We start from the raw sequence: 52,938 nt of genomic DNA on the forward strand, positions 1-52,938 counted from the left end.
CGGTAGTTCAGTTGGTTAGAATGCCTGCCTGTCACGCAGGAGGTCGCGGGTTCGAGTCCCGTCCGGACCGCCATTTTGTTATAAGCTTTTACAACTAAGCGAAACTTTGTTTCGTTTCTTTTTTTATACAGCGATTTAAGATATACTATACTCAGCAAACTACCTTAGGATTAATGTTTCCTAAGGTTTTTTTACGACTACATATTATATGCGACAAGGGAGACTTTTTATGGACAGACTGAGACTTTCCACACAAAGTGCTGAACAAACCCAGTCTTTTGCAGAGAAGCTGGCTCATTTATTGGAACCGGGTTCTGTACTTTTGTTAGAAGGCGATTTAGGGGCTGGGAAAACAACTTTTACACAAGGCTTGGCAAAGGGATTAGGCATTAAGCGTAATGTAAATAGCCCAACCTTCACTATTATAAAAGAATATAAAGGCCGTCTGCCTCTTTACCATATGGATGTGTACCGGTTAACTGATGAGGAGGAAGATTTGGGGTTCGATGAGTACTTCTACGGAGATGGCGTGTGTGTAGTTGAGTGGGCTCATTTAATTGAACAGCAGCTTCCTGAACAATATTTAAAGGTTGTTATTTCTCATAAAGGGAACAATGAACGTGAAATCTCTCTGGAACCAAAAGGTGACAAGTATGTTAGGGTGAGTGAGGAGTTAGTGAAATGAAAGTGCTGGCAATTGATACATCTACTTATACACTGGGCGTGTCTCTTTCAGAGAATGAGCAGGTCATCGGTGAATACATGACAAATTTAAATAAGAATCATTCATTACGGGTCATGCCGGCCATTGAAGCTTTAATGAAGGAATGCGAAGTAAAACCGGCAGATCTAGATAAAATCATTGTGGCCAAGGGGCCAGGCTCCTACACAGGCGTACGCATTGGAGTAACCATCGCAAAAACTCTGGCTTGGTCGTTAAATATTCCTCTTGCAGGAGTATCCAGTCTAGCGGCTCTAGCAGCTTCTGCCTATTTTTATCCTTCTTATATTTCACCTGTTTTTGATGCGAGACGGGGCAGAGTGTACACCGGATTATACCGTTTTGAAAATGGAAAGCTAGCCGTTGTCGAGGAAGATCAGAATCTCGCCCTCAAAGATTGGTGTAACCAACTGAAGGAACTAAATGAGGAAGTCCTCTTTATCGGTCAGGATGTTCGTCTGCACGAAGAGGCCATACGGGAAGTATTAGCAGACCAAGCGTTGCTGAAAGGAGAGTATGCTTCTTCACCGCGGCCATCTGATCTTGCCCGCCTCGGCTTGCATGAACCTGCAGCTGATCTGCATTCTTTTGTTCCCAACTACATTCGTTTGGCAGAGGCGGAAACGAAGTGGCTGGAACAGCAAAGGGCGGAGAAATGAAATGAGTGAAATTGATATTCGGCTGATGACTGTGGACGATGTGGATAGGGTATATGAAGTTGAAAAAGTTAGTTTTACAGCACCTTGGACGAAAGAATCTTTTTTCAATGAGCTAACGAATAATTATTTTGCTGTGTATCACGTGGTTGAATATGAAGGCCAAATCATAGGTTACTGTGGAATGTGGCTCGTACTGGATGAATCGCAAGTTACCAATATCGCTATCCTCCCGGAGTTTCGTGGCAGAGGGTGGGGGGAGAAGCTACTCGTCGCTGTAATGAACACTGCCAGAAAGAGGGGAGCGTCTATCATGTCTTTAGAAGTACGTGTAAGCAACGAATCTGCTCAAAATTTATACAAAAAGCTGGGCTTCCAGCCAGGTGGGATTAGAAAAAATTATTATTCTGACAATCAGGAAGACGCATTAGTAATGTGGGTGAATTTATAATGAAAAAAGATATTTATATATTAGGATTAGAAACAAGCTGTGACGAAACGGCAGCAGCCATCATAAAGAATGGCCGGGAAATCGTATCTAATGTTGTTTCTTCGCAAATTGAAAGTCACAAACGCTTTGGCGGAGTTGTTCCTGAAATTGCGTCCCGGCATCATGTAGAGCAAATTACATTGGTCCTCGAGGAAACATTGCGTCAAGCCGATATGGCTTTTCAAGACCTCGATGCCATTGCCGTTACTAAAGGACCGGGTCTTGTGGGGGCTCTTTTGGTGGGAGTCAACGCGGCTAAAGCGTTAGCCTTTGCCCATCAGCTGCCACTTATAGGTGTTCATCACATAGCTGGCCATATTTACGCCAATCGTCTGATAAAAGAATTTGCTTTTCCGCTGCTGTCTCTCGTTGTGTCGGGTGGGCATACTGAGTTGGTACTTATGGAAGAGCACGGCAGTTTTCAAGTAATCGGTGAAACGCGTGATGATGCGGCAGGAGAAGCATATGATAAAGTAGCTCGAACATTGAACTTGCCTTATCCAGGCGGTCCTCACATTGATCGTCTTGCTGCTGAAGGAGAGCCAGTTATTGATTTTCCTAGAGCCTGGCTCGAAGAAGGGTCATATGATTTTAGTTTCAGCGGTCTAAAATCAGCAGTTATCAACACTCTCCACAATGCAGAACAACGAAGACAAGAATTGAGACCGGAAGATGTAGCTGCTAGCTTTCAGCAAAGCGTGATCGAAGTTTTAACAGCGAAAACCATAAGAGCAGCAAAGGAATATAAAGTGAAGCAAGTACTGCTAGCCGGCGGGGTTGCTGCGAATAGAGGGTTGAGAAAGGCCTTGGAAGAACAGTTTGCCGAACTCGAGGATATCGAACTGATTATTCCGCCGTTAAGTCTTTGTACCGATAATGCAGCTATGATTGCCGCTGCGGGAACCATTCTATATGAGCAGGGAAAATTTGAAGATTTGGCGATGAATGGCTATCCAGGACTGGATATCGAACAATAATAAAATAAAAAGAAAGGACTGTTTTTCCACTAGTAACGCCCTAATGGAAAAACAGTCCTTTTTACTTGTTCACAAGCTGTGAATAACATGTGTATAAAAAGGTTATTCTGTGGAAAAGTCCTTTTTAAACTGCTGGAAAGCTTGTGTGTTTTGTGGATAAAATCGATTATTTTTGTGGATAATGTGTAAAAGTAATTAGGAATCAAGAAAACCGGCATGTTAGTTTGTGGGTAAGTCTGTGTATAAACGTCACAGCAGCCAATGGATTAGAGCCTACTCATGAAGAGTTTCCCACTCTTGCATAAGCTGCTCAATTTCTGTTTGACAAGCTTCGGTTTTTTTCTGAAGTTCCAATGACTTTTCATGATCCTGAAAGATTTCTGGCTGGCAAAGCAAGTCTTCGGCTTCTTCGAGCTCTGCTTCTAGGCTTTCAATTCTTTCTTCTATTTCTTCAATACGTCGGCGTTTCTGACGCTCTTTTTTCTTTTGCTCTTTATCTATATGGTAGTTGGATGAATCAGACGGTACGACTTCTTCAACGATTGGCAAAGAGGATTTTTCCAATTCAGCCAGCTCTTTTTGCTCTTGTTTTTTCGCGACATAATAATCATAATCCCCAAGATACTCAGTCATGCCATTATCGGACATTTCAATGACTTTTGAGGCAATACGATTGATGAAATATCGGTCATGGGAAACGAATAAAAGCGTCCCAGGATAATCAATCAACGCATTTTCTAACACTTCTTTGCTATCTAGATCAAGGTGGTTGGTTGGCTCGTCCAAAATAAGAAAATTAGCTTTTTGCATCATGAGCTTGGCAAGAGCCAGCCGTGCTTTTTCGCCACCGCTTAATGCATGAACCGGCTTTAGAACGTCATCTCCTGAAAAGAGGAAGTTGCCGAGCACTGTACGTATTTCTTTCTCATCACTGGAAGGGTAGTCATCCCATAATTCGTTTAATACGGTTTTATTAGAAGTTAAGTTGGCCTGTTCCTGATCATAATAGCCAATGAATACGTTAGCACCGAGAGAAAATTCTCCAGCTAATGGCCGCAGTTTATCCACAATTGTTTTGAGAAAAGTAGATTTACCAGCACCGTTTGGTCCGACGAGTGCCGTGCTCTCTTCACGTTGTATATACAGATTGAGATTTTGGGCAACTCTTTCTTCATCATAACCAATAGCAAGATTGTTTACTTTTAACACTTCATTGCCGCTCTGTTTTTCAATTTGAAACATAATATTGGCCGATTTTTCATCGCCATCCGGACGTTCCATCCGTTCCATCCGTTCAAGCTGCTTGCGGCGGCTTTGGGCTCTTTTTGTTGTCGAAGCCCGGGCAATATTGCGCTGGATGAAGTCTTCCAGCTTCGCTACCTGCTCCTGTTGCTTTTCAAACAGCTTCATATCTTTTTCGTATTGTTCGGCCTTCTGTTCTAAATAGTTACTGTAATTCCCATGAAATTTTTTAATGTGCTGCCGAGAGATTTCGTATACTTGGTTTACAACTTTATCAAGGAAGTAACGGTCATGGGACACGATCAAAATAGCGCCGTTGTAGCCCTGCAAATATTGTTCCAGCCAGGAAAGTGTATCAATGTCTAAATGGTTCGTCGGCTCGTCCAAAATAAGAATGTCGGGTTTTGTCAATAATAGCTTTCCCAGTGCGAGCCTCGTTTTTTGGCCGCCACTTAAAGTAGAGATTTTCGTTTCATAGTCAAAATCATGAAAGTTCAAGCCATGCAAAACCGAACGGATATCTGCTTCGAACTGATAGCCGCCGGACTCTTTAAATTCATTTTGCAGCAAATCATATTCCTTGGTGACTCTTTCATATTGGCTGGCATCTCCGTAAACAGCGGGATCCGCCATTCGCTCTTCCAGATGCCGCAGCTGCTTTTCCATGCTGCGCAAATGCGAGAAGACGGAAAGCATTTCATCCATGATTGATAAATCAGATTCCAGCCCGGTGTTTTGAGCAAGATAGCCGATTGTCGCATCTTTCGGCTTTAAGATATTTCCGGAATCATAAGAGAGGATACCGGCGATTATTTTTAAAAGAGTGGATTTTCCTGCTCCGTTTCTACCAACTAGAGCGATCCGGTCTCTTGTTTGTACTTCAAGTTTAATATTCGACAAAATGAGCTCTGCGCCGAAGTATTTTGTAAGCTGTTGTACTTGCAGTAAAATCATTCTTCTCACCTCAGTTTTCTACTTATTAGTGTAGCTGATTCTATAGGCCTGGGCAATTCTCTTTCACCCTTTCTGGGCGATAGAAAGGAAATAAAGTTGAAAGACAAGCCGTGCAAAATATTGTATGATGGAAGGAGTGATTGAATCGAAAGGTTATCAGTTTGGAAACAGCAAGCGCTGGGGGTATAAATATGAACCATGATCCATTAAGGATTCCGCAGGCGACGGCCAAGCGTCTGCCATTGTATTACAGATTTATCCAAAACCTGCATTCTTCTGGCAAGCAGCGGGTCTCATCGGCAGAATTAAGCGAAGCAGTAAAAGTAGATTCGGCGACGATTCGCCGCGATTTTTCTTATTTTGGAGCACTTGGTAAGAAGGGATACGGCTATAATGTCAGCTATTTATTGTCGTTCTTTCGCAAAACACTTGATCAAGATGAAATAACAAATGTAGCTCTTATTGGGGTAGGAAATTTAGGAACCGCTTTTTTGAATTATAACTTTATGAAGAATAACAATACGAAAATACAAATAGCCTTCGATGTAGATGAGGGAAAAGTAGGCAAGACGATTGGGGATGTTCCAATTTATCATCTGGATAATCTGGAAGAGAAACTACAATCAAAGGAGGTACCAGTAGCTATTTTGACGGTTCCTTCTACTGTGGCCCAAGGCATTACAGACCGTCTTGTGGAATGCAATATTAAAGGCATCTTGAATTTCACACCTGCGAGACTGAACGTTCCTCCAATGATTCGAGTGCATCACATTGATCTGGCTGTTGAACTGCAATCGTTAGTTTATTTTTTAAAGAATTATCCGGATGTCTCGGAAGAAAAGTCGGAATAGAATTATGCCGAAAAATCGGTTATGATGGAGGAAAGGAGGTGCTGCATAAATGGGATTAAGTGTAGGCAGTATTATATTGATTGCTGGAGCAGCAATATTAATCTTCGGACCGAAAAAACTCCCTGAGCTTGGACGCGCGGCAGGCGACACGTTGAAAGAATTTAAGAATGCCACGAAAGGGCTGGCGGACGACGATAAACCAGAGGATAAGAAGGATCCTCAGTAAGGTTAGGATGAATGACAATGAGTCGACAAGACATGACAATATATGAACACATTGGCGAGTTGCGGAAACGGCTCATTATAGTAATCGCTTTCTTATTCCTCACTATGATTGCCGGTTTGTTTCTGGCTGAGCCGATTATCCGCTATTTGCAGCATGCGGACGAAGCGCAGGAATTAACAATGAACGCTTTCCGTGTGACAGATCCTATAAAGATTTATTTTCAAATGGCTTTTGTCATCGCTTTTGTATTGACTAGCCCTATGATTCTTTATCAGTTGTGGGCATTCGTAAGCCCAGGACTGCTTGAGAAAGAGAGAAAGGTAACGCTTAGCTACATCCCGTTATCCTTGCTGCTATTTCTCGCCGGAATTGCTTTTTCTTATTTTATTTTATTTCCGTATATCATTCATTTCATGATGAAGTTATCCGGAAACTTGCAAATTGAGCAGGTTATTGGCATTAACGAGTATTTTCAATTCTTATTTCAAATTACACTTCCATTCGGCATCTTGTTTCAGCTGCCGGTTGTTACAATGTTTTTGACAAGGCTGGGGATTATTACACCTATGTTTCTTGCGCAAATTCGCCGCTATGCTTACTTTGTTCTGCTAGTGGTAGCAGGGCTTATTACGCCGCCGGATGTGATATCACAGATTATCGTGATGATTCCATTAGTTATTCTTTATGAGATCAGCATTTGGATCTCAAAGATTAGCTATAAAAAAACATTGCAGGCCGAACTGGAAGCGGAAAATGCAGAATAAAATAAGGCTGTCCAAAAAAAGAGCCGAACTTCCGCAAGAGCGAAAGTCAGCCTTTTAGAGAACAGCCTTATTTTTTTTCGTTGCTTTTCAAGCGCCAATACATAAAGAGCAGGCGAATGCCGGAACCAATATCCATCGTTGCCAGCAAGATGAGCAAGTAAGTGAAAAAGCCAAAGCCCCCCGTGTTGACATCTTGAATGGCTAAATAAGTAAAGAACGCGCCGAGAATAAGATAAAAAATCCCGGTCGTTAACGGTGATTGTTTCATTAAATTCCTCCAAATTTTAAAGCTATAAGCCTAAAAAAGCCAAGTAATAAAGCTTTGTATTTTTTCCGTTTCTTTCATCATCCGCTCTAATTCATCCGCATAAAAATATTGCACGACAATGACCAAGGAATTCATAGCCACATGGGCGAATATAGGAACAAGCAGTCTTTTTGTTTTTACATATAGAAAAGCAAACGTGAATCCCATCGATGAGTACAGAATGACATGTTCAGGTTCAGCATGAGCAAGGGCAAAAATAACGGAGCTGATCAAAGCGGATAGCCAGAAAGGAAACTTCTCATACAAGCTTCCAAAAATAATCTTTCTAAAAACGATTTCCTCTAAAATCGGACCGAAAATGGCAGTGGCAACCATCATCAATGGGACAAGCTCAATAATATGAATAATCGTTTCTGTGTTTTCGGACCCCATGTTAATTCCTAAAGCCGTTTCGATAGCGACGGCAATTCGCTGGCCAAACAAGGCGAGAAAGATGCCCGCCACTGCCCAAAAGATGGAAGGTCCCACCGGCAGTGGAGTCATCCGTTCAAGACGGCTGTTTCTGGTATCTTTCCGAAGGAGAAGCAATACAATAATCAGGGTGACCATGAAGCTGAACACCAGCCAATAGCCGGGAATAAGATTTTTCAGCGTTTGCGGATCACCTCCAAGGGCAAGCCCTGCTTTAAATAAAAGCAGAGGAGCAACCAGCCCCAACAGCTGCATTAAAATATAAGCGATTAAAATATAACCATATGTCTTCTTCAAATGAAAAGAGCTCCTTTATTTTAAGAGTGGAAGCGCCTGTTCAGCCGCACAGCTGGAACTTTGAGCGACTGGGCGCTGGAATAGATAATCATACAAGCATAGGGAAAGCCTGAGAAGCTGAAATCTAATAGTACTTAAAGAGTATTTTACTAATAAACAGACGATCATTCAAACGGAAGGGATTGTCACTATTTTCTCCCATTTAAAAAATGATTTGTAAAAAAAATTACTTCTCCCTTGCAAAAAAAAATCATTTTATTTATTATATTAATTGGGTTAGCACTCTTCATATGAGAGTGCTAATAAATAAAAACATTACATATATTCCAAGGAGGTTGTTTCACTTGTTAAAACCACTAGGTGATCGCGTAGTAATTGAGCTGGTTGAATCAGAGGAAAAAACAGCCAGTGGCATTGTATTGCCAGATTCAGCGAAAGAAAAACCACAAGAAGGGAAAATTGTGGCAGTCGGCAACGGACGTGTACTTGAAAGCGGAGAAAGAGTAGCGCTTGAAGTAGCTGTTGGCGACCGTATCATCTTCTCTAAATATGCTGGTACAGAGGTGAAATACGAAGGCAAAGAATTATTAATCCTTCGTGAAAGCGACATCCTTGCTGTAACAGGTGAATAATTAACAAATACTTATCTATTTTAAATAACTTAAATAATCAGGGAGGTTTTTCATATGGCTAAAGAGATTAAATTTAGCGAAGAAGCACGCCGCGCAATGCTTCGCGGGGTAGATCAGCTGGCGGATGCCGTAAAAGTAACTCTTGGACCTAAAGGACGCAACGTGGTTCTTGAGAAAAAATTTGGTTCACCGCTTATCACAAATGATGGTGTGACAATCGCGAAAGAAATCGAACTGGAAGATGCATTCGAAAACATGGGTGCGAAGCTTGTTGCTGAAGTAGCAAGCAAAACAAACGACGTAGCTGGTGACGGTACAACTACGGCGACAGTTCTTGCGCAAGCAATGATCAGCGAAGGCTTGAAAAACGTAACAGCAGGCGCAAACCCTGTTGGCGTGCGTAAAGGAATGGACCTTGCTGTTCAAACAGCTGTGGAAGCATTAAAAGAAATCTCTAAGCCAATCGAGGGCAAAGAGTCTATCGCACAAGTTGCAGCGATTTCATCTGCTGATGAAGAAGTTGGCCAATTGATTGCCGAAGCGATGGAGCGCGTTGGCAACGACGGCGTTATCACAATCGAAGAATCAAAAGGATTCACTACAGAGCTTGACGTAGTAGAAGGTATGCAATTCGACCGCGGCTACGCTTCTCCATATATGGTAACAGATTCTGATAAAATGGAAGCTGTTCTTGAAAATCCATATATCTTAATCACAGATAAGAAGATTGCAAGCATTCAAGAAGTACTTCCTGTACTTGAGCAAGTAGTTCAACAAAGCAGACCGCTTTTAATCATCGCTGAAGACGTAGAAGGCGAAGCTTTGGCTACACTCGTAGTGAACAAACTTCGTGGTACATTCAACGCTGTAGCGGTAAAAGCACCTGGATTCGGCGATCGCCGTAAAGCAATGCTTGAAGATATCGCTGTATTAACTGGCGGTGAAGTGATCACTGAAGATTTAGGTCTAGATCTTAAATCTGCAAATATCACTCAACTTGGACGCGCAGCAAAAGTAGTTGTTTCTAAAGAAAACACAACGATCGTTGAAGGAGCAGGAGACTCTGCCCAAATCGAAGCCCGCGTCAACCAAATCCGCGTTCAATTAGACGAAACAACGTCTGAATTCGACCGCGAAAAATTACAAGAGCGCTTAGCAAAATTAGCTGGCGGCGTAGCTGTGATCAAAGTGGGAGCAGCGACAGAAACAGAACTAAAAGAACGCAAACTTCGCATTGAAGACGCATTGAACGCTACTCGTGCAGCTGTTGAAGAAGGAATCGTTTCTGGTGGTGGTACAGCACTTGTAAACGTATATAACAAAGTAGCTGCATTGGAAACAGAAGGCGATGTAGCAACTGGTGTGAAAATCGTTCTTCGTGCGCTTGAAGAGCCAATCCGCCAAATTGCCTTCAACGCAGGCCTTGAAGGATCTGTCGTTGTCGATCGCTTAAAACGCGAAGAAGTAGGCATCGGCTTCAACGCAGCAACTGGCGAGTGGGTAAACATGATCGACACTGGTATTGTTGACCCTACGAAAGTAACTCGCTATGCGCTTCAAAACGCAGCATCTGTTGCTTCTATGTTCTTAACAACTGAAGCAGTCGTTGCTGACAAGCCAGAAGAAAACGCTGGTGGCGGCATGGGTATGCCGGACATGGGCGGCATGGGCGGCATGATGTAATTCAGCCCTAAAAACCTTATAATATAGGCTTTTAACAAAACGGCACCTCATTTTTGGTGCCGTTTTGGTGCCTTAATAGATTTTTTTATCCTTTTTCGAGGCTTCTCATGAGTTCGCCGAACCTTTGGGAAGCTTCTTTTTTTCGATCTTTCGTGATGTGCAAATAAACCTGTGTAGTGGTTTCATCCTCTGTGTGTCCCAGTCGGTCCATAATTTGAAGCAATTCCACACCAGCTTCTGCTAGAAGAGAAGTATGGGTATGACGCAAGGAATGAGGTGTAAGACGCTTCCGGATAGAAGGTGTTTTCTTCAGGAGACTTTCCATACGGTTTTGAATGGTCTTAATAAAGTGTGGATAGCCAAAATAAGGAGCATTTAGTCTACCAAACACAAAATCCTGATCATAGTAATCCTTACCTACCTGCAGCTTAATTTCTTTTTGTTTAAGCATATGTTTTCTTAAAGTACTGATTACTTCTTCTTCCACGTCAATCTTTCGTATAGATCCCTCCGTTTTCGGTGGAAGTAATTTATATGCTTTGGTATTGTTTGAGGGGTTATAATATGTTTTCGTTATATTGATTGTCTGTTCGTCAAAGTCTATATCCTTCCATTTGAGAGCTACTAATTCCCCAGCTCGAAGCCCTGTCCAGGCGAGCGTTAAAAATATGACGTAATCATCAATCTCCCCGTGTTTTTTTGCTGTCTCCAAAAACTCTTTAAGTTCATGTTTCTCCAAATATTTATCCTGCACATTTTGATTTTCTATATCTTCAACGGTTTTTTTATCCTTTGGAATAAAGGCATACTCTGTTGGATCCACAAGCAGCAAATCTTGTTCCATAGCTCTTTTAAAAATCATTCGACCGGTACCGTGTATGCCGGATATAGTGTTATGCGCCAACTCTTTATTTTTCTTTAAATCCTTTAAGGCATTTTGATACATCTTTTTCGTAATGTCTTTAATTTTGTACTTGGCAAAATACCGATTTAAATGCCCAATTTCATGTTTTCGGACTCTAATGGTACTAATCTTTACATCTGTTTCGCTATACGTATCGAGCCATTCTTCAGCCATTTCCTCAAATGTGATATTGCCTTTAGTGTTTAATTGTCTAATTCCCAACTGGTACTCTAATTCCTTTGCTGCTTCTTTTGCCTCTTTTTGCTTTAGAAATCCACGTTTTACAACACGCCGGCGAGCACCGGTTTGAGGATCCTTTCCATTTTCTATGATAATCATCCAGCGCTCGCCTTTAGCTGTGTCATATTTCTTAATTAGTGCCACGGTACTCTCCTCCTCCTGGCTTTACTGTTATGTTTAAGTGTTTGATAATCTTCTGTAGCATTCAAGTCATAAGAGGCTACAAATAGCCTTTCTGAGCTTCCAAAATCATATGAGTGGAATACAAAGATGTAGTCATTGACCTCAGATTTAGTTTTATCAGGAATATATGTTCTGTTTGAAGGTAAAAAAATTAATCTCTCTTAGGTAGTCGAGATTCAACAGTACATTCGCTTACTTTTCGTGGTGTTCTATCACCAACTAATTCCCCGTAAAGTTCACCATCTTTCATGTATACTCTCTCGAAAACTGGAATTCTAATTAATTCATGTTTAACAGGATTTTTTAACGCCTTTTGTCTCAACTTTTCTGCTCTTTTCATTTCAAATTCAGAAAGCATATTATCAGTCCTTTATAAAGTTATTTGGTTCTTCAGTTTCTGTATTGGCGAGATACCATTCCATATAAAGAGAGTCATCACTGGCCATAAGAGCAATCTTCGTTATTTCTTCTTCCGATAAATCTTGGATTCCATTGATATGAAAGCCTTCAAATTCATCGGAAATGTCAATGATTTCAGTAGGGTTGTCTGTTTTGCCTATGAGATAGCATAAAGAAACCTCATAGAATTCAGTCAGCTTTATCACGTGAGAAATATCAGGAATTCTTTTACCTTGTTCATAGGCTTCTAAAGCATCCCGACTCAGGTTCACTTTACGGGAAATCTCTATCAATGAAAGCTTTTTTTGTAGCCTTAAATTCTTTAAACGTTTTGCGAGAATGGACACTGTAAAACACCTCTTGTTTATTTTTTTTGATTGATAGCTTCAATCTGGTAATAGCGAATGGGGTTGAAAACACGCTCATAGAATACAAAACTCTCTTTTTGCAATAACCAACGTTCAAGCCTCTGAGCGGCAAACTCAAATTCAACATTGAAGGTCCTCGAAATCACTTCAATAACTTCACTTTTTCTCCAAGGAAATGATATTTGTTCTAACATGAAAGTAGGAACACAAAAGTGATACATAAAGTTTGTTGCCTGTCTCTCTTGTAGCAATCGAAAAGAAGAAGGCATCCCATATTGATCACCAACATGTCTTAAAATGTGAGAAAGCTCATGGGAGAAATCTTGCCACTTTTGTTGAGAAGTCAAGTTTTCATTAAGCATAATTCTTGCCTGTTCTTCATAAAAGGAGGCTTCGCTGGGGAAGTCCCAGTGATATATGCGTACTTTTAATTTTTCAGCGATTACTTTCATATCGATTTGGTTAGGAGAGTAAATAGAAAGATAATAATATAGTTCTTTTACATAGTCTTCTAATGGCGTGTAATAATAAAAACTGTCCATTGGCTTCACCTCATAATTCATTGTAGGAATGTATGTTCGATTGAAGGTTGAAAGAAAACCCCACAAGAGTGGGGATCCCTTTATTGCAAATTAATCACTTCTGTTTCGGTTCCGAAAACGCCTGTTTGCACTTGCAATTGCAGATCGTTAGCTTCTGCAATTTCTGGAGAAACATCAAAAACAACCTTTCCGGCCATTTCTAAATCAGGGTTTAATTCCTGTAAGAAGAAACTGTTATCAATCGATCCGTCTTCTTTTTGATTAGCAGACATGCTTCCTTCCGCATCCGCTTCATACGTCTTTTCGCCGCGTTTAAGTTTAAAGAAGCTACTATCTACTGTTACTGCTTCATTTCCATTATTCTTTAAAGTTACATCTAATACAAGGTATTTTCCGCCTGCTTTTGTCGGAAGAACAGAAGGTCCTACCTGATCAGCAGTAGATTTCCCATTCACTGTATAAACCATTTTTCCTACTTTTACTTCTTCACCAATTTTGTAAGCTTTTTTCTCTTCTTTTTTCGGTTTATCTTTAGTGTTTTCTGTTGGCTCTGTGCTTGTTTCTACACTATCTTCACTTGACTCTGTTGCACTGTCATCTCCACCACCCATGGCACCGATTATAGCGCCAAGGACAATTAAAACTATAAAACCTAAGCAACCAAATTTGAAAAATTTCTTCATTTCTTTCTTTCCCCTCTTTCTTGATGTATATACCAAGTACATTTCTACCATTTAGAAAGTGCACTATTTACCTCTAAAACTGCTAATAATTACCTTAAGAGATTAAATAAATACACGCCCAAGGCGTGTTATTCTTCATCCTTAATGATCTCCCATAACTTTTTTAATTTACGCAAACGGTCTTCAGGGCTTTTAGGGAGCTCTTTATACCAGTTTTGAAGTTCTGGATCGTTTGTAAAAGCAATGAAGGCAGGGTCATTTAAAGACTCGGAATCAGGATTATCCGATATACCAAGGAGATAGTCACTAGAGCAATCAAAAATCTCAGACAATTTCTTTACATCGTCATGGTCTGGGTTGGTGTAATTTCTCTCCCAGTTAGAAATGACCTGTGGAGATACGTTAACTTTGTTGGCTAATTCTCTTTGAGTCAGACCACTTTTCTTTCGTAATTCACGAATTCTATTATTAATAGTCATAAAAAGTGCTCCTTTCACTAGAATATTATCACCAACTAACGGAATATGATATAAAAATAACGGTTTTTGAGATTTTATTAATAAAATCAGTTGACATTAACGGTAAACGTTAGTATATTGTAAGTAACGGAAAACGTTAGTTGATAAACGGAGGTGATACTATGGTAAATATTAACGTAGCAAAGATAAGAGAAGCGAAAGGCGTTACTAAGACTCATTTAGCAAAGGCCCTTGGTCTTTCTTTACAAGGTTATAGATATCTGGAATCTGGTGAAACTAAACTGGATGTAGAACGTCTTAAAACTATTGCAATTGTATTAGATGTAGATGTGGCTGTTTTTTTTAATGATAAATTAACGGATTCCGTTATAAAGAATATGCAGTTAAATAAAAAAGCTATTTAAGGAGGAATCGAATTGAATCAACTCGTCTTTATTAAAAACAACAAGGCAGTAACGGATATCTTAACGGTTGCAGAAGTGTTCAATAAACGTCACGACATTGTTATCCACGGCATCGAAAACTGGATTCCAAGGAAGGTGAGCTAAATGTCTAAAGCAATTATCACATTCGATGAGCTAGAAGCAAACCTATTCAGCGCCCGCATGGAAGAACTTTTTCAGCAAGCTTATGAAAAAGGAGTGGACGATGGAATGAAGCGCTTCTCTTATCCACCTGTTCTAACTAATAAACATCTGGCGGAGATTCTTCAAATCAAACCGCCAACTGTAACCAAAGTTACATCTAATCCTTCATTCCCACGTTTGAAAAATATTCAAGCCCGATATCCACGGGACGAAGTATTTGAATGGATTAAACGTAACACGTCATTTTTAAACGATATATCAGCTTGATTCTATTGTAATGACACTTTATGTATTTACCAATTTACAACTGAATACAAAGGGGGAGATTAGCTTGGTTTTAAAACAAGCGGCAGAAGTAGGGGATGCTGTTAAAGCGCTTCTAACAGAAGAAGAACTTACAGTTGAGCAAATGTCAATGGATTTAAATATTTCTAAACAGTTAGGAAGTCACATTAAAAATGATCGTCGGAGAATGCAGCAGGATATTGCAAAACAGTCGATCCGGGTGTATGAAGACAGCCCGGAATACATAGGGGAGCTACTGTATGAGTTTTCTGATGGTTATACCTCACCTGTTCTAAAAGGACCAGCTATTGAACGGCACAGACTTGCGGTGGAAGCGAATGCAGAAAGAGAACTCAGTGAAGCGCTAGAAAAGATTCGCACTGTCTGTCTGGCCAAGCCACCCAGCATTGTTGATGAGAACGAAAAAGAAGGTATTGCTCAACTGATGGACGAGCTGTTAGAAGCCAGGGCGTTCATCGACAATTTGAACATGATGCTTGAAAAAGATTACGGGATTCCTATTAAGAAACGGATCAGGAAGTTACTGCCACAATGGAAAGCTAAAGGGTGGATTTAATGAAAAGTTTGCAGAAAACAGAAAAGAAGAAAGATATTGAAGCTATCATTCAACGGTTAATAGATCAGGGCATACCGGTAGAGCGAGTATCACGTGTTGATTAGGAGGATGAAGAATGATCAAAGTGTTATTGATCTTTACAGCAATTGTTGTCGCCTATTACTGGGGCTTAGCCAATGGAGAATCGGAAAAAGATCAAAAATAAAAGCGGCAAGCTAATTGAGGTAGCTCACCGCGTAATACCACTGAACAACCTTATTATAACACATTTTCCAACTGATGGGCACTTATTTAGGTGCTCATCGTCAGCGACCGGAACGGGCTTCTCCCCTGTGCCTGATCAGTTCCGGCTGCTGACGATGGACATCATCCGTCAGAAAGAAGGTGAAATAAATGAATATTGAGAAGGTCGCAGATCATCCTATTGAGGATCTGTTTGGAGAAGAGATATGTGCGGATGATTTATATTTCATTATGCCAAATGGAGAGATCGTACTTAGCCACAACTTAGGTGATTATATGATCAAGCATTTAGGTGCTACTGAAAAACAAGCAAAATAAAAGACTCCTGTTAGCGGCAGGAGTCCAAAGATTTCAAAATATGTAATTACTGACATTGTAACACAATATACAGTGCCAGTAAAGCGGGAGTGAATACAATGAACATTTGCTTGCAATCATCTTTTTTAAATACAAAAAAGATTTGTCCAGAAATGGCTGATAGTCAAGCACTAAATATGACATATATCGGCTTAACCCATGCAATAGCCGACTCTGGCTCTCATGATGATTTGGTCAGGCTATCTAAGCAGTACGAAGAATTAATCAATATATATGTCTTGAAAAAGGAGGCGAGCTAAGAATGTCTAACTTAGCAGCCTCTCAGCAAAATTCATCCTTATCTCTAATCGATTCTGTGGATGTAAGTGCTGTACAAACCACATTAGCTAAGATTAATCAATTTCAATTGGTTGTTCAAAACACACTGAAAGCAAATCATGATTATGGGATTATCCCTGGTACTAGTAAGCCTACATTGCTTAAACCAGGAGCGGAAAAGATTCAAATGCTTTTTGGTGTTACAAGCGAATATGAAGTGGTTGAACGTATCCAGGATTATGACAAAGGCTTTTTCGCTTTTACGGTATGCTGCCGAATTTATAAGAACGATATGAAGATCACAGAAGGCGTTGGACATTGTAATACTCGTGAGAAAAAGTACGTTAAGCAAGATCCATATTCCATGGCTAATACATGCTTGAAAATGGCCAAAAAGAGAGCGCAAATCGATGCGACTCTAACTATTGCCAGCTTATCAGAATTGTTTACACAGGATGCGGAGGATATGCAAGGCTATCTGCAAAAGGAACAAATTGAAACCATGACACCACAGGATGCTGGGGCCATAAAGCTGAAATTTGGTAAGCACAAAGGGAAAACATTAGGAGAGATTTATCGATCAAATAAAGACTATCTTGAGTGGTTAGCTGGTCAGGATCGAACAGATGCCGCGATTAAGAAAGCCATTGAAATTATGTTTGCTGCAGTCGATGAAAAAAGATCAAATCCAAAGCAACAGAAACCGCCTCAGCAACAGGATCGCGGTCAAACATCCAAAGGAGCAAATTCAAAAAAATCTATGAACAACAATATGGAAAATCAGCCGTTTGATAATGAACCCTTTGTAATCAGTGATGAGGATCTTCCTTTCAACTTATGATGCTTAACAACAATGTTCCTTATAAGGTCGTTATTCCTGATTGGTGTAAAACAAAAGCTTCTACAAATGCAGAGTATTTACAAAACATCAAAAGGTATATGAGTGTCAGCTATCCAGACCGGAAAATTTTAGGGATTGCAAATGGATTTGTTAAATGTGAAAGAAAATTTTGAGGAGTGATCGGGGTTGGAAAAAGTCATAGAAGCATCATCGGGGTTCGTCATCCAGCCCCGATTGCAGTTTAAGAACATAAAGGACAAGCTGCTCTATCAAATGTTAATGGAAGAAGCGAATTATACTGCTTCTGCTCGTTGTGAAGTCGGTCAAACGATCATTGTTTTGACTAACCTATCAAAAGAAATTGGATGGTCTAGGGACGTGATCAAAGGGGCTCTGGATCGACTGAAAAAAATGAATTATATCGAAATGGAAACATTACCTCAAAAAAGAGGGCTGCTCGTTACGGTTTGTCATTATAAAGATTTTCAATCACTAGCTACTTATCAGAAAGAAAAGGCAAAAAAAGAGGAGAAAAATCCACAAGAGAATCCGCAAGGGAATCCACATGAGGAACCACAAGAGAATCCACATGAGAAAGAAGCGGAAAACCCTTGCGGGAGTAAGGAGGAAGGAATGTCCGAAAATCAAAATCCACAAGAGAATCCACATGAGGAACCACAAGAGAAACCTCATGAGATTCCACATACTATAACAGCATTTATAAACAGCATTAGTAACATCAATAAAACATTAAAAGAATATATCGCCGAAGCGAACGTGAAAAGCATGAATTTAACTTCCGCTGACGATATGGAAATCTTTGTTGACTTCGCTTTGCGAACCAACGCTCTGCCAGCTGGTACGTCTAAGAAAATATTAATCTCTTATTTTGAATGTATTCGTTTAACAAGGTCTACTTGCAATATCTCAGCAAAGCTGCTCTCTAACTTTATCGAGAAGCTTAACAAATATAGCGTCAATCAAATTCATTACGCGCTCTGGAAGCACGTAATAGACCATGACGACAAAAAAGAGGCGTATACACTGGGGATTCTTCGCAATGTAAAGGAGCCGGAAGCTCGGCGGGGGCTAATGATCTTAAAGAATAAGAAAGGAGCCGTGGATTCAAATGCAATCACTCAACCATACCTTGCAGCAGTTGGCGAAACACAATCCAGCACTAGCGCAGAGGCTCAAAGACTCGAAGAACTGGCCAGACAAAAAGGACTTGCTGGAGGGACGATACGAGACGTTGACGTCGATTACTGAGGATTGTCCTTACAAGAAATGTGATGGAACGGGGCTTATTTGGATAAAGGATCATCAAGAAAAAAGAGAATTTATGAGAAAGTGCCAGTGTAAAGAGATACGAGCCTTAAGCAGAAAAATGAAGTGGGCACGGATTCCGGAAGACTTTCAAAAAGTAACAATTAAATCTTTTGACATCAATCTTTATTCTGAACAGCTTTCTAAAGAAAAAGCAGTTATGGCAAAGAAAATAGCTGCTAATTTTGTAAAGAAATTCGATGTGCTGTCTCAGCAAGGAAAAGGGCTTTACTTCTACAGTTCGGTGAAAGGCAGCGGCAAGACTAGGCTGGGGTGTAGCATCCTAAATGCATTGCTTCAGGTACACGATACTGAAGAAAACCCGCTTTCCGTTTTTTATTCTCCTACAGCTGATTTAATTGGTGAAATTAAAAACACCTTCGGCGGAGACACCAATATGAAATCGTCGGACATCATTGATGCTGCTAAGAATGTGAAAGTATTGCTGCTGGATGATATAGGCGTAGAGAAGGCCAGTGATTGGGTGGAGGAAACACTTACTAGGATTTTAGATTATCGGTTGCAAAATAAAAAGGTAACTTTGTTCACTAGCAATCTTGAAATAGATGAACTGGACAACTCTTATCCTGCTGGCAGGATTAGTGACCGTATCGATAAAATGACTTTTCCAGTTCACATGCCCGAAGAGAAGATCCGGAGGAAGTTGGCCAAGCAAGAGAATGAAAGTTTATTAGGTTTATTACTCGAATAGGGGGAAGGAAAATGTGCAATTTATGCAACGGTACTCACGTAGTGACAAATGATATTGGTTTTGGATGGATAAAGCAGGCTTGCCCCAAATGTGGGCCTATGCCGGAAGTGATGAGAGCGAAAAAGTGGGCGGAGTTTGATAAAAGATTTGAGGAAGCTAAGAGGAAGGCGGAGCTTGCTGGAAAGGATGCGAGCTGATGAAACTCTGTGAACGTTGTAACCGCCCTTTGAGATCGCAGAAGAGCATGGAGGCCGGCATGGGACCTGTTTGCAAGAAAAAACAGGAAGTTGAAGATGCTGAGGCAGAATTTGAAAAGATTCAAATCAAAATGGAAGAAGTAATGGATATGGCGGAAGTGGAAATGTATGGCGCGTAAGTGGATAGCAAGGAAAACACGGTGGAACGGAAACGTCTATGACAGTAAAGCGGAAGCAGATTATCACAAACTACTTACTGCAAACCCTGCTGTTCAATCAGTGCAGATTCAGCCAGAGTTTGAAGTAATTCCAGCCTATACCGTTATTTGCTACCGCTGTGAAGGCACAGGGCTTGGTATAAGCGAGAAAACAGGAAGAGTTGTTCAATGTTCTCGTTGCTCGGGGAAAGGCTCAAAAACGAAAGCAGGAGCCAAATATACAGCGGATTTTCTAGTTACTTATAAAAATGGTTGGACAGAAGTTGTTGATATAAAAGGTGGGCCTGCTTCACGTGATTTTTCATTAAGGAGAAAACTACTAGAACAACAGCTCGGTAAAGAAGTAGTTGTAATGGAATATACGAACGGAGCATGGAAAAGAAAACGTTAAAGGAGTGAAAATCATGCTGCAAGGAGTGTGCATGGATCCGGAGCTCATTGGTGAGTTCCCGGAAACTGTCTATCTTTTTCCGAACGGACCGTTAAATTACTATGTTTCTCGCTTTCCGAACAAAGAGGCTCACATGGGATGCTTTCAGGCCGATAAATTCCAGCTTGCTGAGGGATGGCCACCTGAGCCAGATGCTGCTGATCTTCCGCCGCTGGAGCTTGGCAAGGTGTACAGCGCTCAATTGGTTTGGAAGCCTCGAGGCAAATTTATAGTCAGCAAACTACAACAGCGGTACTTTATCCTCCCAGAAGCCAATCAAAAAAATGCCCTGTTCTATAAGGATCGAGAACGGAAGCAGTTGGGTGGACGTTTTCCTCTTCATTGGTTTACTGATTTTCAATTGGTTGAAGAGGAAGCGCTAGAAGAGTCTTTTGAAATAGAACTAGTTGAGGAAGAGGCGGCTAATTTTGAGCAGATGTCGTTATTTTAAAGGTGAATCAGAATGAAACTGAGACTCGTGAAAAAAATTACCTGCTTATACGAAAATGCAAAAGAACAAGAATTGATATTTGTGTGGGGCGAGAATACAGAGGGTTATATCGTTTTCGAGTATTGCGATGATCCTACACGACAACTGCAAAAGATGACTAGAAGAGAGCTTATGCAATATAAGCCGATATGGGATTCTCAACTTAAGGAGTGAAAAAAGAATGGAAAATCAACGAACTATAAAGCTATATAGAGCAAAGCTGCATACAGGAGGAAAAACGCCTGAACAAATAAAAAGCAGCTTTAATGGACCATTTGACGGACCGGAACCTAGCAATGAAGAAATTCAAGTTTGGAGCAAGGCTTATGACTTGGCCGACGGACTTGAAGTTATTGTTAAGAAAAGTTGGACTGGGAACGATTATTCACTAATAGCGTGGGACGATACAGATGATGAGAAGATAAGAGAGTTTATCTATCAGGTAGAGCAAGATGGAATGTTTGGTACCTATGTTGATGAGCGTGAGGAGTTTATAAAGGATTGGGAATCAGGTGAATACTGTCCTGCTGGATCACTTTTATTCAATGAAAAAGATGTTGAGATCATTGAAGAGTTGAAGCAAAAGCAATAAATAGGGATTCAAAAGAGCGAAGGGAGAATAGCAATGATCGGATTAACTCCTAAACAATACATGGAACAATGGCTGGATTTAAGCAGCAAAACCAATCCAAAGCCGCCGCCAGAAGAAATAGAACGGCGTAAGAAAGAGTATCTAGCAAAACGCAGGCGGGAAGAGTGGAGACAATGGGCTAGGGAGCAAATGGAGGAGGCAGAATGAGGCATATCATAGTTAAAGCTCACATGCGAGACGGTTCTGTCTACACAAATAAACATTCACTTAGGAATGTCGATGAAAATGAGTTTGAAGAGGTCGATCTTGTTGTTGAAGAGAAGGATGCGGAGCGGTTTTGCGAAATGTTCGTTGAAGCTAAGAGACAACGTCAGCTGGAGGAGGAAACGGAATGAAGAATAAACAAAGGGTATGCAGTCCAATTGCAACGGTCGTTCGAGAGGAAGCTGCATCCGGAAACCAATTCGCTCAGTATTTGATTGAATCTCATGATTACTTTGCTAAAGTAAATGAACAAAATCGGAAAGAACGAAAGGCTGTTTCTCTTCAGCAAAGGCTCAAGTACACCAAACATTCAAAGTGTCAGAGGAAGATTCAACGGCAGCTGCAGGAACTGGGGGAAGCGAAATGACTGCACCTAAGTTGGATTTGAATAATATAAATGTTGGTTTTGTCATTACAGGGATGATAGGAATGGTTGAAGATGATGGGCTTTCTCCAAGAGAAGTGTTTATGCTGCTTGATGAAATCAAGAAACAAACTTTTCATGCTTTGACGGATATTAAGAACGGCGAAGGGTGAGTAAGGGTAAATGTTCAGCTTTTTTCATAAATGGGCAATCGCAAACATAGCGGGCGCCCTCTATCTTGTCTTAGCAGCTGGTCTGCTGCAAGATTGGGTACTCATGGCTGCCAGTGTTATTAAGACGATAGGATGGGCGGTTTTGGCTAGTGAATCGCAGTAGACACAAAATGCGACAGAAGGAGAGCGAAAAATGGAATATAAAATGATTGGGACTATTGATAATATATCTGAAATTCCGTTTGATGAAAATTTAATAGTTACAGGAAGAATAGGTAGTAGTTGGAGATGGAGAATGCCAGGAGTTTTTAAAAAACAGGACAATAAGATAATTTTTAGAAACATGCATGAAATGTCTACTGAAATAGATGAAAACACAGAGATTGGTTTAAATATCTTGGAAAAAATGTAGATTTCGCTTAATGCACATTCCGTTGAAAATGCGAAGGAGTGAAAAGAATGAAACCCACATGGAAAATCACTTATGAAATTCCTCCTATGAGAGGGTTATATCATGAAAATGTTGCTGCTAATACCCAAGAAGGAGCAATCGAGTTTTTAGAGAGTATCATTAATCACAGAATTAGGGTTGTGAAAGTGGAGGAAATCCAATGAATAACATTGACGAAGAACAATACCAAAGGGCAGTCGAATTTTTAAGTGTAATCAAGGAATTGCCATTCACATACCCTTCGGCATCACTCTTTTCAAGAAGGTTTAGGATTGGATATATAACTGCAGCAAGGATCGTTGAGCGATTAGAAAAAGAAGGTTATATCAGTGAATTCGTTGGCGGCAAGCCTCGGCAGGTCTTAAAAACAAAATCGGAGGGGAAAACCATGAAAAAATTTGAAGTTGAAGTATCCATCACTAAAACATTTACCACGAAAGTGATTGTGGAAGGGGAGTTTAACGGCAAAAATGATCCTGGTATTGATAAGGTGGCTAAATATGCTGCAGATAACATGAATCATGAGCATTGGGACTATAACGATACTGAATTTGAAATCAACGGTGTAAAAGAACTTCCCGCTAATCTTTCTTCTGATCATATTGACTTGCTAAGATGCGGTTATTCACTTGATGTGATAAAGGACTACTCAGAAGAAGATGCTCGTGCCGAGCTGGATGCTATAGCAAGTTCACTATAGGAATGTTTAATGTTGCAGTCCGTTGAAAATGCAGAGGAGTGAAAGTATGGAAAATATAGCTGTTTCCCTTATTGTGGACGGCAGTTTCAAAAATGTAGTCATACCAAAAGAAATGGTAAGTGATTTAGCTGAAATGCTACGTAATGACGGAAAAACAATGGTTCATTTTGCTAAAGAGAGTGTTGAAGCTGAAGGAATTGTGATCTTAGCAAAAGGTTCAAAACATTCGTTAATGGTTCTTCCGAATGTAAACGAGTAAGTGTTGAAAATGCAAAGGGGTGTTTTAAATGAGCATTTTACTAGAATCGCAGATTAAGAGCCTTCGAACTGAGGGGCTGCTTCTACTGGTGGAAGATGCTGAAAGGCGTATTGGTTCTCATGTTGCCGGTGGTGATCCCGTCGAAGAGTATGTGCAGCAACAGCGTTACATACTGGATTTAGTTCAGGAAGAATTTAAAAGAAGAGGAGCGATTTGATATGTACTTAGTTATCACAATAAATGTATTAAGCAGTTATAACGTTAGAAAATATGAAACGTTAGACGAAGCTAAAGAAGTAGTGAAAGAGTTGGTGGAGAAAGGTAACCGAAATGTGATGATTGCTCAAGAAATACCGATGAAATTAAAGGTGGAAGTGGAATTTTAAAATGGCTCACACCTATATATTTGGTCATCACGCATGGTACGACGAGATAAGCGGTATATGGCGATATTCAGATAACAATGAGCCTGTCTCTGAGGATCGAGCGTGTAACAAGTGTAATCAAACTCGTACTGCTGAAGGTCATGATCCATGCATTGCCAATCTTCCAGGAGTTAAAAGCGCCTGTTGTGGCCATGGGAAAGAGATTGGTTATATTCAGTTCAAAAGCGGGCTGTTTATACGTGGGAAATTCTCTATAGAAATAAAACAGTAAACAGAAAAGAGCCAGGAAAGCTCCTGGCACAATGATTGGTCTGCATATATTATCAGGTGAATTGATAGATGCCTACTTTAAACAGTATTTCCAAATCAGACGAGAATATACAAGAAAGCCGGACATTCGCCCGGCCGATCAAGGTCTAAGTCATGGGTGTACGAAGATATAAAAGAGAGAGAACCTTGATTACGATTAATTTATCCAAAGATAAAGGAAATATACAAAAAAAAGCCAGACTTTGCCTGGCTCATCAATAGTCTTATTCAATTAAGTAATAGAGGAGTACCATTGAATATAAAACAGTCTATTCAAAGACAAAATAAATGTGAAAAAAGCCAGGAGTTCTCCTGGCTAGTCAAGGTGTAATTCATGATGTATGAAAGTGATGGTGGAATGACCTTGATTGCTTATAATATACCCGTAAATGAACTAGATATACAAAAAAAGCCAGGAAAGCTCCCGGCCTTTCGCTACATTATAGATTAATTTTTGGCTAAGTTAATTATAACAGATCGGGGGCGTCTTGGTGAAAGATTCTAAGATCAAAACCACAGCAGAAATCGACTTAATGGAAAATGCCGCTTATGTAGTTATTGACGGACAATTGACGAAGATGACGCCTAAACAATTCGGAGAAGACACAATCATCTGGAAGGATGGCAAAGTGCTTGATGTGATAAGAAGCCAGCGGGTAAGGATGTCTGGCCAGGATACAATATAAAAAGAAATCGGGGGAGAAAAAATGGAAATCTTTGTTCAGATTGTAGAGGGAGAAAAGAACAGCACATTACAAATGAAAGATGCTTCACAAGCAAATGAACAGGCAGTAATTAATGGTTTCTTCCAGCTATTCGGCTCAAGAGTTGAAGCAACAGAAAAACAAGAGAGATCACAGAAGAGGCCACCAGCAGGCATGGTAGTTCCTCCAATTGAGGTTAAGGTTCCTGAAATACCTAAAGCTCCAAAAGTAGAAACGAAAACAGAATCATCAATTTCAAAAAAGCTACCTCTATTAGGGTCTGAGAGCAGAATGACTCAACCACTTAGCGAGGTGGCCAGAATTAAACCTCTTGAAAAAAGCACTGATACATCGATGGAAGAGCCAGAGCATTGGCGCACAGGTATTAAAATTGACGAGGATGGAACAAAGCGTTATAAATGCCGCTACTGGTGCAGCTGTGGCAATAAAGGCAATCACTATGTTCCACTAGATGCAGAGTATACTTATTGCCATGAATGTGATAAGGACATACCTGTTGAAACAGCTACTTTTGAAATTGATAAAGACGGGATTCCTGGAAGAGACGAGTACGGGAACTTTTTTATAGCAAGAGCATAATTAAATAAGCCTAACGGAAAAACCGAGGGCACCAAAACATTAAGGCAGGTTGCAGCTGCTTTATTGTTTGGTGTCCTCTTTTATTTTTATAGGGGGTAAGGGATATGAATTCTACTTTAAAGGATCAGTTGCAGCAATGGAAGCGGAAAAATCAGGCTTCTGAGGAGATAAAACCCAAGAAAAAGAGGAGGAAGCCGCAGAAGAGAAAAGAACAGCCTGCCAGGAAGTCTCAGCCTTTGTCTGAGAGCGAGTTGCGGTACTTGATGGGTGTTAACATGCAAACGTTGAAAAGAGGCAGAGGGGGCGCGTTTAAGCGATGACTAAACAAATGATGGAATGGCAAATAGAAGAGTGGATTCGTGATTATAACTTTATGCTTCGTGAAATTGCTCGTTTAAATAGATTGTTGAATGCTGTTCATGGAGGAAGATCAAGTCTAGTTGCAGTTTATGGTAATGAGGCAGGAATGCCAAAAGGAAGCTCTGGAATTAGCCAGGCGGAGTTAAGGCAGTTAGATATACGGGAAAGACGATTGTTGAAATACGAAGCAATTGTTCAATATCTTGATGAGGTGATGGGTGAGATCAAAGAAGAGAAAGAAAAAGTCGTTTATGATTGCATGATTGAGGGTCTGAGTTATTCTGCAATTGCTGTTCATCTTGGTAAATCAAGAGACACTATTCGAAAGGTCAAAGAAGGCATAATCGGCAAGATCGTCAAAAAAGTCGAAAAAGACCAGTTTCTGCAAAAGTTGAAATCAATAAAATCTGCCGTGTAGAATGGGAGGCAGGAACGGAGCGGTAAAACGTTCCTTGGTTGGTAAACAATATATAGTTCGTGCGCCATCCTTGCGGTAGCGTTTTTATTGGACAAAATATAGGAGAATCTTCATCTGCTTTGGTAGAATTAACTAAGGGGGTGAAGACTTGAAAATTAAAGAATTAATTAGTGAACTAGAGAAATATCCTAATCAAGATGCAGATATCATAGTTCAATTGATGGTTGTGTTGAAGAAGTCTGATAAAATCATTCCAACATTGACCAAAGTGACCGGAATATCAGTACCGCTAGATCCAAACGACAAAACCAAGATAGCTCTAAACACAGAAGTTATCGAAGAGGATATTTAATTCATTGAGCAAGCATCCTTCGGGGTGCTTTTTTCTTTGCTCCAAAACAAACACAAATATAGGAGGTGGCAGGTGATGTAGCATGGCTGAAAAATATGTATTAGCGGAAAAAGATTATGTTAAAGGCATGAAATATAAAGACATTGCCGAGAAGTACGAGGTATCTATCAACACGGTGAAGTCTTGGAAAAAGCGTTATGGATGGAACCGTGATAGGGGTGCACCCTCTGAAAAAAGTGTGCACACAAAAAAGCGTGGTGCACCAAAAGGAAACATCAACGCTAAAGGTAACAAAGGTGGGGCCGCTCCAAAAGGAAATCAGAATGCTGTTACTCACGGCTTTTTTTCTAAATTCCTTCCGCTTGAAATGCTGGAGATCATGGAGGCAATGGAGGAGCGTTCGCCAGCAGATCTACTTTGGGATCAAATTCAAATCCAGTATGCTGCTATTATTCGGGCCCAGCAGATCATGTTTGTCGAGGATAAAGATGAAATGATCAAAGAGCTCAAGAAAGCAAAGTACGAATATCATGAAATTCCCAAAAGCCAAGGTGGGGGTATAGAAAAAGCTGTCACTGAGGAAGAGTATGAGTTTCAGTTCGCTTGGGACCGTCACGCTACTTTTCTTAATGCTCAGTCACGAGCGATGGGTGAGTTGCGTAGTTTGATTAAACAATTTGACGAGCTGGCTCATATTGATGATGAGCGACGCTTGAGAATGGAACAAATGCGCATTGGCATCGATAAAACAAAAGCTGAAATTGAGAAAATAAACAGCGGCAAAGGGCCAGGAACACAAGAGAGCGCCGTTGCTGCCATGTTGCGTAAGATGGCAGGTGAATCTGATGGCTGATTTGACACCTAAACAAAAAGAAGTATGGGATTGCTTTATTAAGGAGCAGCCTAAAATCCTTCTAGCCAGCGGTGCAAAACGGGCAGGGAAAACCTTTGTCTTCATCCTGCTGTATTTAATGCATATTGCCAAGTTTGAAAATCAGGGATTATCTTTCATTATCGGCGGATCCACGCAGGCTTCTATTCGCCGTAACGTTTTAAATGATATGGAAGAAATCCTTGGTAAAGAGTTAAAGCTAGATAAAACCAACGCTATTAGCGTATTCGGCAATAAGGTTTATTGTTTTGACGGTACAAACGCTGACGCATGGAAAAAGGCGCGTGGATTTACTGCAGCTGGCGCTTTGCTGAATGAGGGAACCGCTTTGCATGATACATTCGTAAAAGAGGTTATCTCCCGCTGTTCCTATCCAGGCGCCCGAGTGCTGATTGATACGAACCCTGAAAATCCTGCTCACTTTGTCAAAACTGATTATATTGATAAAGACGGCCAGAAGCTGAAAAACGGAAAGATAAATATTAAAGCCTTTCATTTTACAGTGTTCGATAATATTTATCTAGATGAGGAGTATGTGGAGAGTATTATCGCTTCCACTCCCACGGGTATGTTCACAGATCGGGATATCTACGGTCTTTGGGTAGCGGCTGAAGGAGTCGTATACAAAGATTTCAATAAAGATAAGCACTATATAGACGATATAGAAGGAGTTAATTTTGTCCGGTACTTCGCAGGGACTGACTGGGGATATGAGCACCATGGTTCCATTGTTGTGATTGGAGAAGATGATGAAGGATGTTTTTATCTCCTCGAAGAACATGCTCATCAACATCAAGAAATAGACTTCTGGGTGGATGTGGCCAACGACATTAAAAGTCGCTATGGTAACATCTTTTTTTATTGTGATTCCGCTCGGCCAGAACATGTAAAGCGGTTTAGAAGAGAGAGAATTAAAGCGGTAAATGCAGATAAAGCGGTTGTTTCCGGTATTGAAGAAGTAGCAAGACTATTCAAAACTGATCAATTAAAAGTAGTTAAATCCAAGGTTAGCCGTTTTGATAAAGAAATCTATATGTATGTGTGGAACGAGACAACAGGGGAGCCGGTAAAGCAGTGGGATGATGTTTTGGACTCTTTACGTTATGCAATTTATACACACACCAAGCCGCAAAGAAGAAAGACAGGAGGTAGGTGAGATTATGAGACACTTCATTGATCGGATTGATAAAGAAGGTATTACGCCGCTCATCATTAAGGAAATGATTCAGGAACATCAAAAAGACCGTGAGCGGATGAAAGGATTATACGAGCGATACAAAACGGCAATGGAAGGTGTTCCTGTTCTTCAGCGTACACCAATTGAATATGAAGACTTTGAAACCGGTGCAATTAAACGACTGGATGATAAAGTGAACAACCGCTTAAACAATGCATTTGATGTGGATATTGTGGATACGAAAGTAGGTTATATGTTTGGCCACGCAATTTCCTATGAAACGGATAAGGGCAGCTCTCTAAAAGAAGAAATCGATACTTTTAATCTACGAAATAACGCTGAAGATAAGGATAGTGAATGGGGGAAGAAGGCTGCTATTTGTGGCTACGGTGCCCGAATTGCCTATATTGACCGCGAAGGCCAGGAGCGTGTTAAAAATTTAGACCCGTGGGAAACGATTATTCTCTCAAATGAGGATATGACAGAGCCGAAATACGCTTTACGATATTACAAATTAACGGATGATAAGTGGAGAGCTGAATTTTATGATGCTGCTTATTATCACATATTTAATTCAGGAAGCGGTATGGATTTTACTTTTTCAGAAAAGAAGCTCCATACGTTCGATCACTGTCCTTTATTCGGATTACCGAACAATGAGGAACTAATGGCAGATGCAGAAAAGGTACTTGCCCTTATCGATGCGTATGATCGTACATTGTCCGATGCCAGCAATGAGATTGAACAATATCGTCTGGCTTATCTTATTTTTAAAGGGCTGGGGGCTGATGAAGAAACGCTATCTAATCTAAATAAAACTGGTATTTTTGAGTTGTTTGATGAAAAAGATGATATCCGCTATTTAACAAAAGATATTAACGATCAGATGATTGAGAATCACTTGGATAGATTGGAAGAAAATATCCTTCGATTTGCAAAGTCTGTTAACTTCTCTGATGAATCCTTTGCAGGGAACATCACGGGAGTTGCTATGCGCTTCAAACTGCTTGCCTTAGAAAATAAGTGTATTACCATGGAAAGAAAAATGACAGCAGCCTTGCGGTACCAATTTAAAGTTTTGTGTAGTGCTTGGGAAAAGCGCGGGATATGCAGCAAAGAGGATTATTTGAATGTTTGGTTTGGGTTTAAGCGAAACCTGCCAGCAAATATGCTTGACGAAGCACAATCGACCGCTCAATTGAAAGGATTAGTTAGCGAAAAAACACGTTTGTCTCTCCTTTCTTTTGTGGATGATGTGAACTTTGAATTGGAGGAAATGCAAAAAGAGGCTTTGCTATACGGAGAGCAGCTTGAACCGTTAGGCGGTGATGAGGATGAACCAGCAGGAGATCCACTTACTACTAGATAAGCTGTTAGCAAAAGCTGAATCTGATATTGAAGTAGTATTTGCGAAGCGGCTGAAAGAAATTTTATATCGAATCGCTGAAATGTACCGAAAGTATGGGAAGGGCCGCACTCCTACCTATACCGACTTGAATAAGTACAATCGTTTCCAGCAGGAAATGGCCGTCATTGCGAAGATGTTTTCTGACGACTATAAGAAGTTGGTCAAAGAAATAGAAAGCTCAATGCAAACTCAATACGTCGAGAAGTTTCTAATGACCGCTTTCCTCTTTCAAATGGCATCTGGTGAAGAAATGGGATTTACCATTCCTACGACCGATATGGTACAACAAGCACTGGTTAATCCTATTGCCAATATCAAAATACCGGACATCCTAAAGCGGCACCGGGATGAAATCGTCAGAAAGATTAATCTCGAAATAACACAGGGACTTGTTGCTGGTGATAGTTACGCGGATATGGCGAAGCGGATCAGAAAGGCAGTCGGCTTTTCGAAAAAGAAGGCTCGAATGGTCGCCCGAACAGAAGCAGGCAGAGTAAGAAGCGTAGCTGATGAAGCTGTGGCAGAGCAAGCGTCTGAATATGTAGAAATGGGAAGTGTATGGATGTCGAGCTTAGATTTGCGTGTCCGGACTTCGCATCGTCAGTTAGATGGACAGAGAGCGGATAAGCAGGGGTATTTCCATTATAACGGTTTAAAAGCCAAGGGGCCGCATCTGTGGGGCGTTGCTTCTATGGATATTAACTGCCGCTGTGTGAAGCTCTGGCTAGTGAATGGCATGCTTCCAGAATACAGGCGTGGTCGTGACTATATGGATATCAGCTATCAAAGAAAGCTGATTGGTCGCATAGACACACTAATGGCTGACGAAGGGTTAACTTATGTCCAAGCGTTGAAACAGGCACAGGAGGAAATACAGCCGCCTTCTAGGACATTCAAATACATGGAATATGAAGAGTGGAAAGAAAAATTAGCTTCATAGGAGGAGATTATGACTGAGGTTAAAGTAACTGTTGGCCAAGATGGATACATGAGAATTGAAGCAGAAGGTCATACAAAAAGTGTCGTTTGTGCCTCTGTTTCAACATTGTTGCAGTCATCGGTTCGATTTTTGCAAGAGCTATCGGATCAGTATCCGGAAGATTTACAGGTAACAATTGAAGAGCAAGGTAATTGACCTCAGCATGTCGTTAAAAGGCTTATTTTTTACACCTAAAATTGACTTGTAGGCTCGTACTGCGAGGCAAAGGAGGAAAACTCATGAAAAAGAAGATTGAACTATTGCCGTTGAACATTAAACAATTTGATGAAGGCTCAATCAATCTGGAAGCTGTTAAAAAGTTTCTTTCCGAGAATAAAGAGCAAGACGAGGTAAGAACATACCTTGGAGAACTTTCTGCCGTATCTACTGATAAGGTGAAAGGGTTCCTGGACACAGATGAGGGAAAACGTCTTTTGCAACCAAGACTGGATAGTCACTTTACTAAAGGGCTCGATACTTGGAAGCAGAACAATCTTGAGCAAATCATCGAGGAAGAAGTAAATAAAAGGAATCCTCAAAAGACTCCTGAACAGATTGAGCTGGAGAAACTACGGAAAGAAATTGAAGATGAACGTAAAGCTCGTAATCGTGAAGCGTTGGTCAATAAAGCCCTAAAGGTAGCAAAGGAAAAGAGCTTACCAGACGGCATTATTGACTTTTTTATTGCTGACGATGAGGAAGGGACTCTAGTCAATCTTTCTAAGCTAGAAGAGGAGTATAGCAAGGCTGTTCAGGCGGCAGTAGATGCCAAATTTAAAGATCATGGTCGAGATATTGAGCATGGGCAAGGAAATGCAGGCGGGGGAGCTATGGACATTGGTGCTTTAGCTGCTGAAGCAAGCATTCGAAAATAGGAGGGGAAAACGTGAAAAACACAACAAAACTATTAAAAGTTAATATTAAACAATTCGATTTCAACCCAGCAAATGTACTATTGCAAAATGCAGTAACAGGCAAGGTGCCAACAGAGCAAGAGACACTTGTGTTAAAGGACTTTATGACTCAATCCGCTGTTACGAAATTAGCAAAATTTGAGAATATGACAAAGCCTGAAAAAGAGTTTACGTATTTAGCAAGCGGTCCTGGAGCTTACTGGGTAGGTGAAGGTGAGAAAATCCAAACCTCTAAGGCTACATGGTTAACGGCTAAGATGGTATCGAAAAAACTAGGGGTTATTATTCCGGTTTCAAAAGAATTTTTGCGTTACTCGGTATCTGATTTCTTTACTCAAATGCGTTCAGCTATTGCAGAAGCATTTGCAATTAAATTTGATCAGGCTGCTTTGTTTGGAATCAATTCGCCGTTTGGTGCGGGTGTATCTGTGTTTGAAAAAGTCCAAGCAGCAGGAAATACAGTAGCTCTCAACTCTATTGGTAATCTATATGATGAGTTAAACGGAGTGATGGCGCTCGTCGAGGATGCAGATAAAGATGTTGATGGCTTCACAACTACTCGCCGTTTCCGTCAAAAGCTTCGTGGTACTAAGGATACTAACGGGCTTCCTATCTTCAATGATGCAACAGGTGGGGCTACTCAACAAGCATTAGGCTTGCCGATCGGCTATGTGGATTCTAAGTCTTGGGATTACACAAAAGCGTTATTGCTTGCAGCTGATTGGGATATGACACGCTATGGCATTCCTCAAGGCATGGAGTATAAGATCAGTGAAGATGCAACATTGACAACAGTTGTAGGTGAAGATTCACAGCCTATTAACTTATTTGAACGTGATATGTTTGCTTTGCGTGTCACTCAGCAAGTTGGATTTATGACGCTCTCTGATGAATCCTTTGCAGCGTTAACTCCTGAAGTGGTGTCTCCATAATGAGAGTACAAAAAGATGATAAGGTAATTGAAGTTACTAAAAAAGCTTATAGCGTTGTTTATGCGCCATTAGGGTTTAAACCTGCTGAAAAAGGTGATAAAGATGGATCCAAGCGAAGTAAAAAAGCTTCTGCAAATAAAAACGAATAAGCATGACGATTATCTTGCTGAAATGATACCTTTACTCATTGAATGGTTGAAGGTATATTGTAATAACCCATTTACGAATCCCTCTGGGAAAGAAATTCTTCCTGGTGGTGTTCGTATTTTTATTGCAAAAGCTTGTGAATATAATATGAATAAAGCGGGCATAACGAGTCGTTCCATGGGGTCCGTGTCTTATTCATACAATTTAGACTTCCCAGAGTCCATGATTCGGTATATACGACCTTATAAGAGGGTGAAATTCCATGCTACACGATGAATTTCCGCACGAAGTCACGTTTACAGCTTTAACCTCTATTCCGGACGGTGGAGGTGGGAGCGAAAAGGAATGGAAACCTTTCACAACAATTGAAGGCTTTATGGATACTCCTACAAGTCGGGAACGATACGAAGCGATGCAGTTAAACAATCAACTGGATCGCTATTTGTATTATCCGTATGGAACTGAAGTAAAGCCGAATATGCGCGTCACCTTTGAGGGGGAAACGTATGAAATAGCCGGGCGCCCAGAAGATCAAGGCGGGCAACATGAAATCATGCGGCTGCCGCTGAAGTTGGTGCCAAATGGTTAGAATCCGGCGTCGCTTTGGTGGTGGAGACATTGCGCGGGCCTTGGCGCAGTACGGTGACCAGGTTGAGAATGAGGTAAAACGAATTATTGCGGAAACTGCTTATATCATTCAATCGAATGCACAGGCTTTGGCTCCTGTTGATGACGGAAACTTAAGGAGCAGCATAGAAGTCCAATTGTTAGAAGGCGGCTTAACAGCAAAAGTTTCTGTTGGTGCTCACTATGCAATTTATGTGGAGTACGGGACTGGTATCTATGCTAAAAACGGAGACGGCCGCACGACTCCTTGGACGTATTACTCCACTAAGTTAGGGCGCTATATCAAAACAGAGGGGCAGCATCCGCAAGAGTTTTGGGCGCCGGCGGTCGATATTGGAGAACGTCATTTCCGCTCGGCTATACGCAGTTTGGGGTGAGTAAATGAGTTATGAAACAGCTTTATGGCCTTTGCAACAAGCGGTTTTTCAACGTCTGTCGTCAGATCCGGTACTCTCGGGGATGATTACAGGCGTTTTTGATTCTGTTGAAGAGGATCAAGCCTATCCATATGTGGTAATTGGTGAGCCGAATCAGGTGCCTTTTGATACCAAAAACACCTTCGGTGAAGAGATCAGCATCGTTATTCATGTTTGGTCTAATTATGCAGGCAAGAAAGAGGCTTATAACATTCTCAGTGCTTGTTTAAAAGCTCTTTCTTACAAACTGGATATACAGGACTTTGAGTTATTGAAAGTAGAGAAACGAGGAATGACCGTGTTTGATGACATTAATCCAGACATTAAACATGGCGTACTCAGGATGCGTTACACAATTAAAAATTAAGGAGTGATTTGGATGCAACAAGGTAAAGATACGATCTTGCTTGTACAATCAACAGATGCAGCACTAGCAGCACAAGGAACGTTAATTGGGAACTTAACAGAAAATAGTTACTCAATTGAAAATGAAATTGTCGATGAGCAGACGAAGTTCGGCCGAATCGTTGGATACGGTCAGAACAGTGAATCCTTTGAATTTAGCGCTTACGGGGAAACTGGTGATCCAGGCCAAAAAGCTGTGATCGATGCAATCAAAAAGAAAAAGCAGCTGAAGGTTTGGGAAGTAGACATTAACCAGAATGCGAACGGTAAACATAACGCTGTTTTTGCTTACTGTATCGTGGAAAGCGTAGAGAAGTCTAACCCGCAGGATAGGTTTACAGAAGTAAGTGCGACAGTCCAGGTCATCGGACAAACGCAGGAAGGTGAACTTGATCCGCTACCGCCAGAAATGATTGAGTTTGCGCGATATGGATTTGAAGCACCTGGCGAGGCAACAGGGGAGTTTCCTAATCAAAAAACTACTCCCTAATTCACCCGCGAATTTAACAGCTGGCACACCTACAGTGACGACGGTAACGTTAACGTGGGATGCTGTTAGCGGGGCCTCATACCGAATTTATCGCAACAATACACAGATAGATACATCAGAAACAAACAGTTATAAAGCGACTGGCTTAACAACAGCCACAACATACGACTTTGAAGTAACGGCAGTGGTTAACGGAGACGAATCCGTCCGAAGCAACAAAGTCACAGTTACAACAGAATAAAGAGCCGTTTAATCGGCTCTTTTTAAATTTTACAAATTACTATTCTAGGAGGAATTAAGATATGGCTCTATTAACAGTGAACGGAAAAGAACTTCAAGGAAAGTGTACTTTTAGATTTGATAAATTGGCAGATAAAAAATATTCAGCAATGGATGAAAACGGAAATGAAACAGGTGGCTTCCATAATATTTATTTGAATCTGTTACAGTTCTCCAATAAGCACCTCGTAGCTTTTTGGGATTGTGCTCTTGACTATCTAGGAAAGGATAAACCGTCAGTCGAGGAAATCGAAGGGGCTCTGGAAGCTCGTTTTGAGGAAGATGGAGATACAGAGAAAGCATTCAAAGAAGCGTTCAGAGCGGTGGATGAATCTGCTTTTTTCAGGAGACAAGCGAAGAACTTCTGGAGAGACTTAGAGATGATGAAAGAAACAGGAGCAGACGAGGAAGCGAAAGCGACGAATCTCAAGGTATACAAAATGATGACAAAGGCCCGCGAAGAGCTAACGGCATAGACTATGATCAATTATTTGTAGATGCCGCTCATTACTTACAAATATATAATGTTGACCTAATACTCTCGTGGACGCCACGGGAGTTTAAAAATTTCATTAAAGGTGCTCAGTTGAAAACTGTTGATACCTATGAACAAATGGCTAAACAAGCTATGTTTAACCGCTATGCTCAGAATGCTAAAAAAGCCACAGAAAAGAAAATGTTTGATGCTGAAACAGCAAGAAAGCGTATTATGAGCGATTCTGACGATTGGAAAGAAAGCAGAGAGCCACGGATCAATTTGGAGCGTTACCGAAAAGCGCAAGAAGCAATGAAGAACTATATACCGCAATAAGCAATAAAGGGAGGAGGATAAAACATGTCTGTGGCTAACTTTACCGCTATTATTGGAGCGAATATCCGGCAGTTTACTAATAGGATTCGTGAAGCACAACAACAAGCCCAGCGTTTTCAATTAACGGATATTACAGCCCAAATAACAGCCAGGATTAACGAGTTTCGGGCAAGGATGGCACAAGCTCGTGCGCAATTAAATCAATTTGCGCGAAGTGAAGCGGTCGCAGAGATAAGAGCCCGGATAACCGACTTTACAGCCGGTCTTTTAAGAGCCAGAGCCTTAGCTCAACAGTTTGCCCGTGATGAAATTGTCGCTCGTATTACTGTTAACACACAGCGTTTTATGGAGAGAATAACAGCAGCCAGGACAGCAGCGTCAGCATTTCTCAGAGATCGCATTGAAGCGATTTTGGATGTTGATACAAGCCGGTTTGCCGCTCGGATAGCGGCGGCAAGAGCAGCGGCCTCTGCATTTATTCGTGATAGGATTACTGCAATTATTAACGTAAATACAGGTGAATTTATGGCCCAGCTGGCAGCGGCTAGGTTAGCAGTCTCTTCATTTATACGTGATCGTATTGTAGCGAGGATACGAGTAAATACATCAGAATTCATGACTCGCCTAGCAGCGGCAAGAGCAGCAGCTAATGCTTTTATATACACACGGATCGTCATGCCGATTAACGCGAATATCGCTCGATTTACAGCTGGTTTAGCCAACGCAAGGGCACAGGCTTCCGCTTTCATTCGTGATCGCATTGTGGCTAACATTCGTGCTAATACGAGCTTGTTTATGACTCAATTGTCAGCAGCTAGAGCGGCCGCTTCTGCATTTATCCGGAACCGTATCGTGGCAAATATCCGAGCAAACACCACTCAGTTTATGTCTCGTTTAGCCGCTGCCCGTGCAGCTGCTTCTGCATTTGTCCGAAATCGGATTACAGCGATTGTAGATGCAACTACAAGCCGTTTTTCTGCAGCACTTGCAAGGGTTCGGGCAGCAATGGCTGCAATCAATGGTCGGAACATCATCATTGAAATTGAAGCGCGTATTGAACGTTTTCAACAGACGATAGGGCGTATCGCAAGTAATATCAGGGCATTTGGTGAGCTTATGAGCAATACGCTCAGAGGTGCTTTTATTTCACTTAGTTCAACAGCTGCGCCTATTCTTGCAAACCTTGGCGGTTTGATCGGCTCTCTTGGCCCTATGATTGGTACGGTAGCAGGTTCTGCTTTTGCTCTTGTTACAGCTTTTGCATCGGCTGGAGCTGCCGCAGTAGCTTTTGGAGCTATTGCGATTCCTACTATCAAAAAGCTATTTGATGAGAATGCTAAATTAAACGCGGTTCAGAAGGAAGCAAAAGCATCATTCACAGCGTTCGGAAACACATGGAAGGGTATTGTAAAGGATTTAGAAAAGCCAGTCTTACAAGCATTCAAAACAGGAATGCAAGCGGCTAATCAAATGTTAAAGATGTCTCAACCATTGTTTGCTTCAGCAACAAAAGCTATGAATAACTTGATGACATCCCTTAAGCAGTCCCTAGGTACGCCTCCAGTACAAGCATTTTTCGACTACTTAAATAAAAGTGCTGGTCCGATGCTCGAAGTGACAGGTAAAGCGGTCGGCAATCTATTCCAAGGGCTCATGAGCATGATGACAGCTTTCGGACCATTAGCTATGAATACAGCAAATGGTTTCTTGCAGATGAGTCGGAACTTTGCAACATGGGCTGCTGGGTTATCGAAAAGCGAAAAGTTTCAGTCGTTTGTTAATTACATCAATGAAAATATGCCGAAAATAAGAGCCATTTTCCGTGATGCCTTAGCCGGAACTGTTTACTTTTTCTCAGCATTTGGCTCGTTATCGTCTGGCATGATGACACGGTTAAAAGATATGATGGCTGGCTTTAAAGAGTGGAGTGCTAATTTAGGTCAAAACAAAGGATTCCAAAACTTCATTAACTATGTAAGAAGTACTGCGCCAACTGTTATTTCATTAATCGGCAATATTACCAAGTTTCTCGTGAACCTTGGTATCGGACTTGCCCCATTAGGAGCAAAATTACTGAGTCTAGTAAATGGCTTTTTAGCTTTTACTAATAGCATGATGCAAGCACATCCGGTTTTAGGGCAAATTTTTTCTTGGATTACTCTGATAGGTGGGGCGCTCATTGCTATTGTGCCAAATATCATTGCATTTTCCACCTTATTCGGTGGGCTGGGCGGCGTTCTTGGTCGCCTAGGTACTCGGATTATCACCTTTATTTCTGGTGGACTAGCTCGCTTGTTACCAGCGTTTACTAACGTGACAACAGTAATGGGGCTATTACGTGCAGCGTTTATGACTCTTACAGGTCCAGTAGGTATTGCAATCGCGGCTATTCTTGGCATTGTGGCAGTGCTTAAGGCTGTTTATAACAGTAATGAGACTTTCAGAAATCAAGTGCAGACAGCTTGGGAAGCTATCAAGTCAGCTATTACAACAGCTGTTACAGCGATAGGTTCATTTGTAACAAGTATTTGGGGTTCCATTACGGCATTTTGGACAGCAAACCAGGATACTATTATGGGTGCGGTACAAACTGTTTGGAGTGCGATACAAACTACTATTGTATCTGTCATGACAGCAATTATGAGTGCAGTTAGCTTTATGTGGCCTGCAATTCAAGCAACCATTACAAGTGTTTGGACGGTTATACAAGTTACGATAACTAGTGCTCTTAACGTTGTTCTTGGCCTTGTGAAAATATTTGCGGCGTTATTAAAAGGTGACTGGCAAGGTGCTTGGGAAGGCGTTAAACAAGTTGTCAGTAGTGCTATACAAATGATTCTTAATCAATTGAAGTTAGGATTTATGCTATTTTTGGCACCAATCACAACTTTTGGAGGAGCAGCCAAATCTGCTATTTCTTCAGCTTGGAATGCTATTAAAAATGTTTTTAGTAACGTATTAAACACTATTAAAAACATAGTGAAAGCAGCTTTTGATGCGATAAACAATACGGTTAAAAGTGTAATGGAGACTATTAAATCCATTATTCAGACTGTCTGGAATGCGATTAAATCAACTATAACCAGTGTTTTGAACGGTATCAAATCGACTGTTACGAGTATTTGGAATGCGATTAAATCCACAGTTACATCCGTAATGAACGCGATTAAGTCGGCTATCACGTCTGCATGGAACGCTATTAAATCAGCAGTAACCAGTTCCCTTAACGCAATAAAATCAGTGGTGACAAGTAGCTGGAATGCGATCAAATCGGCTGTTACCAGTGCAATGAATGGCATTAAGTCGGTTGTTACATCCGCCTGGAGTGCAATAAGTTCAACAGTTTCAAGCAGAGTCAGTGCCATTTATTCGGTTGTTGTCAGCAAATTCAACGCACTTAAATCTGCGGTAGCCAGCGCAATGACTGGCGTAAAAACAGCTATTGTAAATGGATGGAATGCTGCAAAGTCGTTTTTATCCTCTATTAATCTTTCGGGCATTGGAAGAAACATAATCCAAGGGTTAGTAAATGGGATGAATTCCATGATGGGCGCTGTACAGTCTAAAATTCAGTCTATCGCTAATACCATTAAAAATGGCATCAAGAGTGCTCTTAGCATTCATTCTCCTTCTCGTGTAATGCGTGATGAAGTAGGGGTCTGGATCACTAAGGGGATTGCAGTGGGGATGGAGGCTGCGATTAACTCTGTGGTAGCAGCTACAAATAAAGTGGCTAAAGCAGCAATGCCGGATTTTAAAAGCGGAATGCAAGTCAACATCAATATGATTAACCAGTTCAACAAATACTTAATAAATGTAAATAATCAAACAGCAAAGGAACTGGCAAAGATAAAGCAAAAATCGTCCACTGACATTAAAAATATTGAAACAAAAGCCCAAAAAGATATTGCGGCTATAGAAAAAGGAGCTCGTGAAAAGAAACGCAAATTAACCGCTTCAGAGGTACGACGCATTGAAAAGATTCATGAAGATTCCGCCAAGAAGATCGCTGATATTCAGAGTAAGAATTCCACCCAAATTAAAAAGTTAGAAGCGAATGTAATGAAAGATAAACTGACTGCTATTGAGGATTTCATTTCTAATAAGAGAAAATTAGAAACCATTTCTTATGCAGATGAAATAAAAATATGGGAGTTAGCAGTTCAAAAGTTCAAAAAAGGTACTGAGGAAAAGCGTCTAGCAGAGCTACAGCTTCGTGATGCTAAGTTAAACTACAACAAGGAATTGTTTGAAAAAGAAAAGTCATACATTGAGAACAAAAAGAAGCTCAATCAGATGTCACTTGTTCAAGAGTTGGCAGCTTGGGAGCAAGTATCTAAGCGTTATGCTGCAGGAACGGCTGAACGTATTGAAGCTGAGCAGAAAGTGATGGAGATCAAGCAGGACATTCATGAGAAGTTAAAATCTTTAAGCGATGAATATCTAGAGAAAATGCAGGAAGTAAATCAAAAGCTAATTGATGATGAAAAGAGACTTCGTGAGGAATATCAAAAATCGGTTGATGATCGAGCAAAAGCGTTGGTTAATTTTGCTGGGTTATTTGATGAACTGTCTGAAAAAGAAGCAGTGGCAGGAGAAACACTGATTGATAACTTAAAGTCTCAAGTTTCGGCAATGGCTGATTGGGCTGCTGATATGCAAACCCTCGCCGCAAAAGGTGTAGATAAAGGTTTAATTGAAGAACTTCAAAGCATGGGGCCAAAAGCAGCAGCGGAAGTTCAAGCATTGGTTGCGATGAGTGACGTACAGCTGGCTGAGTTTCAGGGATTATGGAAAGAGAAATCACGTATTGCCAAAGAACAGGCTGTAGCGGAAATGGAAGGTTTGCGCCTCGATACTGAGAAGCAAATTGATGAACTTAGGGCAAATGCAAATTCTAAATTGCTAGACCTAAAAAATGAGTTTGTTTCAAAGGTTTCTCAACTCCGCACGGGAGCAACAAATGAATTTAATGCAATGGCAGCTTCTTTGCCGGAAATCGGGAAGAATGCCATTCAAGGGTTAATCAATGGTATGAGAACGATGAAAGGAGCTTTACTTTCCGCGACACAGGATCTTGCAGACTCTGTGAAAGCTTCACTTCAAAGTGCGTTTGATATCCATTCTCCTTCACGTTGGATGCGTGACATTATCGGGAAAAACCTTGTCAGCGGTTTGATTGTTGGAATTAATACAATGGAGCACAAAGCAACGGTGACAACTGCTAAAATGGCTGAATGGTTCAAACCTCAACTTTCCGATGTAAGTATCAGTCGATCATCCTTAGATGTAGGGCTACAAATGGATGAATTGAAGCGGCAAATTGATCAGAAATTAGATGTTGATTTATGGATACATCAAAAAGAAGGTAGATCAGCGGCAGGATTCAAACAAGAAGTACACCTGCATTCACCAACAGCTTTGTCGCCATCTGAAAATGCAAGAGCCTTGAAAAAAGTTGGACAGCAACAAGCTTTGGAATGGGGGGTCTAAATGGAACGATTAATATTCACAAGCGTAAATGGAGAGGTCATTCGTTTCGATGGCCCTCCTTTTTATTTAAGTAAGGTCAATGGATTGGGGGATGTTGAAGCAGAGACGCAGCTGCAGAAGGCGCCTTATCAAGATGGCAGCATATTGTTGGATAGTGTGCTTGGGGAGCGCACAATTCCAATTGAATTCTTAATTGTGCAGGATGATGGTTATCATGATGTTTCGGCTTCACGGATTCAGATCGCTAAAGCATTCAATCCAAAATTAGGTCTTGGTACGCTTCGTTATGAGAATGATCACATTGTGAGAGAAATAAAAGCAGTTGCGGATTCAGTGCCGGTTTATCCCGATGGACCAAGAACCGAGAGGATACAAAAGGGCCTGATTAATCTAATTTGTCCCGATCCATATTGGCGCAGCTTAAATGTGACTGAAGAGCCAGCATTTGAACCACTTTTTCAGTTTCCTTTCGAGGGAGAGTTTCAAATGGGTGTGCAGAGGGATCGGCGTATTATCACAAATGACGGGGATGCTCCTGCGCCTTTACAAATTGAATTTTTCGGACCTGCATTGAATCCAATCATTATGAATAATACAACAGGTGAGTTCATCAAGGTGAATCAAGAATTACTTGAAGGTGAAGTAATGAAAATTGATACATCTGACAGTAGTAAATCAGTTGTTTTTGTTGGTGTAGATGGAACTGAACGGAATGTATTCAATTGGATCGATTTAAACAGTACATTCTTTAAATTAGTTATTGGTGAAAACGACATTGAATATACAGCAGACAGTGACATTCAAGGAGCTATCGTCAATATAAGATACAGTAAATTGTATACAGCAGTTTAATAGGAGGTAGGAGCATGCAAAAAAGCTATTTTTTTAACAGTGCGCCAGGCGATCCGCGAACCTATCAAGCAAGTGATTTTGCTGCATACTTTGGTAATGTTTTATCACCCGGTTTACTTCACACAAATAACGTACCAGCAATGCAAGTTAAATGCGAAGGAACGGATTTGAGAACTTATGTGGAGCCAGGTAAGGCTATTATACAAGGCTATGCTTATGAAAATACGGCAAACGAGTATTTGACGCATGCAATACCAGAAGCAACACTTGACCGTATTGATAGAATCATTTTGCGGTTAGATAAGCGTAATCAGTCGCGACATATTTTGTTGTTTGTAAAACAAGGAGAAGCAGCGGAAAACCCAGTTCCGCCGACACTTCAACGAGACGAATTTATATATGAATTATCACTGGCACAAATACGCGTTAGAGCGAACACTTCAACATTAAATCCCATTGATTTAATTGATGAACGATTAAGTGAAGAATTGTGCGGCACTGTATCATCACTTATCAGTGTGCCAACGAATGTATTTGAACAACAATGGAAGGGGTGGCTTGGACAAAGATTAGACAGCTTCGAAGAGTGGTTTGATCAATTAAAGAATGTATTAGATGGTGATGTCGCAGGTAATTTGTATAACGAAATTGGAAAAGCAGAAACACGAGCTAAGGATTATACAGATTCTGCGCCAGAACCAATGTTACAGAATATGGGGCGATTTGAAGAACATAAAACCAACAAAGATGAGAAGGGAACCTTTTGGATCGTAGAAGAAAAACGGGAAGACGGCACGTTATTTGAAAAATCAGAGTTCAGCGCCCCAAACGCAGACGGAAACCCAACAGTTAGAACAGTTACCACATACTCTGCAGATGGTACCACAATTGTTGGTACCGTTATTTTTGATATTTACTATGATGAAGATGGTGACTATGTAAGGGGGGTTCCGCGTCGTGGCAACAATTGAGAAACATGGTGGACTTTTTGGTGGGGGGAGTAGCACTAAAATAAAGGGACAAGTAGCAGAGAAAGTAACATTTGCTGAAGCCATTAAATATGGTGAACCTGTTTCAGTAAGACACGAAACGATACCCCTTCCAACTCCTATAGGCGCCTTTGATTATTGTAAATCTGTGGCGACGTCTGAAAATGGAAAATATGTAGCAACTGTACAAACCCCGAAGGACAGCAGTGCTGGTGGAAGCATCGCTCTCTTTAAAAGAAATGGCGATGAGTTAGTAAAACTCCCTAATCCAACAGTTCTTCCTGAGAAAAGTTGTAGAAGCGTAGCTTTTTATAAAAATGATTTAGTTGCTTTTGCGCATACCGCCTCTTCTTCAACATTAGGCGCCGGTGTTACTTTGTATAGAATAAAGCCCGGAGATATTTTCGAAAAAGTTGCTACTAGTGAGAAGCGAATGAGAGGAACGGGCAACCTTCTTTTTTCCCCAGATGGAAAATTACTCTTTGCCAGTTCCAGTAGTGGATCTTCTGAAGATTATAATGTTAGTGTTTATCAAATTGTGCGAGATGAGGCTAATGTCGTAACAGGATTTTACTTTTTAGAAAATCTTATTAATGATGGTGTCAATACCCTGCATCCTAGAGCTCTTACTATAACTCCAGATTCTAAATATTTAGTTGTTGCGAGATGGAATGGGGTTCGGATTTATGAGATATCCGGTAACACATTTACACGTTTAGCTGATATTGATACGGCGTTAAATGTTTCAGCAGAAGGAGCGACTTTTTCTCCAGATGGAAAGATGTTAGTTATTTCGGTTGGAACATCTAATATGGATCTTCGTTGTTATAGTTGGCAAGACGGTGTTCCAACTGAATTAATCGGAGTATTCGATACGATGCCTGAGAAAGATACTTCGTCTTTATGTTTCTTTTCTTCAGATGGCAAAATCCTTTTTAGCCATGGTGGAAAAATAAAATATAAATGGAATGGAGAAAGGTTCCATCGGTTAAAGGACGGAGACGTAACGTATAGCACTTACTATAATCCCGAAACATCAATTGTTACCCCTGATGGAAAAAACCTAATTATTACTTATCCTTTTGGATATTATAAAAACACTTTAAAAGTATATAAAAATAACACGGTCCCTTTAAGTGGAGATTATTCTTTGGGTTATGCTTTGCAAGGCGGCAATATTGGTGAAGTAAAGAGGGTAATGAGTATATTTAATTAGGAGGATAAAAATGAAATTCTACATTAAAACGGACAAAAACAACATCGTTCGTGATGTACTAACCTATTCATACGAAGGATTTGAAGAAATCGAATACGATGATCATGTTCTTCCACGTAATATTTTATCTGGCTATTACAAATGGGATGCAGCTAACAATGACTTTATTGTGGATGAGCAGCTTAAAAAAGAAATCATCCGTGAAAACGGCGGGTATGTGCAGGAAGAGGTTGATCAGTTAAAGCAAAAGAATGCTGAGCTTGAAACGTCGCTTCTCGAAATGACCGTACTAGCTGCAGAACAGGAGCAGCGAAATATTCAAAACGAACAAGCAATCATGGAACTAACTACTATCATTGCAGGAGGTAATGCGTAATGTTTACAATAAACAGTGCTTTAGTGGCTATCTGGGCCAGAAATGTAGAAAACGGAAATTATGAGAGAGAACAGGTTCCGAAGCTATCGAACCTGCAAGAAATGGTATATCAAGTATTAGATGCAAGCGCTGCTGTATAGTAGGCGTTATTTTTTATGCCTGAAAGAAGGTGAAGGCTTTGATACCACTCAGGATCATTGATTTACAATTTAACCTCATTGATGAAATTACCGGGTATGAATCCTTGCAAATTACACGTAGTTGGTCAGGGATAGGCTCTATCGAGCTAAAAATCAATCGGCACATTCGCGGTGCAAATGAGCTACTTAAAGATCGAATCGTTTTTCCTCATAACCAGTTGCATAAAGCTTATGTGATTTTGCACCGAGATATTGACCTTGATAAAGAGGGGAAGAAGTCGGAAAACTGGTCAATAAAAGCCCTGCCATTAAAAGCGTGGCTATCACGTCGAATCACCTTGCCGCCATCACATACGGCTTACGATAATAAGCAAGGTGATGCCGAAACAGTCATGAAGCATTATGTGGATCGAAATGCTGTAAATCCAGATGATCCAAGCCGTATCATTCCTAACCTGGTCATTGCGCCTAGTCATCATCGAGGTTCAACGGTTAGCTGGAGTTCTCGTTTTAAAAGCTTGCCAGAAGAATTGGAAGAAATATCACTTCTTAGCGGCATCGGGTGGAATGTTTTTCTCGATATACAAAATAAGAAGTTTATTTTTGATGTATCTGAGGGGCTGGATTTAACGGCTGGTCAATCAGTTAATCCACCTGTTATTTTTTCACCAGAGTTTAATAGTTTGAAAAGCATGTCTTATACGGAATCTACCTTAAGCTATAAAAATATGGCGTATGTAGCCGGACAGGGTGAAGGTATAGATCGGCGCGTTGTAACGATCGGTACACCAGTTGGGCTTGATCGTCATGAGCTATTTGTTGATGCAAGGGACGTTGAAGAAACAAAAGATGTTGAAAAGACTGATGCTGAGGGGAATCCCATTACTGAACAGGTGCCCCGGCCAGAACAGGACATCATTAATGATCTTTTAAATCGAGGAGAGCAAAAGTTGGCGGAACATGCTGATGAGGTTTATCTCGACGGGCAGATATTAACAAAGTCACCGTTTGTGTATGAGCAGGATTATGATTTAGGTGATATCGTTACGCTGCAGAATCGAGAATGGGGATTAACCCTTAATTCTCGCCTGACAGAAATAAAAGAGATTTACGAGCCGGCTGGCTTTCAAATAGAAGCTACATTTGGCAATAAAAAACCTACCTTGATTGATAAGATCAAGCAGGGGTTAGCTAGAATGAATCCGGAATTGACAAAATAAGGACCATAAACTTCCTTCTTTGTATATAATTGATCCAAAGGAGTGAACGTGAAGATGGTCGAACGAATTGAAAAACTGGAAATGAAATACGAAAACCTTGAAAAGATGATGAGTATGGTTGATGAATACTCTCGTCATATGATGTCTCAAACCTTTGCTGTTTTAGGAATAGTGATTGCTATAACAACAGCGATATTAGTAGCTGCTGCTTATTTTATGATAAAAACTATGATAAACAACAAAATTGACAAAGAAATCGACAAACGAATGATCACTTTATTACAAAGCAATCCTGCTGTTTTTCATGCTTCTGGAACAGCAGTCCCGGATGCAAATAATAAAATATATCTAAACACAGGCATTGAGGGGATTAATCAACTACAGCCAGACAACGTGTTAATACTAGATGTATCTTCTCAAGGGGTGACTATTTCGGAATTAAGCGGAGGGCCGGGGGTAATTCCAAGATTAAGAGTTAATGAAAATGGAATTGTAGAACTAGAAATATTAAATTATCATCCGAGCCAAGGTGAAGTTAGTTGGAAAATTTTATGGCCAAGAATAGAATATACAACATAGAAAACAACAAAGGCTTGCGATTGCAGGTCTTTTTTTTGATGGGGATATATGTGAGGGGAACTACGAAAGGAGTTGCCCAGAATGGGAGGAAAAAGAATGCAACATAACACAGATACATTATGGAATAGCGTTTGGGGAGGCGGCACAGTAGCTGCCTCTTATTTATTTGGAGGAATGGACGATCTCCTTTTATGGCTCATGATTATGATGGGAATTGACTATGTGACGGGTATTATGGCTGGTATTAATGATCGAAAGCTATCCAGTAAATTAGCCTTTAAAGGGCTTGCGAAAAAGACGGCTATGCTCCTAATGGTGATTGTCGGGAATGGGGTCGATTACATCGTTGGCAGTGATACACATGTAGCCAGAAATGCGATGATCTTATTTTTAATAGGGACTGAGGGCATTAGCCTGATCGAAAATGCCGGAAAGCTTGGCGTAACTGTTCCAGCACAAATTTCGAAGGTGTTTGCACAGCTGAAGGATGAAAACGAAGAGAAAGCGGCGTCAATAGTAGAAGTTACGACGAAAACTGAAATCAAACAAATAGAAGAAGAGAAAAAGGAGGGATTGAAATGAGTTGGGCTCCAACATACCATCAACGCAATCTTGGTAACCTTGCGGATCTGGCCCCGAATACAAAAGCGGCGGCCTTGAAGTGGTACCAGTATTGTATTGACAATAAAATAGATGTTTTGATTTATGAAACCATTCGAACAGAAGCGCAACAGCGTGAAAATGTAAGAAAAGGCGCTTCAAAAACAATGAAATCCTATCATCTTGTTGGACAAGCGCTTGATTTTGTACCTATTAAAAATGGGAAAGCTTTATGGGCAAAATCAGAATACGGGAAACGACCGTTTATCGATGCGATTAAATACGCAGAGAAACTTGGCTTTGAATCAGGTTATCGATGGGGGTGGGATGCTCCACATCTCCAGTTTAATTACAAAGGATATGGAACAGATAAGCATCTGACTACAGCTGCAACCGTTCCAGTTAACGTGTTAAGTAAAGAAGAGGTAAAAGCATTACAGGAAAAATTGGTTAAGTTGGGGTTAGATACAAACGGTATTGACGGCATTTACGGCAAAGGAACAACTAATGCTGTTATGATTTTACAACGCCGGACAGGGCTTGCGGTTGATGGAATTGCAGGGAAAGCAACTCTGGCAAAGATCGATCAATTAATCAAAGAAAAAGGATTGGTCGGTACTCCTGGTAAGTTCCGGGTTTATACCGGGGGATTTAGTACTCATGAAAACGCAGAAATTGCTGCCAAAGAACTTGGTTTTAATGCCTTTGCAAAAGACTTGCGGGCATGGACTGGTATCTTTACATCGATGGAAGCAGCCGAAGAGGCTTGTGCTTATATCAGTGGTACGTATGGGTACAACCCGAAAGTAAGAAAAGAATAGATAATAGCAAAGCCCCTATCCGTGTGGATAGGGGCTTTTTTCATTTTACACACTCATTCAGAAGCTTCTCTGATTGTGATCCTTATTACTTGTGCGGTTTTAGAATTATATTTAATCTCTACAAGAGCCCCGAATTCTCTGCTGTTCTCTTTCAACCACAGCTTAAATTTTTCTGTGGAATGATCCGCACTATTGTATCTGCCAACATGAAGATAATCAACGACTGCCGCATTCGGATATTTTTCTCTGGCCTTTTGTACAGCGAGGGTGCTTGATCTTCTGCATAGACTATATTATCCAGGCTAACTTGGACTGAAGCTAAATCTATAGGAATCAATACGATGCAATACAATAAGCTAAGAATTAATTTATACATATTAACATCCCTTTTAGGGTAGCTTTTGTAAGCTTATCGATATTATTCATCATTCTTGCCTGGATAGCAGATGATGACTATTGAGCAGAAGATCAGCTGTGAATTTGAGTTTAATCCGCAAATAAGACAAGAAGAATAATAAATGAAAGCCCCTGTTCTTAATGGATGGGGGCTTTTTGTTTTGTATATTCATTTAGGAGTTTCTTTGCAGTTAGAATAAGGAATTGAGCAAAAATGATATAAAAGCCCTGACCCTCTAAACGAGAATTACATACATTATTGTAGGGGCGGATAAGTATTCCATTCCTTGCTAAGCTTTTAAATTCTCCTTTTTAAAGAAGCTCAAAATCTCTTTTGATGGGCTTCTTCTTTTTTGGAATAGAATATATGTTCTTGTTTTTGTTGAAATAAGAACATTCGTTCCGTATAATAGGAATATAAAGAAAATTAAGGAGGATACATAGTGGCCAAAGCTAAAAAGCAAACTAAACCCCAGCGCCCAGTTCGCGATGAATTTGAACTTGAGGAAATTGCATATCAATTAACAGAAGCTTTCACAGAGAAAACGGAAGTGGTGTTATCTGTTTGGAAAGTGGGTGAGCCAATTCAAGGAAAAGTTACAAAAATGGATGGTCAAACAAAACTGATCCATGTAGAAGAGAAGTATGGAGATGTTAAGAAGGTACCGTTTGTAGATATATTGGCAGTAAGTTCTGTTAGTGCGTAGCCCTTCTCATTTGAGAGGGGCTTTTTTCGTTTCCTCAGTGTATTCTCCTAAGTCATCCACAGAAATGCCAAAAAGTTTGGCTAGAATAAACGATTGTTTTAAATCAGGCTGAGTACCATTTCTTACCCACCTGGAGAAAGTTTGTTCTGACACTCCACAGCAGCTTGCTAAATATCTATGCTTTAATCCTTTTTCTTTAGCCCAGTAGCCAATTTTATTTCTAAACATCCGCTCTCACCTTCTTTAAATAACAATTCCACATAATATTCCAAGTTCCTGTTAAATTTCATGATGAAAAAGTTGAACAAAAATGTTCATAAAAAAGAAGAATTCTCATATCTTTTACAAAGACGTCAACAGACGTCATGAAGAAAGGGGAGGACGTCAATGGTTTATAGACCGACAGTCAGGTACCATTCAACATTCAAAAAGTATGTAGATGATCTTTTTTATGCAACGCACCTGGACCGCAATCAAATTATTCGAGCTGCTCTTTTTGCTGCAGCTCACTCTAAAGAATTTCACTCTATACTTCGCAGCAGTAAAAAGAAAGACGTCCCTCTCCCTCATCCTAAATGGTCGCTGGATCAGGCCGGCTTATGGAGAGAACAAAACCCGGATATTAAAGAGAAGGGGGAGGACGTCAATGCGTGTAATAGAAGAAAGACGTCAGGAGAGGAATCGGGACGAGAAAGGGAGATTTTTGCCCGAACTAGAAAAGCAGGAGGAGGTCTCACTATCCAGCTCCGTCCGTAAAATTAAATTGGTGAAAGTGAAAGGAACGTATGGCTCATACTATGTACAGACGAAATGGGTTTCTGAGGAAGAGAAGGATTTGCTGTGGGGTTTCGGCTTGTTAATGATCTTATCAATTATCTTTTAATAGTTTGATGCCGTTTTTGATGCCGTAACTCATATAATTCTATATTGTCTAGTGAACTTTTAAGGGGATAAACGATTAATTTATGCTTTTATAATAAGGGGAAGAACAGGTGATATTCTTTGGTATTGCCTTCTAATGTATGGGCGGCATGATGTAATAAGCCGCTTCATCCCTTGAGAGTTAAGGGTGTTATGTAAGATGAGAGTGGAATGCTAACATTTTGCTAACATAAAGGTTTTTAATAGAGGCTTCTCATGAGTTCGCTGAACTTATGGGGAGCTTCTTTTTTATTTCTTGCGTGGCGTGGAGATAGAAATTTTCGCGATGTGATCATCCGAGTGACCAAGCCTGTCCACCATTTGCTCGAGCCCTGCCCTTGTATTATATATGCCGGTTAAGAAGTAAAGAGGAAGCTCATTTTAAAGATGAGGATTAAAAGGCAGCAAATCTAGTTTGTGAATGGATAAACAGGGGCATTAATGAAGAAAGGAACTGCGTTTGCAGTTCCTTTTGTTATATCGCTATCGGGCAAATTAGTTAAGGAAGAAATATGCTAAAATACCTTGAAAAGAGTAGGTGATTTTATGAAATATACTATTTCGTCTCTATTTCTATACATCATCTCGCGGGGAAGAAGGTAGTGCTGTGAAAACAACAGGAATTTTTACCGACAAGGCCGATATATATGCGAAATATCGCCCTAGTTACCCTAATGAATATATTGATTATTTGTTTTCAGCTAGCCAGCTGAACCATGAGCGGATTGTGGCCGATATTGGCTCAGGTACCGGGATATTTAGCCGCCAGCTGCTGGAAAGAGGTTTAAATGTGATTGGAGTGGAGCCAAATGATGAAATGAGAAAGATGGCTGAGCAATCGTTAAAACGATATTCTCGTTTTAGATCAATAAAAGCAACTGCTGAACATACAACTGTGAAAGGGAAGAGTGTGGATTTAGTAACTGTTGCCCAGGCATTTCATTGGTTTGATAAAAAAGCATTCAAAATCGAATGTCAACGGATTTTAAAACAAAAGGCAAAGGTGGCTCTTGTTTGGAATAGCAGAGATTTAACTAACCCCATTATTAAAGAAAATGCGGAAATTTGCCAAAAGACCTGTTCAAATTTCAAAGGATTTAGCGGTGGCATAGAGGAAACTCCAGAAGTGTTTAATCGCTTTTTTAAGGATGGAAAGTATGAGTTCAAAAAGTATCAAAATGATGTATTTTTTGATTATGAAGGTTTTGTGGGAAGGAATTTATCAGCCTCCTATGCGCCGAAAAAAAATGACGAAGAGTATAAAAGGTTTGTTTTTCTCCTGTCAGAGTTATTCGAAAAATACAGCAAGAATGGAAAAATTGTTCTCCAAAACATAACGCAAAGCTATCTAGGAGGTGTTTAAACAACCAAAAATAAAGGGGATTTAATTGAAGTTCCTAGGTTAAACCATTTTTCTATTTAGACTCACTGCAAAACAATTATAAGTAGTGTGGATTGTCCACACTCAGTCGGACAACTTTCTTAAGGGACGACCGTTTATATTCAATCGGGCTTGCATCGCCTCGTTTCGATCGCTTTTCTTAATTGTAGGTGGCCATCATTTCTAGCAAATATAAATGGGTTGTCTAAGATTTAGGAATCAGCCAATAGTTTACGTAAAAGGATAGAAGCAGGAGAATAGAAAGATTATATTTTTAGGTGTTTTCAAGGCTCCCAGCTACTTTGGCTGGGGACCTTTTTCTGTTATATTTGATTGCTGATTTTCACTGCAGGCGAACGCTTTTCCCGCTGAAGCCGCAGCCTTATTAAACAAGGGTTCCGGAAAAATGGTGATTCGTAAGTTAACTTTAATCTGGATCAATGGGAGCCAGCTATTTCATTCGATGAACAAAATTTGTCGGCTTTACCCTTTCTATAAAATTAGGCTTCTGTATTAGTAACGATACCCATGTATTTTACATAATTTGTTGATGAGTGCTCGAAATACTAAATGCATCCATCCAGTATACAGTTCTTTTGCGATTTAACTTGGCTATTCCTGTTTCAAGTTTTTGGCACCTATTTAAATTTTGTTTGAGGAGGAAATGAAAATGAATGATTTCCAAAGTGAACTTCAAAGCTTGAATGTTGGTGATTTCCAAGCAACGCAGGCAATCCCTTGGGATCAAAATCAGTACTATACGGACCAGGATCGACAATTGGGTAGTTTTGGCCGATGCTCTAGTTGTTTTAGATGTTCTAGCTGTTTTAGATGCTTCAGCTGTTTTAGCTGTTTTAACTGCTTTAATTGCTTTAACTGTTTTAGATGCTTTAACTGCTTTAGTTGTTCTCGTTGCTCATCTTGCTCCAGATGTAGCGGCTGGGGAAGTTAATCGTTTAGTTTTTCATTTGAGAAAGTCCCCTGTATTGTTGCAGGGGACTTTCAATATAGGATAAGACATAACGGACAAATTGCTGTACATACGATGATAGTGGCAGTGATAATGAACAACTATGCTCATAAGGGGTAAGGAGGATAGAGATGGCAAATTTGAACCCTTCTATGCGTCTGAAAGTAAAAAGGGACACGTTTTATCTCCCTGAACCAAATAGAGGTGTGTATTTTCGAAACAACTTAAGTTCCTTCCGTATCGAAGGTAGTGGGATCGATCAATGGGTTGAAAAATTGTTGCCGATGTTCAATGGG

80 protein-coding genes and 1 pseudogene (1 of these 81 only partly in view) are annotated in these 52,938 nt (G+C 40.5%); 71 read left to right on the forward strand and 10 right to left on the reverse strand.

Features of this window, described 5'->3' with window-relative positions; genetic code table 11:
* Positions 1–229: 229 nt before the first annotated feature.
* From tsaE to tsaD, 4 genes are read left to right on the forward strand one after another with little or no spacing between them, the layout of a single operon-like run.
* Positions 230–685, forward strand: coding sequence for a tRNA (adenosine(37)-N6)-threonylcarbamoyltransferase complex ATPase subunit type 1 TsaE (tsaE, locus tag ACH0BF_RS20145; RefSeq protein ID WP_120036093.1), 456 nt, complete (start codon positions 230–232; stop codon positions 683–685).
* Positions 682–1,380, forward strand: a complete 699-nt coding sequence (tsaB, locus tag ACH0BF_RS20150) for a tRNA (adenosine(37)-N6)-threonylcarbamoyltransferase complex dimerization subunit type 1 TsaB (RefSeq protein WP_120036094.1) — start codon at positions 682–684, stop codon at positions 1,378–1,380. The genes tsaE and tsaB overlap by 4 nt, the downstream gene beginning before the upstream one ends.
* Position 1,381: 1 nt before the next feature.
* On the forward strand, positions 1,382–1,828 hold the full coding sequence (gene rimI, locus ACH0BF_RS20155; RefSeq protein ID WP_406910137.1) for a ribosomal protein S18-alanine N-acetyltransferase: 447 nt from the start codon (positions 1,382–1,384) through the stop codon (positions 1,826–1,828).
* Positions 1,828–2,844, forward strand: coding sequence for a tRNA (adenosine(37)-N6)-threonylcarbamoyltransferase complex transferase subunit TsaD (tsaD, locus tag ACH0BF_RS20160; RefSeq protein WP_406910138.1), 1,017 nt, complete (start codon positions 1,828–1,830; stop codon positions 2,842–2,844). The genes rimI and tsaD overlap by 1 nt, the downstream gene beginning before the upstream one ends.
* A gap of 273 nt (positions 2,845–3,117) precedes the next feature.
* On the opposite strand, the gene ACH0BF_RS20165 is transcribed toward tsaD, so the two are convergent.
* The gene (locus ACH0BF_RS20165; protein WP_406910139.1) at positions 3,118–5,040 is read right to left on the reverse strand and encodes an ABC-F family ATP-binding cassette domain-containing protein; all 1,923 of its coding nucleotides are present in this window, start codon (positions 5,038–5,040) and stop codon (positions 3,118–3,120) included.
* Between the two features lie 191 nt (positions 5,041–5,231).
* Between ACH0BF_RS20165 and ACH0BF_RS20170 the strand changes: the two genes are divergently transcribed.
* The 3 genes from ACH0BF_RS20170 to tatC are packed head-to-tail and all read left to right on the forward strand — an operon-like array spanning position 5,232 to position 6,881.
* Positions 5,232–5,891, forward strand: coding sequence for a redox-sensing transcriptional repressor Rex (locus ACH0BF_RS20170; protein ID WP_120036097.1), 660 nt, complete (start codon positions 5,232–5,234; stop codon positions 5,889–5,891).
* A 49-nt stretch (positions 5,892–5,940) separates the two neighbouring features.
* Entirely contained in the window at positions 5,941–6,117 is a 177-nt protein-coding gene (locus ACH0BF_RS20175; RefSeq protein WP_120036098.1) for a twin-arginine translocase TatA/TatE family subunit, read from the forward strand.
* A gap of 17 nt (positions 6,118–6,134) precedes the next feature.
* A complete protein-coding gene (tatC, locus tag ACH0BF_RS20180) occupies positions 6,135–6,881 on the forward strand; it encodes a twin-arginine translocase subunit TatC (protein ID WP_120036099.1) in 747 nt (248 codons plus the stop codon).
* A gap of 67 nt (positions 6,882–6,948) precedes the next feature.
* Here tatC and ACH0BF_RS20185 read toward each other — a convergent pair whose 3' ends face one another.
* Both ACH0BF_RS20185 and ACH0BF_RS20190 read right to left on the reverse strand, forming a co-directional pair.
* Positions 6,949–7,149: a YdiK family protein gene (locus ACH0BF_RS20185; protein ID WP_120036100.1), complete on the reverse strand. Its 201-nt coding sequence runs from the start codon at positions 7,147–7,149 to the stop codon at positions 6,949–6,951.
* Between the two features lie 30 nt (positions 7,150–7,179).
* Positions 7,180–7,917, reverse strand: coding sequence for a CPBP family intramembrane glutamic endopeptidase (locus ACH0BF_RS20190; RefSeq protein WP_120036101.1), 738 nt, complete (start codon positions 7,915–7,917; stop codon positions 7,180–7,182).
* A gap of 344 nt (positions 7,918–8,261) precedes the next feature.
* Here ACH0BF_RS20190 and groES point away from each other — a divergent pair, with 344 nt between their 5' ends.
* Both groES and groL read left to right on the forward strand, forming a co-directional pair.
* The gene (gene groES, locus ACH0BF_RS20195) at positions 8,262–8,549 is read left to right on the forward strand and encodes a co-chaperone GroES (protein ID WP_120036102.1); all 288 of its coding nucleotides are present in this window, start codon (positions 8,262–8,264) and stop codon (positions 8,547–8,549) included.
* Between the two features lie 54 nt (positions 8,550–8,603).
* Positions 8,604–10,232 (forward strand): chaperonin GroEL, encoded by a 1,629-nt coding sequence (groL, locus tag ACH0BF_RS20200; protein WP_340851307.1) that lies wholly within the window; start codon positions 8,604–8,606, stop codon positions 10,230–10,232.
* Between the two features lie 85 nt (positions 10,233–10,317).
* On the opposite strand, the gene ACH0BF_RS20205 is transcribed toward groL, so the two are convergent.
* From ACH0BF_RS20205 to ACH0BF_RS20225, 5 genes are all read right to left on the reverse strand, one after another.
* On the reverse strand, positions 10,318–11,520 hold the full coding sequence (locus tag ACH0BF_RS20205) for a site-specific integrase (protein WP_406910140.1): 1,203 nt from the start codon (positions 11,518–11,520) through the stop codon (positions 10,318–10,320).
* Between the two features lie 401 nt (positions 11,521–11,921).
* Positions 11,922–12,305, reverse strand: a complete 384-nt coding sequence (locus tag ACH0BF_RS20210; protein WP_406910141.1) for a helix-turn-helix domain-containing protein — start codon at positions 12,303–12,305, stop codon at positions 11,922–11,924.
* Between the two features lie 17 nt (positions 12,306–12,322).
* Positions 12,323–12,868, reverse strand: a complete 546-nt coding sequence (locus tag ACH0BF_RS20215; protein ID WP_406910142.1) for an ImmA/IrrE family metallo-endopeptidase — start codon at positions 12,866–12,868, stop codon at positions 12,323–12,325.
* 80 nt (positions 12,869–12,948) lie between these two features.
* On the reverse strand, positions 12,949–13,551 hold the full coding sequence (locus ACH0BF_RS20220; protein WP_406910143.1) for a DUF4352 domain-containing protein: 603 nt from the start codon (positions 13,549–13,551) through the stop codon (positions 12,949–12,951).
* A gap of 128 nt (positions 13,552–13,679) precedes the next feature.
* Positions 13,680–14,030, reverse strand: a complete 351-nt coding sequence (locus ACH0BF_RS20225; RefSeq protein ID WP_406910144.1) for a helix-turn-helix domain-containing protein — start codon at positions 14,028–14,030, stop codon at positions 13,680–13,682.
* Positions 14,031–14,191: 161 nt separating this feature from the next.
* Between ACH0BF_RS20225 and ACH0BF_RS20230 the strand changes: the two genes are divergently transcribed.
* The 57 genes from ACH0BF_RS20230 (at position 14,192) to ACH0BF_RS20510 (ending at position 48,267) form a co-directional block, all read left to right on the forward strand.
* The gene (locus ACH0BF_RS20230; RefSeq protein ID WP_406910145.1) at positions 14,192–14,434 is read left to right on the forward strand and encodes a helix-turn-helix domain-containing protein; all 243 of its coding nucleotides are present in this window, start codon (positions 14,192–14,194) and stop codon (positions 14,432–14,434) included.
* Between the two features lie 12 nt (positions 14,435–14,446).
* Entirely contained in the window at positions 14,447–14,578 is a 132-nt protein-coding gene (locus ACH0BF_RS20235) for a hypothetical protein (protein ID WP_406910146.1), read from the forward strand.
* Positions 14,579–14,884, forward strand: a complete 306-nt coding sequence (locus ACH0BF_RS20240) for a helix-turn-helix domain-containing protein (protein WP_406910147.1) — start codon at positions 14,579–14,581, stop codon at positions 14,882–14,884.
* 64 nt (positions 14,885–14,948) lie between these two features.
* Positions 14,949–15,479 carry a hypothetical protein gene (locus tag ACH0BF_RS20245; protein ID WP_406910148.1) on the forward strand — a complete coding sequence of 177 codons (531 nt, stop codon included), beginning with the start codon at positions 14,949–14,951 and terminating at the stop codon, positions 15,477–15,479.
* Between the two features lie 176 nt (positions 15,480–15,655).
* The gene (locus tag ACH0BF_RS20250) at positions 15,656–15,883 is read left to right on the forward strand and encodes a hypothetical protein (RefSeq protein WP_406910149.1); all 228 of its coding nucleotides are present in this window, start codon (positions 15,656–15,658) and stop codon (positions 15,881–15,883) included.
* The gene (locus ACH0BF_RS20255; protein WP_406910150.1) at positions 15,873–16,040 is read left to right on the forward strand and encodes a YqaI family protein; all 168 of its coding nucleotides are present in this window, start codon (positions 15,873–15,875) and stop codon (positions 16,038–16,040) included. Before ACH0BF_RS20250 ends, ACH0BF_RS20255 begins: the two co-directional genes overlap by 11 nt.
* Before the next feature lie 98 nt (positions 16,041–16,138).
* Entirely contained in the window at positions 16,139–16,339 is a 201-nt protein-coding gene (locus tag ACH0BF_RS20260; protein WP_406910151.1) for a hypothetical protein, read from the forward strand.
* A 2-nt stretch (positions 16,340–16,341) separates the two neighbouring features.
* The gene (locus tag ACH0BF_RS20265; RefSeq protein ID WP_406910152.1) at positions 16,342–17,199 is read left to right on the forward strand and encodes an exodeoxyribonuclease X C-terminal domain-containing protein; all 858 of its coding nucleotides are present in this window, start codon (positions 16,342–16,344) and stop codon (positions 17,197–17,199) included.
* Positions 17,200–17,385: 186 nt separating this feature from the next.
* Positions 17,386–18,468, forward strand: coding sequence for a hypothetical protein (locus ACH0BF_RS20270; protein WP_406910153.1), 1,083 nt, complete (start codon positions 17,386–17,388; stop codon positions 18,466–18,468).
* Positions 18,452–19,237, forward strand: a complete 786-nt coding sequence (locus ACH0BF_RS20275; protein WP_406910154.1) for an ATP-binding protein — start codon at positions 18,452–18,454, stop codon at positions 19,235–19,237. Before ACH0BF_RS20270 ends, ACH0BF_RS20275 begins: the two co-directional genes overlap by 17 nt.
* 11 nt (positions 19,238–19,248) lie before the next feature.
* Positions 19,249–19,434 carry a hypothetical protein gene (locus ACH0BF_RS20280; RefSeq protein WP_406910155.1) on the forward strand — a complete coding sequence of 62 codons (186 nt, stop codon included), beginning with the start codon at positions 19,249–19,251 and terminating at the stop codon, positions 19,432–19,434.
* Positions 19,434–19,613 carry a DUF6011 domain-containing protein gene (locus tag ACH0BF_RS20285; protein ID WP_406910156.1) on the forward strand — a complete coding sequence of 60 codons (180 nt, stop codon included), beginning with the start codon at positions 19,434–19,436 and terminating at the stop codon, positions 19,611–19,613. The genes ACH0BF_RS20280 and ACH0BF_RS20285 overlap by 1 nt, the downstream gene beginning before the upstream one ends.
* Complete coding sequence (locus tag ACH0BF_RS20290; protein WP_406910157.1) at positions 19,603–20,043, forward strand: DUF1064 domain-containing protein; 441 nt, start codon at positions 19,603–19,605, stop codon at positions 20,041–20,043. The genes ACH0BF_RS20285 and ACH0BF_RS20290 overlap by 11 nt, the downstream gene beginning before the upstream one ends.
* Before the next feature lie 13 nt (positions 20,044–20,056).
* Positions 20,057–20,533, forward strand: coding sequence for a hypothetical protein (locus tag ACH0BF_RS20295; protein WP_406910158.1), 477 nt, complete (start codon positions 20,057–20,059; stop codon positions 20,531–20,533).
* 220 nt (positions 20,534–20,753) lie between these two features.
* A complete protein-coding gene (locus tag ACH0BF_RS20300) occupies positions 20,754–21,164 on the forward strand; it encodes a hypothetical protein (protein ID WP_406910159.1) in 411 nt (136 codons plus the stop codon).
* 33 nt (positions 21,165–21,197) lie between these two features.
* On the forward strand, positions 21,198–21,371 hold the full coding sequence (locus ACH0BF_RS20305) for a hypothetical protein (protein ID WP_406910160.1): 174 nt from the start codon (positions 21,198–21,200) through the stop codon (positions 21,369–21,371).
* On the forward strand, positions 21,368–21,559 hold the full coding sequence (locus ACH0BF_RS20310) for a hypothetical protein (protein WP_406910161.1): 192 nt from the start codon (positions 21,368–21,370) through the stop codon (positions 21,557–21,559). The genes ACH0BF_RS20305 and ACH0BF_RS20310 overlap by 4 nt, the downstream gene beginning before the upstream one ends.
* On the forward strand, positions 21,556–21,795 hold the full coding sequence (locus ACH0BF_RS20315) for a hypothetical protein (RefSeq protein WP_406910162.1): 240 nt from the start codon (positions 21,556–21,558) through the stop codon (positions 21,793–21,795). The genes ACH0BF_RS20310 and ACH0BF_RS20315 overlap by 4 nt, the downstream gene beginning before the upstream one ends.
* Entirely contained in the window at positions 21,792–21,965 is a 174-nt protein-coding gene (locus ACH0BF_RS20320) for a hypothetical protein (protein WP_406910163.1), read from the forward strand. Before ACH0BF_RS20315 ends, ACH0BF_RS20320 begins: the two co-directional genes overlap by 4 nt.
* 10 nt (positions 21,966–21,975) lie before the next feature.
* On the forward strand, positions 21,976–22,128 hold the full coding sequence (locus tag ACH0BF_RS20325; RefSeq protein WP_406910164.1) for a hypothetical protein: 153 nt from the start codon (positions 21,976–21,978) through the stop codon (positions 22,126–22,128).
* A 30-nt stretch (positions 22,129–22,158) separates the two neighbouring features.
* Positions 22,159–22,377, forward strand: coding sequence for a hypothetical protein (locus ACH0BF_RS20330; protein WP_406910165.1), 219 nt, complete (start codon positions 22,159–22,161; stop codon positions 22,375–22,377).
* A gap of 47 nt (positions 22,378–22,424) precedes the next feature.
* Complete coding sequence (locus tag ACH0BF_RS20335) at positions 22,425–22,580, forward strand: hypothetical protein (RefSeq protein WP_406910166.1); 156 nt, start codon at positions 22,425–22,427, stop codon at positions 22,578–22,580.
* Positions 22,577–23,116, forward strand: coding sequence for a DNA translocase FtsK (locus ACH0BF_RS20340; protein WP_406910167.1), 540 nt, complete (start codon positions 22,577–22,579; stop codon positions 23,114–23,116). The genes ACH0BF_RS20335 and ACH0BF_RS20340 overlap by 4 nt, the downstream gene beginning before the upstream one ends.
* Before the next feature lie 46 nt (positions 23,117–23,162).
* A complete protein-coding gene (locus tag ACH0BF_RS20345) occupies positions 23,163–23,375 on the forward strand; it encodes a hypothetical protein (RefSeq protein ID WP_406910168.1) in 213 nt (70 codons plus the stop codon).
* Between the two features lie 28 nt (positions 23,376–23,403).
* Positions 23,404–23,592 carry a hypothetical protein gene (locus tag ACH0BF_RS20350; RefSeq protein ID WP_406910169.1) on the forward strand — a complete coding sequence of 63 codons (189 nt, stop codon included), beginning with the start codon at positions 23,404–23,406 and terminating at the stop codon, positions 23,590–23,592.
* 1 nt (position 23,593) lies between these two features.
* Entirely contained in the window at positions 23,594–23,761 is a 168-nt protein-coding gene (locus ACH0BF_RS20355; RefSeq protein ID WP_406910170.1) for a hypothetical protein, read from the forward strand.
* A gap of 800 nt (positions 23,762–24,561) precedes the next feature.
* The gene (locus ACH0BF_RS20360) at positions 24,562–24,756 is read left to right on the forward strand and encodes a DUF3954 domain-containing protein (protein WP_406910171.1); all 195 of its coding nucleotides are present in this window, start codon (positions 24,562–24,564) and stop codon (positions 24,754–24,756) included.
* A 21-nt stretch (positions 24,757–24,777) separates the two neighbouring features.
* On the forward strand, positions 24,778–25,374 hold the full coding sequence (locus ACH0BF_RS20365) for a hypothetical protein (protein ID WP_406910172.1): 597 nt from the start codon (positions 24,778–24,780) through the stop codon (positions 25,372–25,374).
* A 104-nt stretch (positions 25,375–25,478) separates the two neighbouring features.
* A complete protein-coding gene (locus ACH0BF_RS20370) occupies positions 25,479–25,694 on the forward strand; it encodes a hypothetical protein (RefSeq protein ID WP_406910173.1) in 216 nt (71 codons plus the stop codon).
* A complete protein-coding gene (locus tag ACH0BF_RS20375) occupies positions 25,691–26,152 on the forward strand; it encodes a hypothetical protein (protein WP_406910174.1) in 462 nt (153 codons plus the stop codon). The genes ACH0BF_RS20370 and ACH0BF_RS20375 overlap by 4 nt, the downstream gene beginning before the upstream one ends.
* Before the next feature lie 148 nt (positions 26,153–26,300).
* Entirely contained in the window at positions 26,301–26,504 is a 204-nt protein-coding gene (locus ACH0BF_RS20380; protein WP_406910175.1) for a hypothetical protein, read from the forward strand.
* Positions 26,505–26,586: 82 nt separating this feature from the next.
* Positions 26,587–27,357, forward strand: a complete 771-nt coding sequence (terS, locus tag ACH0BF_RS20385; RefSeq protein WP_406910176.1) for a phage terminase small subunit — start codon at positions 26,587–26,589, stop codon at positions 27,355–27,357.
* Positions 27,350–28,552, forward strand: a complete 1,203-nt coding sequence (locus ACH0BF_RS20390; RefSeq protein WP_406910177.1) for a PBSX family phage terminase large subunit — start codon at positions 27,350–27,352, stop codon at positions 28,550–28,552. Before terS ends, ACH0BF_RS20390 begins: the two co-directional genes overlap by 8 nt.
* A gap of 4 nt (positions 28,553–28,556) precedes the next feature.
* Complete coding sequence (locus tag ACH0BF_RS20395; RefSeq protein WP_406910178.1) at positions 28,557–29,942, forward strand: phage portal protein; 1,386 nt, start codon at positions 28,557–28,559, stop codon at positions 29,940–29,942.
* Positions 29,908–30,921, forward strand: coding sequence for a phage minor head protein (locus ACH0BF_RS20400; protein ID WP_406910179.1), 1,014 nt, complete (start codon positions 29,908–29,910; stop codon positions 30,919–30,921). The genes ACH0BF_RS20395 and ACH0BF_RS20400 overlap by 35 nt, the downstream gene beginning before the upstream one ends.
* 9 nt (positions 30,922–30,930) lie before the next feature.
* Complete coding sequence (locus tag ACH0BF_RS20405; RefSeq protein ID WP_406910180.1) at positions 30,931–31,116, forward strand: ribosomal-processing cysteine protease Prp; 186 nt, start codon at positions 30,931–30,933, stop codon at positions 31,114–31,116.
* Between the two features lie 83 nt (positions 31,117–31,199).
* Positions 31,200–31,835 (forward strand): DUF4355 domain-containing protein, encoded by a 636-nt coding sequence (locus tag ACH0BF_RS20410; protein WP_406910181.1) that lies wholly within the window; start codon positions 31,200–31,202, stop codon positions 31,833–31,835.
* An 11-nt stretch (positions 31,836–31,846) separates the two neighbouring features.
* The gene (locus tag ACH0BF_RS20415) at positions 31,847–32,806 is read left to right on the forward strand and encodes a phage major capsid protein (protein WP_406910182.1); all 960 of its coding nucleotides are present in this window, start codon (positions 31,847–31,849) and stop codon (positions 32,804–32,806) included.
* On the forward strand, positions 32,806–32,955 hold the full coding sequence (locus tag ACH0BF_RS20420) for a hypothetical protein (protein ID WP_406910183.1): 150 nt from the start codon (positions 32,806–32,808) through the stop codon (positions 32,953–32,955). The genes ACH0BF_RS20415 and ACH0BF_RS20420 overlap by 1 nt, the downstream gene beginning before the upstream one ends.
* 22 nt (positions 32,956–32,977) lie before the next feature.
* Positions 32,978–33,229, forward strand: a complete 252-nt coding sequence (locus tag ACH0BF_RS20425) for a phage head-tail connector protein (protein WP_406910209.1) — start codon at positions 32,978–32,980, stop codon at positions 33,227–33,229.
* Complete coding sequence (locus tag ACH0BF_RS20430) at positions 33,216–33,542, forward strand: phage head closure protein (protein ID WP_406910184.1); 327 nt, start codon at positions 33,216–33,218, stop codon at positions 33,540–33,542. Before ACH0BF_RS20425 ends, ACH0BF_RS20430 begins: the two co-directional genes overlap by 14 nt.
* Positions 33,535–33,957 (forward strand): HK97-gp10 family putative phage morphogenesis protein, encoded by a 423-nt coding sequence (locus ACH0BF_RS20435; RefSeq protein WP_406910185.1) that lies wholly within the window; start codon positions 33,535–33,537, stop codon positions 33,955–33,957. The genes ACH0BF_RS20430 and ACH0BF_RS20435 overlap by 8 nt, the downstream gene beginning before the upstream one ends.
* 4 nt (positions 33,958–33,961) lie before the next feature.
* Positions 33,962–34,363, forward strand: coding sequence for a DUF3168 domain-containing protein (locus tag ACH0BF_RS20440; protein WP_406910186.1), 402 nt, complete (start codon positions 33,962–33,964; stop codon positions 34,361–34,363).
* Between the two features lie 12 nt (positions 34,364–34,375).
* Entirely contained in the window at positions 34,376–34,891 is a 516-nt protein-coding gene (locus tag ACH0BF_RS20445; protein ID WP_406910187.1) for a phage major tail protein, TP901-1 family, read from the forward strand.
* Positions 34,830–35,132: a fibronectin type III domain-containing protein gene (locus tag ACH0BF_RS20450; RefSeq protein WP_406910188.1), complete on the forward strand. Its 303-nt coding sequence runs from the start codon at positions 34,830–34,832 to the stop codon at positions 35,130–35,132. Before ACH0BF_RS20445 ends, ACH0BF_RS20450 begins: the two co-directional genes overlap by 62 nt.
* Positions 35,133–35,193: 61 nt before the next feature.
* The gene (locus ACH0BF_RS20455) at positions 35,194–35,646 is read left to right on the forward strand and encodes a tail assembly chaperone (RefSeq protein ID WP_406910189.1); all 453 of its coding nucleotides are present in this window, start codon (positions 35,194–35,196) and stop codon (positions 35,644–35,646) included.
* Between the two features lie 110 nt (positions 35,647–35,756).
* Complete coding sequence (locus tag ACH0BF_RS20460; protein WP_406910190.1) at positions 35,757–35,981, forward strand: hypothetical protein; 225 nt, start codon at positions 35,757–35,759, stop codon at positions 35,979–35,981.
* A 24-nt stretch (positions 35,982–36,005) separates the two neighbouring features.
* Positions 36,006–41,474, forward strand: a complete 5,469-nt coding sequence (locus tag ACH0BF_RS20465) for a hypothetical protein (protein WP_406910191.1) — start codon at positions 36,006–36,008, stop codon at positions 41,472–41,474.
* Positions 41,475–42,326, forward strand: coding sequence for a phage tail family protein (locus ACH0BF_RS20470; RefSeq protein WP_406910192.1), 852 nt, complete (start codon positions 41,475–41,477; stop codon positions 42,324–42,326).
* 14 nt (positions 42,327–42,340) lie between these two features.
* Positions 42,341–43,297 carry a hypothetical protein gene (locus tag ACH0BF_RS20475; RefSeq protein ID WP_406910193.1) on the forward strand — a complete coding sequence of 319 codons (957 nt, stop codon included), beginning with the start codon at positions 42,341–42,343 and terminating at the stop codon, positions 43,295–43,297.
* A complete protein-coding gene (locus ACH0BF_RS20480; protein WP_406910194.1) occupies positions 43,284–44,531 on the forward strand; it encodes a WD40 repeat domain-containing protein in 1,248 nt (415 codons plus the stop codon). Before ACH0BF_RS20475 ends, ACH0BF_RS20480 begins: the two co-directional genes overlap by 14 nt.
* A 10-nt stretch (positions 44,532–44,541) precedes the next feature.
* Positions 44,542–44,907 (forward strand): hypothetical protein, encoded by a 366-nt coding sequence (locus ACH0BF_RS20485; RefSeq protein ID WP_406910195.1) that lies wholly within the window; start codon positions 44,542–44,544, stop codon positions 44,905–44,907.
* Positions 44,907–45,047, forward strand: a complete 141-nt coding sequence (locus tag ACH0BF_RS20490; protein WP_406910196.1) for a hypothetical protein — start codon at positions 44,907–44,909, stop codon at positions 45,045–45,047. The genes ACH0BF_RS20485 and ACH0BF_RS20490 overlap by 1 nt, the downstream gene beginning before the upstream one ends.
* A 29-nt stretch (positions 45,048–45,076) precedes the next feature.
* Positions 45,077–46,267 carry a siphovirus ReqiPepy6 Gp37-like family protein gene (locus ACH0BF_RS20495; protein WP_406910197.1) on the forward strand — a complete coding sequence of 397 codons (1,191 nt, stop codon included), beginning with the start codon at positions 45,077–45,079 and terminating at the stop codon, positions 46,265–46,267.
* 54 nt (positions 46,268–46,321) lie between these two features.
* Positions 46,322–46,846: a hypothetical protein gene (locus tag ACH0BF_RS20500; RefSeq protein ID WP_406910198.1), complete on the forward strand. Its 525-nt coding sequence runs from the start codon at positions 46,322–46,324 to the stop codon at positions 46,844–46,846.
* Positions 46,847–46,942: 96 nt separating this feature from the next.
* Complete coding sequence (locus ACH0BF_RS20505) at positions 46,943–47,428, forward strand: phage holin family protein (RefSeq protein ID WP_406910199.1); 486 nt, start codon at positions 46,943–46,945, stop codon at positions 47,426–47,428.
* Complete coding sequence (locus ACH0BF_RS20510; protein WP_406910200.1) at positions 47,425–48,267, forward strand: peptidoglycan-binding protein; 843 nt, start codon at positions 47,425–47,427, stop codon at positions 48,265–48,267. The genes ACH0BF_RS20505 and ACH0BF_RS20510 overlap by 4 nt, the downstream gene beginning before the upstream one ends.
* 53 nt (positions 48,268–48,320) lie before the next feature.
* Here ACH0BF_RS20510 and ACH0BF_RS20515 read toward each other — a convergent pair.
* Positions 48,321–48,524: pseudogene (locus ACH0BF_RS20515) on the reverse strand (DUF3889 domain-containing protein); the annotation flags it as partial.
* A 582-nt stretch (positions 48,525–49,106) separates the two neighbouring features.
* Between ACH0BF_RS20515 and ACH0BF_RS20520 the strand changes: the two are divergent.
* Positions 49,107–49,370, forward strand: coding sequence for a YolD-like family protein (locus ACH0BF_RS20520; protein ID WP_406910201.1), 264 nt, complete (start codon positions 49,107–49,109; stop codon positions 49,368–49,370).
* A 6-nt stretch (positions 49,371–49,376) separates the two neighbouring features.
* On the opposite strand, the gene ACH0BF_RS20525 is transcribed toward ACH0BF_RS20520, so the two are convergent.
* On the reverse strand, positions 49,377–49,598 hold the full coding sequence (locus ACH0BF_RS20525) for a helix-turn-helix transcriptional regulator (RefSeq protein WP_406910202.1): 222 nt from the start codon (positions 49,596–49,598) through the stop codon (positions 49,377–49,379).
* Positions 49,599–49,757: 159 nt separating this feature from the next.
* On the opposite strand from ACH0BF_RS20525, the gene ACH0BF_RS20530 reads away from it, so the two are divergent.
* The 4 genes from ACH0BF_RS20530 to ACH0BF_RS20545 form a co-directional block, all read left to right on the forward strand.
* The gene (locus ACH0BF_RS20530) at positions 49,758–50,126 is read left to right on the forward strand and encodes a hypothetical protein (protein WP_406910203.1); all 369 of its coding nucleotides are present in this window, start codon (positions 49,758–49,760) and stop codon (positions 50,124–50,126) included.
* A 772-nt stretch (positions 50,127–50,898) separates the two neighbouring features.
* Positions 50,899–51,654, forward strand: a complete 756-nt coding sequence (locus tag ACH0BF_RS20535) for a class I SAM-dependent methyltransferase (RefSeq protein ID WP_406910204.1) — start codon at positions 50,899–50,901, stop codon at positions 51,652–51,654.
* Positions 51,655–52,342: 688 nt separating this feature from the next.
* A complete protein-coding gene (locus ACH0BF_RS20540) occupies positions 52,343–52,624 on the forward strand; it encodes a heterocycloanthracin/sonorensin family bacteriocin (protein ID WP_120036104.1) in 282 nt (93 codons plus the stop codon).
* A 149-nt stretch (positions 52,625–52,773) separates the two neighbouring features.
* Positions 52,774–52,938 carry the start of a putative thiazole-containing bacteriocin maturation protein gene (locus tag ACH0BF_RS20545; RefSeq protein ID WP_406910205.1) on the forward strand. Its footprint extends 1,791 nt past the window's final position, so 165 of the gene's 1,956 nt are visible here — the first part of the coding sequence; its start codon is at positions 52,774–52,776; the stop codon falls past the right edge of the window.

Source organism: Pseudobacillus sp. 179-B 2D1 NHS, assembly GCF_045370945.1.
Classification (GTDB): domain Bacteria; phylum Bacillota; class Bacilli; order Bacillales; family Domibacillaceae; genus Pseudobacillus.

Excerpts from the sequence above, each read along its gene's own strand:
- tsaD (WP_406910138.1), top strand. The coding sequence starts at position 1,828 with ATGAAAAAAGATATTTATATATTAGGATTAGAAACAAGCTGTGACGAA.
- ACH0BF_RS20395 (WP_406910178.1), top strand. The coding sequence starts at position 28,557 with ATGAGACACTTCATTGATCGGATTGATAAAGAAGGTATTACGCCGCTC.
- ACH0BF_RS20335 (WP_406910166.1), top strand. The coding sequence starts at position 22,425 with ATGAAACCCACATGGAAAATCACTTATGAAATTCCTCCTATGAGAGGG.
- ACH0BF_RS20185 (WP_120036100.1), bottom strand. The coding sequence starts at position 7,149 with ATGAAACAATCACCGTTAACGACCGGGATTTTTTATCTTATTCTCGGC.
- ACH0BF_RS20365 (WP_406910172.1), top strand. The coding sequence starts at position 24,778 with ATGGAAATCTTTGTTCAGATTGTAGAGGGAGAAAAGAACAGCACATTA.
- ACH0BF_RS20450 (WP_406910188.1), top strand. The coding sequence starts at position 34,830 with ATGGATTTGAAGCACCTGGCGAGGCAACAGGGGAGTTTCCTAATCAAA.
- ACH0BF_RS20310 (WP_406910161.1), top strand. The coding sequence starts at position 21,368 with ATGAGGCATATCATAGTTAAAGCTCACATGCGAGACGGTTCTGTCTAC.
- tsaE (WP_120036093.1), top strand. The coding sequence starts at position 230 with ATGGACAGACTGAGACTTTCCACACAAAGTGCTGAACAAACCCAGTCT.
- ACH0BF_RS20525 (WP_406910202.1), bottom strand. The coding sequence starts at position 49,598 with ATGTTTAGAAATAAAATTGGCTACTGGGCTAAAGAAAAAGGATTAAAG.
- ACH0BF_RS20215 (WP_406910142.1), bottom strand. The coding sequence starts at position 12,868 with ATGGACAGTTTTTATTATTACACGCCATTAGAAGACTATGTAAAAGAA.
- ACH0BF_RS20230 (WP_406910145.1), top strand. The coding sequence starts at position 14,192 with ATGGTAAATATTAACGTAGCAAAGATAAGAGAAGCGAAAGGCGTTACT.
- terS (WP_406910176.1), top strand. The coding sequence starts at position 26,587 with ATGGCTGAAAAATATGTATTAGCGGAAAAAGATTATGTTAAAGGCATG.
- ACH0BF_RS20300 (WP_406910159.1), top strand. The coding sequence starts at position 20,754 with ATGGAAAATCAACGAACTATAAAGCTATATAGAGCAAAGCTGCATACA.
- ACH0BF_RS20370 (WP_406910173.1), top strand. The coding sequence starts at position 25,479 with ATGAATTCTACTTTAAAGGATCAGTTGCAGCAATGGAAGCGGAAAAAT.
- ACH0BF_RS20175 (WP_120036098.1), top strand. The coding sequence starts at position 5,941 with ATGGGATTAAGTGTAGGCAGTATTATATTGATTGCTGGAGCAGCAATA.
- ACH0BF_RS20355 (WP_406910170.1), top strand. The coding sequence starts at position 23,594 with ATGTACTTAGTTATCACAATAAATGTATTAAGCAGTTATAACGTTAGA.
- rimI (WP_406910137.1), top strand. The coding sequence starts at position 1,382 with ATGAGTGAAATTGATATTCGGCTGATGACTGTGGACGATGTGGATAGG.
- ACH0BF_RS20490 (WP_406910196.1), top strand. The coding sequence starts at position 44,907 with ATGTTTACAATAAACAGTGCTTTAGTGGCTATCTGGGCCAGAAATGTA.
- ACH0BF_RS20410 (WP_406910181.1), top strand. The coding sequence starts at position 31,200 with ATGAAAAAGAAGATTGAACTATTGCCGTTGAACATTAAACAATTTGAT.
- ACH0BF_RS20305 (WP_406910160.1), top strand. The coding sequence starts at position 21,198 with ATGATCGGATTAACTCCTAAACAATACATGGAACAATGGCTGGATTTA.
- ACH0BF_RS20505 (WP_406910199.1), top strand. The coding sequence starts at position 46,943 with ATGCAACATAACACAGATACATTATGGAATAGCGTTTGGGGAGGCGGC.
- ACH0BF_RS20265 (WP_406910152.1), top strand. The coding sequence starts at position 16,342 with ATGTCTAACTTAGCAGCCTCTCAGCAAAATTCATCCTTATCTCTAATC.
- ACH0BF_RS20405 (WP_406910180.1), top strand. The coding sequence starts at position 30,931 with ATGACTGAGGTTAAAGTAACTGTTGGCCAAGATGGATACATGAGAATT.
- ACH0BF_RS20470 (WP_406910192.1), top strand. The coding sequence starts at position 41,475 with ATGGAACGATTAATATTCACAAGCGTAAATGGAGAGGTCATTCGTTTC.
- ACH0BF_RS20455 (WP_406910189.1), top strand. The coding sequence starts at position 35,194 with ATGGCTCTATTAACAGTGAACGGAAAAGAACTTCAAGGAAAGTGTACT.
- ACH0BF_RS20290 (WP_406910157.1), top strand. The coding sequence starts at position 19,603 with ATGGCGCGTAAGTGGATAGCAAGGAAAACACGGTGGAACGGAAACGTC.
- ACH0BF_RS20220 (WP_406910143.1), bottom strand. The coding sequence starts at position 13,551 with ATGAAGAAATTTTTCAAATTTGGTTGCTTAGGTTTTATAGTTTTAATT.
- ACH0BF_RS20320 (WP_406910163.1), top strand. The coding sequence starts at position 21,792 with ATGACTGCACCTAAGTTGGATTTGAATAATATAAATGTTGGTTTTGTC.
- ACH0BF_RS20285 (WP_406910156.1), top strand. The coding sequence starts at position 19,434 with ATGAAACTCTGTGAACGTTGTAACCGCCCTTTGAGATCGCAGAAGAGC.
- ACH0BF_RS20255 (WP_406910150.1), top strand. The coding sequence starts at position 15,873 with ATGAATATTGAGAAGGTCGCAGATCATCCTATTGAGGATCTGTTTGGA.
- ACH0BF_RS20280 (WP_406910155.1), top strand. The coding sequence starts at position 19,249 with ATGTGCAATTTATGCAACGGTACTCACGTAGTGACAAATGATATTGGT.
- ACH0BF_RS20485 (WP_406910195.1), top strand. The coding sequence starts at position 44,542 with ATGAAATTCTACATTAAAACGGACAAAAACAACATCGTTCGTGATGTA.
- ACH0BF_RS20435 (WP_406910185.1), top strand. The coding sequence starts at position 33,535 with ATGGTTAGAATCCGGCGTCGCTTTGGTGGTGGAGACATTGCGCGGGCC.
- ACH0BF_RS20465 (WP_406910191.1), top strand. The coding sequence starts at position 36,006 with ATGTCTGTGGCTAACTTTACCGCTATTATTGGAGCGAATATCCGGCAG.
- ACH0BF_RS20420 (WP_406910183.1), top strand. The coding sequence starts at position 32,806 with ATGAGAGTACAAAAAGATGATAAGGTAATTGAAGTTACTAAAAAAGCT.
- ACH0BF_RS20400 (WP_406910179.1), top strand. The coding sequence starts at position 29,908 with ATGAACCAGCAGGAGATCCACTTACTACTAGATAAGCTGTTAGCAAAA.
- ACH0BF_RS20170 (WP_120036097.1), top strand. The coding sequence starts at position 5,232 with ATGAACCATGATCCATTAAGGATTCCGCAGGCGACGGCCAAGCGTCTG.
- ACH0BF_RS20295 (WP_406910158.1), top strand. The coding sequence starts at position 20,057 with ATGCTGCAAGGAGTGTGCATGGATCCGGAGCTCATTGGTGAGTTCCCG.
- ACH0BF_RS20315 (WP_406910162.1), top strand. The coding sequence starts at position 21,556 with ATGAAGAATAAACAAAGGGTATGCAGTCCAATTGCAACGGTCGTTCGA.
- ACH0BF_RS20260 (WP_406910151.1), top strand. The coding sequence starts at position 16,139 with ATGAACATTTGCTTGCAATCATCTTTTTTAAATACAAAAAAGATTTGT.
- ACH0BF_RS20165 (WP_406910139.1), bottom strand. The coding sequence starts at position 5,040 with ATGATTTTACTGCAAGTACAACAGCTTACAAAATACTTCGGCGCAGAG.
- ACH0BF_RS20440 (WP_406910186.1), top strand. The coding sequence starts at position 33,962 with ATGAGTTATGAAACAGCTTTATGGCCTTTGCAACAAGCGGTTTTTCAA.
- ACH0BF_RS20540 (WP_120036104.1), top strand. The coding sequence starts at position 52,343 with ATGAATGATTTCCAAAGTGAACTTCAAAGCTTGAATGTTGGTGATTTC.
- tatC (WP_120036099.1), top strand. The coding sequence starts at position 6,135 with ATGAGTCGACAAGACATGACAATATATGAACACATTGGCGAGTTGCGG.
- ACH0BF_RS20430 (WP_406910184.1), top strand. The coding sequence starts at position 33,216 with ATGCTACACGATGAATTTCCGCACGAAGTCACGTTTACAGCTTTAACC.
- ACH0BF_RS20325 (WP_406910164.1), top strand. The coding sequence starts at position 21,976 with ATGTTCAGCTTTTTTCATAAATGGGCAATCGCAAACATAGCGGGCGCC.
- ACH0BF_RS20425 (WP_406910209.1), top strand. The coding sequence starts at position 32,978 with ATGATACCTTTACTCATTGAATGGTTGAAGGTATATTGTAATAACCCA.
- ACH0BF_RS20330 (WP_406910165.1), top strand. The coding sequence starts at position 22,159 with ATGGAATATAAAATGATTGGGACTATTGATAATATATCTGAAATTCCG.
- ACH0BF_RS20225 (WP_406910144.1), bottom strand. The coding sequence starts at position 14,030 with ATGACTATTAATAATAGAATTCGTGAATTACGAAAGAAAAGTGGTCTG.
- ACH0BF_RS20475 (WP_406910193.1), top strand. The coding sequence starts at position 42,341 with ATGCAAAAAAGCTATTTTTTTAACAGTGCGCCAGGCGATCCGCGAACC.
- groL (WP_340851307.1), top strand. The coding sequence starts at position 8,604 with ATGGCTAAAGAGATTAAATTTAGCGAAGAAGCACGCCGCGCAATGCTT.
- ACH0BF_RS20240 (WP_406910147.1), top strand. The coding sequence starts at position 14,579 with ATGTCTAAAGCAATTATCACATTCGATGAGCTAGAAGCAAACCTATTC.
- ACH0BF_RS20445 (WP_406910187.1), top strand. The coding sequence starts at position 34,376 with ATGCAACAAGGTAAAGATACGATCTTGCTTGTACAATCAACAGATGCA.
- ACH0BF_RS20500 (WP_406910198.1), top strand. The coding sequence starts at position 46,322 with ATGGTCGAACGAATTGAAAAACTGGAAATGAAATACGAAAACCTTGAA.
- ACH0BF_RS20390 (WP_406910177.1), top strand. The coding sequence starts at position 27,350 with ATGGCTGATTTGACACCTAAACAAAAAGAAGTATGGGATTGCTTTATT.
- ACH0BF_RS20340 (WP_406910167.1), top strand. The coding sequence starts at position 22,577 with ATGAATAACATTGACGAAGAACAATACCAAAGGGCAGTCGAATTTTTA.
- ACH0BF_RS20530 (WP_406910203.1), top strand. The coding sequence starts at position 49,758 with ATGGTTTATAGACCGACAGTCAGGTACCATTCAACATTCAAAAAGTAT.
- ACH0BF_RS20375 (WP_406910174.1), top strand. The coding sequence starts at position 25,691 with ATGACTAAACAAATGATGGAATGGCAAATAGAAGAGTGGATTCGTGAT.
- ACH0BF_RS20345 (WP_406910168.1), top strand. The coding sequence starts at position 23,163 with ATGGAAAATATAGCTGTTTCCCTTATTGTGGACGGCAGTTTCAAAAAT.
- ACH0BF_RS20350 (WP_406910169.1), top strand. The coding sequence starts at position 23,404 with ATGAGCATTTTACTAGAATCGCAGATTAAGAGCCTTCGAACTGAGGGG.
- tsaB (WP_120036094.1), top strand. The coding sequence starts at position 682 with ATGAAAGTGCTGGCAATTGATACATCTACTTATACACTGGGCGTGTCT.
- ACH0BF_RS20250 (WP_406910149.1), top strand. The coding sequence starts at position 15,656 with ATGGAGAATCGGAAAAAGATCAAAAATAAAAGCGGCAAGCTAATTGAG.
- ACH0BF_RS20510 (WP_406910200.1), top strand. The coding sequence starts at position 47,425 with ATGAGTTGGGCTCCAACATACCATCAACGCAATCTTGGTAACCTTGCG.